Origin of the sequence: Marinomonas sp. CT5 (assembly GCF_018336975.1) — a bacterium.
GTDB lineage: Bacteria > Pseudomonadota > Gammaproteobacteria > Pseudomonadales > Marinomonadaceae > Marinomonas.
In genome coordinates this window covers 2620739-2678409 of record NZ_CP025572.1, presented here as the reverse complement: position 1 = coordinate 2678409, position 57671 = coordinate 2620739, and the positions used below count along the sequence as shown (strand labels likewise).

Genomic DNA, 57671 nt, shown 5'->3' with positions numbered 1-57671 from the left:
GTGATTCAAGCGGGTATTTAGTGTAGACATTGCTTGGGTTAGAAGGGAAAAGCCTGCTGGTTGCAGGCTTTTTTGTGGAACTGGGTTATGTGGCTATTTATTAATCTTGCCGAAGTGCATGCCCATTTTGGTTGGAGTGTCCGCTTGGATGGACTCTTCCCAGTTAATCGCATCTTTGCCAAATAAAACGATAGCTGTTGAGCCTAATTTGAAGCGGCCCATTTCCTCGCCTTTTTTGATCTTTATGTCGTTCAGTTCTTTGTAGTCCCAAGTAACAACATTTTTGTTGAATGGTGTTACTTGTCCTGCCCAAACGGTTTCGATGCTGGCTACGATCATGGCGCCAACCAAAATAACAGCCATTGGGCCTGCTTCTGTGTCAAATAAACAAACGGTACGTTCGTTGCGGGCGAAGACGTTAGGGATCTGCTCCGCTGTCACTTTGTTAACGGAAAAAAGCTTTCCAGGAATGTGGATCATCTTTGTGAGTTTGCCGGTTAATGGCATGTGTACTCGATGATAGTCTTTTGGTGATAAGTAAACTGTAGCGAATGAGCCACCAAGAAATTGGTTGGACAATGATGCGTCGCCGCCTAGTAGCGTTGTTAGGCTGTAGTGATGGCCTTTTGCTTGAAAAAGTGTGCCGTGTTCAATTTTACCTAACTGGCTTACTGCGCCGTCAGCAGGGCAGGCAATGCTATTCTCTTTATTGCAAATAGGGCGCAGTTCAGGGCGAATGGCGCGAGTAAAAAAATCATTGAAATTGCGGTAAGAAGTGGCATCGCTGTTGATGGCTTCCGACATATCAACTTGGTACTTTTTAACAAATTGACTGATAAAGGTGTTTTTTACCCATTTGTTTTCGCATTCTGCAACTCTTCCTATTAGTCGAGAAAGTGTTTTTTGTGGTGTTAAGTGTTGTGCAAATGCAAATAGTTGGTCTTTATTCACGTTGTGTATCCTGATAAAGCTGAATTTATATTGGTTTGTGGCTGATTAAAGACACAATGCGTTTGAGGTTTTTGTAATCTGATTCGCTAAATTCTTTCCTTGTTTCTAGCCAAAATATCATTACTTCCGCATCAGATGATGGTGTTGATGCAAGCATTAGATGGCTGTTTGGGTCGATGATTTTATCTGAGGTATCGGGAAAGTCTTTTAATAGTTTATCAAGCTTTGTTCCAAATAAATGTATAGCAGAGCGTGTGTTGGATAGTTTTTTAAAGACGTTTGATGGTGAGTTCCATTTAATGCTTTTGATGGTTTCAATTTTATAGCCTGACTGAAATATTGGGCCTGTTCTATTATTTGAGTGTTTGAAAATAATGTTGTGTTGCGCGTTTGGGATTGCTTGATTAATGGTTTTTAAAGCTAGGTTTGCTTTTTGTTTGGTGTCCATATCTGGTGTTTGATTGAGTGCGGCTTTTAGGGCATCAATTGGTGGTAATTTGGTTTTGATGGCTTGCTTCGTTTTTTTGGTAAATAAGTTAGGGTCAAGCAATTGTTGTGCTAGAGGAATTTTACCACCCGTATTGTAAAGCTTGGCGGCTTCTGTGCTGGCTAAGTGTGCAGTCTTAATTACTTCACCTACACGTCTATGCATTACCGTTGCTACTACGCGATAAAAGAAAGGTAGATTTTTAGAATCCCATCTCATGAGAGTGGCTTCATGGGCAACCTTGCTAGCACAGTATGAAAAAATTAACGGACTGTTAACCAAAATATTTAGTCTTTTGTCTTCCGTAAAGCCAGGTAGTTCATCTGGATGGTGTGCTAGGTGAGCGAGCGACTGCATCTCTTTTGTATTGGGTATGAATTTTGTTAAGAAGGAGTCTGTGACCTTGTCTGGAGCGTTCCAGAAAGTGCAAAGGTGAACGGTAAGCTCATCTATTCGACACCCTAAAACAGCAAGCTCAGCTTGGTTGGCTTTTTCTCCAAGTGAAATTCTTTTATTAAGCTCTGTCATGGTCGGATAGGCATAAAACCACAAAAGCCATCTAGCCGAGTCTCGAAAGAGTGTTATCCAAAAAATATCATCTTCGTGACTGGTCAGCTTTTCAATTGCCCAATGCCTGGCAATGGTTGCAGCTTCGTAGCTAGTTTGTAATTGGCTTAAAAATTCGGTGAGGTGAGGAGAATTTTTTTTGTTTTTGGTTTCGTAAGAAACGAAGTGAGGTAATAGTTTTTCTATGCCATTCATTCCCACCATTGAAGCTGCATGAAATGGTGTTTTTATTTCGCTGTTTTTATTTGGGACGGTACGATTAGCTTCGTTTAGAATAGCAAAGGCTAGCAGAGGATCTGAAGCGATATTGGCTTGCATATCATCAAGGGTGTCTTCTGCTCTTTTTATTTGGGTTTTTAGACGAGCCAAATTAACTGCTCTAACAGGAAATTTTTTATTTTTTAGAAAATGTAGCCATTCATTTAGGCCAGAAGGTGACTTGTCTTTCATAGCTGGTTACATTAGTGGCTCTGTTGAAGTTAGTGTTTAAATGACGTTCTTATATTTTGATCTCATTAATCATACTGTATATTGAGGTGAGAGCATACTTTGTCAGTATTAAGGAAGAAAATATGTTTGCATTAGCTGGTTTGCTAGTGGTTGTTGTTAGTGTTGTAACTGGCTATTTAGCATCTCACGGGAATTTGTTGGCGTTATGGCAGCCTTTTGAGGTGGTCATTATTTGTGGTGCGGCATTAGGGGCTTTTATGGTCGCTAATCCATTTGTTGTACAGAAAAAAGTATTCACCATGCTGCCTCAGGTTTTTGTAGGTAGTCGCCATAACAAAAAATTCTATTTACAGTTATTAGGGGTGATGTACTGCTTGTTTCAAAAAAGCCGTCAAGAAGGTTTTCTGTCTATTGAGGACGATATTGAAGAGCCTTTTACTAGTGAGTTATTTAACCGTTTCCCTGATGTCGTTCGTGATCATGAGGTGGTTAACTTTTTAACAGATAACTATCGTATTTTTACTTTAACTGGCCTGCCTGCATATGAAATCGAAGCTATTATGGATAATGAGATTGAGCAGATACAAGAGGAGCTGGTTGAGCCAAGTCATGCGTTGAACCGCGTCGCAGAAGCGTTGCCTGGTTTTGGTATCGTCGCGGCGGTACTGGGGATTGTGATTACCATGGGGTCAATTGGTGGGCCGTTAGAAGAAATCGGCACTCATGTTGCGGCAGCCTTGGTCGGTACTTTCTTGGGGATCTTTTTAGGCTATGGCTTCGTCGGTCCTGCGGCATCGCATTTAGAGACTTTGGCAAGTCATGAATTAAAGGCTTATCTATGCGTTAAAGCGTGCTTAAACTCAATTGTGTCTGGTTATGCTCCTCCTGTTGCGGTGGAAACGGGTCGTAAGCTGTTGCCACCTGATATGCGTCCAAGCTTTATTGAATTATCAAATGAACTTAAACAGTACCGTTAAATGAGTGTATTCGAGAATAGGGGGATAATAGGATGGCTCTAGGATCTAACGGGCTGGTAATTCGTCGCGTTAAAAAGGTTAAAAAGGGTGGTCATCACGGTGGGGCATGGAAAATCGCTTTGGCTGATTTTGCTCTGGCAATGATGGCCTTTTTCCTCGTCTTGTGGATCATTAGTGTTGCATCTCCAGCAGAGCTAAAAAGTATTGAAGGTTATTTTCAAGATCCAATGGGGCCTTCAGATGCAGGTTATAGTGCCAATCCTATTGATTTAGGAGGGAGTCCGGCTAAGAGTGATGAAAGAAAGCTGGATTTAAAGTTGCCAGACCCCGGTAGTGTTGTGACTGAGTCAAAAGATGAGTTGCGTGGTAAGGGACCGGGATCAAGTGAGTCGAAAGGGATTAATCAGGCCATACGTAAAGAAATGGAGAAGATGAATATTGTTGTTTCTAAGCAGAAGAATTTGCGTATTGAAATTACACCTCTCGGAGTGCGAATCACCTTACTAGATGACCCAGATAAGCCAATGTTTGAGCGTGGTAGTGCGCGTATGATGCCAGACATTGAAAATACGTTGCTAACAATGTCTCCCATTTTTAACAAGGTTACCAATCCGATCGTTATTACAGGGCATACTGATTCATCTAAATTTAGCGGTTCTGGTGGTATTGATAATTGGGATCTTTCAGCGTTAAGAGCCAATGCAGCTCGACGAATTCTAGAAGAGGGAGGTGTGAAAGATAAGCGTTTTGCTCAAGTGATAGGTTTGTCAGATACTATCCCTTATAACAGATTTGATTTGAATAGCCCTGAGAATAGACGTATCAGCATTACGTTATTGACCGATGATGCTTATAAAAAGCTGCTTGACCAGAATCGTCGCTATTTTGGTAATCCTGGCCTGCAATCAGATATAAAGCTTACTCCTGAAAAAGTTTTTTAGAAGGCTTGGTTTTCTCGTATTGATTGCTTGATTCTGAGGAAGCTTTGGAAGCGGTGTTCGGTTATTTCTCCTTTATCTAATGCTTCAAGAATGGCGCAGCCGGGTTCTTTTTCATGGGCACAGTCACGGAATCGGCAATAACCAATGTGTGGGCGAAATTCGATAAAGCCGTTTAGTAGCTCATCTTCAGAAATGTGCCATAGGCCAAATTCTCGAATTCCTGGAGAATCAATTAAATCGCCACCTTTCGGCATGTGGAATAGCCGTGCTGTCGTGGTTGTGTGCACGCCTTTTTTACGTTTCTGGGAAAGTTCACCCACGCTAATGTCTATGTTTGGGAGTAGGGTGCCAATCAGAGACGACTTGCCTACCCCAGATTGACCTACAAATACGCTTGTTTTGTCCTGCAAGAAATCATAGAGAGCTTCCATACCTGCTTGGTTTTTAATGGAGGTTCTGATGATTTTATAGTTTAGGTCTTCGTAAGTTTTAAGAAGCTTATCTAGATCTTCTTTGTTGCTATCGTCTATCAAGTCACACTTGTTAAGTAGTATGACGGGAGGAATCCCCACTGTTTCAGCGGCAACTAAATAGCGATCTATTAGGTTGGCATGAGCGACGGGTTCGGCTGCTATGACGACAATAATATGGTCTATGTTGGCAGCAACAGGTTTTATTCTGCCGTGCATGTCGGGGCGAGACAGGGAGGTGTGTCTCGGTGTGGTGGCAACAACAACGCCGCCCTCGTTTTGTTTGGGGCGCCAGGCTACTTTGTCACCGGTTACTAATTGACCGAGATTGGCGCGTAAGTTACAGCGTGTCGATATGCCAATAAAAGGTTCTTGGGTGCCTTCGACTTCCACTTGGGTTCCGAAGTGAGAAATAATGATACCTTCCGTCTCTGGTCCGAGGTCGGATGATTGGAGTAATTCTTCGGCAACTTCACCACGTTTTTGAGTGCGTTCAACGCGCTCTTTTTGAATTCTTTCGATTCGCCAAGTTTGTTGTTTAGTAAGTTTTCGCTTCGACATTAGTTTCGTCTGGTCATAAAGTAAGGCGCATAGAGTATAATGCTTGGCAATGATAATAAAGGACTTGGAAGGTTATGAGCTTAAATGAAGAGAATTTAGTGTGGATCGATCTTGAAATGACAGGATTGGACCCGGAAACAGATACTATTATTGAGATTGCGACTGTCGTAACAGATAAGCATTTAAATGTACTTGCGAAAGGCCCGAGTCTTGCTATTCATCAAGAAAAAGCAGTGATGGATGCGATGGATGAATGGTGTACTCAGCATCACGGTGATTCTGGATTAACGGCGAGAGTGCTGTCTTCCTCTATTAGTATGGAGCAAGCAGAGGAAGAAACTATTCAATTCTTGGCTCAGTATGTTCCTGCAGGAAAATCGCCAATATGCGGAAATAGTGTGGGGCAAGATCGTCGGTTTTTGTATCGTTACATGCCGAAGCTTGAGTCTTTCTTTCATTATCGTTATTTGGATGTGAGTACGGTAAAAGAATTGGCAAGACGCTGGAAACCAGAAGCGTTGGAGGGATTCTCTAAGTCTGGGTCACATTTGGCAATGGATGATATTTTGGAGTCTATTGGTGAATTGAAGCATTATCGTAAATCCATGTTCGGTATGGAAGAGTAGTTTTCGGTTGATCGTTATCTGGTGGCGGCGTTGTATGTTTTAAGCCTGTCACCAGATTTTATTGTCCGGTTGTTAATTTAGTCCGGATACACCGTCCCATATTAGTTTTAACCCAGTTAGGAAGAGAAAACTGTACATGGCTTTGAAAAACAAAGCGGTTGATAATCGGTAGTGTAGCCATGCTCCTAATTGCACGCCTAGGAAGGCGATTGGGGTAAAGTAAAGAGAAAGCTGTACGTTTGATGTGTTCAGTTGTCCAAGCATTCCGTAAGGGATGAGTTTGACATAGTTGATGGCGGTGAAGATGACCGCAGCGGTTGCAACATATTGGGTTTTTTCAAGGTTGGCTCTAAGTAGATAAACGCTCATCGGAGGTCCTCCAGCGTGAGCGATAAAACTGGTGAAACCTCCAATGGCGCACCAAACTTTTCCTATAAAAGGGCTAAGTGGCTTTTGTAATCTTGTTCGGCTTTTTCTGGGCCATGAATTCAAAGTGAAACCAACGGCAATAACTCCTACCATTATTTTTAACCATTCTGCAGAAAACCATGAAGCAGTAAGGCCGCCGATGGCGACACCAGCTATTGCGGCAGGAATGCATTTCAAAAGTTGCTCTGAATTCCATTTTTTCCAAAACTTTTGCACGGTGAATAAATCCATGATGCAAAGGATTGGCAGCATAATAGCTGCGGCTAATGTTGGAGAGGTCTGAAGGGTAATGAGGGGGACGGCGATGATCCCAAATGCTCCAGAAAAGCCACCTTTAGAAATGCCTGTTATGAAAACGGCAATGGCAATTGTTGATAGGAAAAGCCAGTCCATAGGAATCCTTTGCTGTGTGATTGCTTTTGAGAGTGTCAGTTTTTTATTATGAGGTATTGATGCTTGTTTCAAAAGGCTTCTGTATTAGAATTGTCAGAAATAAACAGCAGTAAGATTTGTGTGCTCTATTTGAAGAGGCAAAGAGGAAAAAATTAATGCGATTAGAGAAAGATGTATTTGGGGAAGGGGCTATGGAGGCTTTGGGGGTAGCTTTTTCATCTGCACTAAAGGCTGGCATGGTGGTGTATTTAGAGGGTGACCTCGGCATGGGGAAGACTACCATGGTGCGTGGAATACTGCGTGGATTGGGTTACCAAGGGCCTGTTAAGAGTCCAACTTATACCATTGTAGAGCCATATGAGTTATCTACTATGGAAGCTTACCACTTTGATTTGTATCGAGTGTCAGACCCTGAAGAATTAGAATTTATGGGTGTTAGAGATTATTTTTCTGAGGGTAGTGTTTGTCTAATTGAGTGGGCTGAAATGGGACGGGGGATTCTTCCTGAGGCGGATGTAATGATTTCATTAGGGCTTATTAAGCAAGGTCGTAATGTCTTATTGGAGTCTCAAACTGAAAAGGGAAATGAAGCATTAAATGTTTTGCGCGACATCATAACTTCTTGATGTATAGAAGACTTTACTATAAGTAAGATTGAGATCCATTTAATCAGCAGTTATAGTGTGTCAGATATACTAGCTAGCTGTCTGATATGCATACTAAATTTCGTACTTATCTTTTTATTTTAATTAATTTGTTTTTATCTTTAGCGGCATTGAATGTTTATGCTGCAGAGGTTCGCGATATTCGTGTTGCTCAGCAAGAAGGAGTGACACGTCTGGTTTTTGAGCTGTCTAAAGCATCGGAACATCGTATCTTTCCTCTTTCTAATCCTGATCGAATTGTTTTAGACATTAGCGGTGTGGATTTAAGTGCATCCGTTGTAAATGATATTTCTGCGCTATCTTCGGATGTTTTGCTGAGGGTGCGTTATGCAAAACGAGATGATGGGGTTCGTTTTGTATTAGACCTTGGTCAGTCTGCTAAAGCCAAAAGTACGGTGTTAGCGGCCAATGGAACTTATGGGCCGCGCATTTTAGTTGAGCTTGAATATGGTGTTAAAAAGCCTGCCACTATTGTCAAAAGTTTAGCAAATCTATCAAAAGAGAAACGTGACATTGTTATTGCAATTGATCCCGGCCATGGTGGTAAAGATCCTGGTGCATTAGGGCAATATAAAGTTAGAGAAAAAGATGTTGTGTTGTCCATAGGTAAAGAGTTGGCTAGACGTATCAATGCTGTGGATGGTTTTAAAGCTGTTATGACACGTTCAACAGATACTTTCTTGAAGTTGCGAGATCGTTCTCGGGTGGCGCGTGAGGCTAATGCGGACTTGATGATTTCTATTCATGCCGATGCATTTACTAAATCTAGCGCTCGAGGTGCTTCTGTTTGGGCGCTGTCATTAAGTGGTAAAAGTTCTGAAATGGGACGTTGGTTAGCTCAGCAAGAAAATTCAGCCGATTTGGTGGGTGGTATTTCATTGGATGATAAAGATCAATTGCTTGCTGAAGTCTTATTAGATATGTCGATGAATTCTACGATTCAAATGAGCTTAAATATAGGTAAGAGTGTTTTAGGGGAAATGAAGCGTGTTGCTGTGTTGCATAAAAACAGTGTTCAGCAGGCCGGTTTTGTTGTGTTGAAGTCTCCTGATATTCCATCGATTCTGATTGAAACGGGGTTTGTTTCCAATAAAACCGAAGCTAAAAATCTTTCTAGTCGTAATTATAGGGTGAAATTAGCCGCCTCTATTGCTAAAGGGGTGGTTGAATATTTTACGAAGAATGCTCCTGATGGCACTTTGGTGGCTTGGAAGCAGAAAAAGCATTCAGATTATGTTTATACCGTTAGTAAGGGGGATACCTTATCTGAAATAGCTCGCCGTAATCAGGTGTCATTGCCTTTGTTGAGAAAAGCGAACAACTTAAATAATGATGTTATCTGGATTGGTCAGAAACTTGTTATTCCTGCAGGATAAAGTCACATTGAAGCCTTTGTTGATTATAAAGGTTGTTTCACATTTAAAAGGTCGTTCATGAAAAGAATTAATCTTTTGTCTCCGCGTTTAGCCAACCAAATTGCAGCCGGAGAGGTGGTTGAGCGACCAGCTTCCGTTGTAAAAGAATTATTAGAAAATAGCCTTGATGCGGGCGCGTCTCAGCTTGATATTGATGTCGAGCAAGGAGGAGTGCGACGAATCAAAATTCGTGATAATGGCACGGGGATCATGAAAGATGATTTGCCTTTGGCATTAAGTCGTCATGCGACAAGTAAAATTATCACTTTAGATGATTTGGAGGCTGTTCGTACGCTAGGCTTTCGTGGAGAGGCTTTGGCTAGTATTAGCTCCGTTTCTCGAATGCACTTAACTTCTCAGGCTGAAAATGAAGAAGAAGCATGGCGTGTTGAGGCAGAAGGTAAGGATATGGCGACTGCAGTTCGTCCTGCTTCTCACCCGCAAGGAACGACTATTGATGTTCGGGATTTATTTTTTAATACGCCCGCTCGTCGTAAGTTTCTACGTACAGAAAAAACAGAATTTACCCACCTTGAAGAAGTGGTGAAGCGTTTGGCGCTCAGTCGTTATGAAACTGGCTTCCGATTAAGTCATAACGGTAAGCAGGTTTACGATTTGCGACCTGTCACAGACCAGCTTCACGCTGAGCACAGATTGGCGACTCTATTAGGTAAAAAATTTATTGAGAATTCTTTAACTCTGGATGTGGAAGCCGCTGGTCTGCGTTTGTGGGGGTGGATTGGTTTGCCAACATTCTCTCGTTCTCAGGCGGATTTGCAATACTTCTTTGTTAATGGTCGTGTGGTGAAAGATAAGTTGGTCGCTCACGCTGTGCGACAAGCTTATCGGGATGTTTTGTATAATGGTCGTCACCCCACTTTTGTTTTGTATCTAGAACTTGATCCATCGACAGTGGATGTCAATGTTCACCCCACTAAGCATGAAGTGCGTTTTCGCGATGGCCGTTTGGTTCATGACTTTTTGTTTAGCCGAATTCACAAGGCGATTGCCGATGTTCGACCTGAGTCGGACGCTGCGCCAACGGGTGTGAGTGACCCTAATAGTGGTGGTAGTGAGTCGGTTGAATATAGTTCGAATATTGCGGAACAATCTGCTTTGCCTTTGTCTAATAGATCAACATCGAATTCGATGGATTGGATGCGTGGCTCGCCAAGTTCATTGGGCGGTGCTGAGGTGCGTAGTCAGCTTGATGGTATGAATCGACTTTCTGGTTATGCGCAAGAGTATGTGTCTAAGGCGGAAGAAGTTGACCTTGAGACGGGTGAAATAAGAGAGATTGCTCCCCTTAGTAGTTTGGGGCAAGGCGCTGACCCTTTTGTAAGATTTGAAGGTGACTATCAAGCTGTACCTCCTCTTGGCTATGCTGTTGCACAGTTGCATGGTGTTTATATTCTTTCGGAGAGCGAGCAGGGCTTGATTCTAGTCGATATGCATGCGGCTCATGAGAGAATTGTATACGAGCGCATGAAAACGGCGTTTTACCAGAAAAATATTTCGACTCAACCTTTATTGGTGCCAATTAATATTTCTGTTTCACAAAGTGAGGCGGATTTGGTTGAGGAAAATGGTTCTGCCTTTGAGGCGTTCGGTTTTCGTGTTGATAGAACTGGATTGGAAAGTGTTATGGTTCGCGAAGTTCCCGTTATACTGATTCGTGGTGATGTAGAAAGTTTAGTGCGTGATGTGATTAGTGACTTGGCTGCAAATGGTGTTTCAGATCTTATTGAATCAAGGGCAAATGAGTTAATGGCTTCGATGGCCTGCCATGGCGCTGTTAGGGCGAATCGTAAGTTGACTATTGCAGAGATGAATAGTCTTCTTCGTGATATGGAAGTAACCGAGCGTAGTGGTCAATGTAATCATGGTCGACCGACTTGGGCGCATTTGAGTATGTCTGATTTGGATAAACTCTTTTTGAGAGGGCGTTGATATGACGAAACCACAAGTTGTTTGTTTGATGGGGCCGACTGCCTCGGGGAAAACGGGTCTGGCGGTTGAGTTAGCTGAAAATCATAATTTTGAAATTATCAGTGTTGATTCTGCCTTGGTCTATAAAGGTATGGATATTGGTACAGCGAAGCCAGATGCGGCATTGTTGGCCAGAGCGCCTCATCGCTTGATTGATATTATTGATCCATTGGAGTCTTATTCTGCGGCTGACTTTGTGATTGATGCGGTAGCCCATGCTCAAGAAATTATTGCCAAAGGCAAAACGCCACTCTTGGTAGGCGGTACCATGATGTATTTCAATGCGCTTCAGAAAGGGTTGGCTGAAATGCCGAATGCGGATGCGGCGTTAAGGGCGAAAATCGAAGATGAAGCGGCAGAAAAAGGTTGGCCAGCTTTACACGAAGAGTTGCAAACTTTTGATCCAGAGGCGGCATCTCGTATTCATCCGAATGACCCTCAGCGTTTACAGAGAGCAATTGAGGTGTATCGATTAACTGGAAAGACGATGACGCAGTGGTGGGCTGAGCAGGAAAGTGTCTCTTTGCCATTTGATATGATCAATATGGCTGTTATGCCTAAAGAGAGAAGTGTCTTGCATGAAAGAATAGAGCAGCGCTTCTATGAGATGATGGACCAAGGTTTTTTAGCGGAAGTGGAGGCTTTATACAATCGTGGTGATTTAACGATTGAAATGCCATCAATGCGTTGCGTGGGGTATCGTCAACTTTGGCAGTATTTAGATGGTGATGATTTGTTAGATGATGCTATCTTTAAAGGGGTGGTTGCTTCTCGTCAGTTGGCTAAAAGGCAGCTTACTTGGCTAAGGGGGTGGGAAGATTTGATGATTTTTGACAGTTTGTCTAAAGAACTTGTACCCCAGGCCTTGAATTACATAGAAAGCAGGATTATATAGGGGAAATAGTTAAAGATTTGGTGTAGTATCTACAGTATTGTTTTATCAATATTTAATTTAATATTTTTTGCTTGTTTAAGGAGATCACAATGTCAAAAGGGCAATCATTACAAGACCCTTATCTAAATATTCTACGTAAAGAAAGAGTGCCAGTATCTATCTTTCTTGTAAATGGAATTAAGCTTCAAGGTCAAATCGAATCATTCGATCAGTTTGTGATTCTTTTGAAAAATACCGTAAGTCAGATGGTTTATAAACATGCCATTTCTACGGTTGTTCCATCCCGCACAATTCGCATCCCGTCTCCTGATCAGCCGGAAGATGACGCTGAATAGTTTGTCTGATCTTAGGCAAGCAGAGGAATACTAGATTGTTTTTTGAACGTCCAGATAGTGGTGATATAGCTGTATTGGTTCATATAGATTTTCATGATCAAAATGAGTCTTATGGTCCAGAAGAGTTTGTTGAACTTGCTATTTCTGCCGGCGCCGATCCTGTGGCCGTTATCACAGGATCTCGTCAGCGCCCTGATGCTAGATACTTTATTGGTTCTGGTAAGCTAGCAGAAATTAAAGAAATTGTTGATCGCGAAGAAGCAGAGGTGGTTCTTTTCGATCATGCATTGTCTCCTTCCCAAGAGCGTAATTTAGAAGGTATTTTGAAGTGTCGAGTGCTTGATCGTACTGGGCTGATACTTGATATATTTGCTCAACGTGCACGTACCCATGAAGGTAAGTTGCAGGTTGAGTTGGCTCAACTCCAACATATGTCAACTCGTCTTATTCGTGGTTGGACGCACTTAGAGCGTCAGAAGGGCGGTATAGGTATGCGTGGGCCGGGTGAAACTCAGCTTGAAACAGACCGCCGGTTGCTTCGTGAGCGCATTAAATCCATTCAAAAAAGACTTGAAAAAGTTGGGTCTCAGCGTGATCAAAGTCGCCGTTCTCGTGGTCGTTCCTCTGTTCCGACAGTCTCCTTAGTTGGTTATACGAATGCGGGAAAATCGACATTATTTAATCGTGTCACTGGTTCTGAGGTTTATGCGGCAGATCAACTTTTTGCAACATTAGACCCGACATTAAGGCGATTGGATATTGAGCAGATAGGCTCTGTTGTTCTAGCTGATACAGTGGGCTTTATTCGCCAGTTGCCACACAGATTGATTAAAGCGTTTCAGGCGACACTTAAAGAGTCGTCTGAAGCGGATTTGTTGTTGCATGTGGTTGATGCAGCGGATATTTCTCGCGATGAGAATATGAAGCATGTTGATTCTGTATTGGAAGAAATAGGTGCTAATGAAGTGCCTACATTGACAGTGTTTAACAAAATAGATGCATTGCCAACGGCAGAACCTAGAATAGATAGGGATGCTGACGGGAACCCTTTGCGAGTTTGGTTGTCTGCTCGTGATGGTCAAGGTATTGATCTGTTAAAACAAGCTATTGCTGAGTTGCTTGCAGTAGATGTTTTGGATGAGACGCTTTATTTGTCAAGCAAGTATGGGCGTTTAAGGGCGATGTTGTTTGAGCATGGAGCGGTTAAATCGGAGCGCTTTGATGAAGCGGGTCGTTTTGTTTTGGATGTCAAACTGCCTAAAAAAGATTATTTACAGATTTTAGCTCGCGCTGGCATGTCTGAGGATCAGATAGAAGCCGCGTAAGTTACACAGGATTATCATTAAAATAAAGTGGAGATGTAGTATGGCCTGGAATGAACCGGGTAATAACGACAATGACCCATGGAATCCAGATAAAAACCGAAATAATGGTGCTGGACGCCCTGATGGAGATCGTGAGAAGGAGCCTGATAATGACCCTTGGGGTCGTAAGCCAGGCGGCAAGGATCAAGGTCCACCTGACTTGGATGAAGCTTTTCGTAAGTTGATGGATATGTTGGGAGTGAAAAAATCCCGCAAATCCGGCGGCTCTAATGGTGGTGGTTCTGGTATGTCAGGTAAATTCGGTGGTGGTCTGATTGCGATAATCTTGTTGGCTGTGCTTGCTTTGTGGGCAGCAACAGGTATTTATCAGGTAGACCAGCAGGAGAGAGGTGTTGTTCTACGTTTGGGCAAATATCATTCTACTGTAATGCCTGGTCTTCATTGGAATCCGCCGATGATTGACTCTGTGAGTAAAGTGAATGTGACGAAAGTACGTTCTCATGATCACAAGGCGTTAATGCTGACGGTTGATGATGCCATTGTTGAGGTTGGGGTTTCTGTCCAATATTCAGTTCAGAATCCGAAAGACTTTTTGCTTAATGTTCGTAATCCAGAAGAGTCTCTTGCTCAGGTGACGGAAAGTGCGCTTCGTCATGTGGTTGGTAGTTCTGAAATGGATCAGATTTTGACTGAGGGGCGTGAGTTATTGGCGACAGAGGTTAAATCACGTATCCAGGATTATAGTAACGCATATGGTACAGGGCTATTGATTTCAAAAGTTAACGTGGAAAATACTCAAGCACCAACACAAGTGCAGGAAGCGTTTGATGATGTTATCAAAGCGAAAGAGGATGAGTTGAGAGTGCGTAATGAGGCAGAGTCATATGCAAATGGCATCATCCCAGAAGCTCGTGGTCGTGCTCAGCGTATTAGAGAGGAAGCCGAAGCTTATCGATCTGAAATAGTGGCGCGGGCTAGTGGTCAAGCCGATCGTTTTGATCGTTTGTATCGTGAGTATACCAAGGCGCCAGATGTTACGCGTCGTCGTTTGTATATTGAAACGATGGAGTCGGTTTATAAAGATGCTAATAAAGTCGTTGTCGACACGAAAGGTGGAAACAACATGATGTATTTGCCTTTGGATCAAATGATGAAGCAGCGAGCTGAATCATCAAAAGGAACTGGTAGTGCAAGTTCTGCAAATATTGGAGCGTTGACTGATCAGGTTCTTGAAGAGCTTCGTAAGCGCCAAAGTACAACTATTCGTAGGGAGGGCAGAAACTAATGAAAGGTTTTTCTTTTGCGGTTTTATTTGTTGTTCTTCTTGGTATTTTAGTGGCTTCTCAAACGCTTTTTGTTGTTAAAGAAACTGAGCGTGCAGTTGTGCTTAAGTTTGGTGAAATTGTTCAGTCTGATGTTAAGCCTGGCATCCATTTTAAGCTGCCAATCATGAATGAGGTTAAGAAATTTGATGCTCGAATTTTAACCATGGATTCTCGTCCTCAGCGTTATTTGACGTTGGAAAAAAAGGCGGTTGTGGTTGATTCGTATGTTAAATGGAAAATTGATTCTGTTGCTAAATATTATCAAGCGACCTCTGGTGATGAGTTTGTTGCCAACCGCGTACTGTCTTCGCGTGTTGATACTGGGCTTCGAAATAAGTTTGGTGAGCGCACGATGCATGAAGTGGTTTCTGGAGAGCGTGACCAGTTAATGACGGAGTTACGTGATGACCTAAATAAGGTGGCTCAGAATGAGTTGGGTATTTCGATTGTGGATATCCGAGTTAAGCGAATTGACTTGCCGCCTGATGTTAGTGAGTCTGTTTATCAGCGTATGAGAACAGAGCGTGAGCGTGAAGCTCGTGAGCACAGATCGAAAGGTTTGGAGTTGGCGGAAGGTATTCGCGCGGATGCGGATCGTCAGCAAGTGGTTTTAGAGGCTGAAGCGCAACGTGATGCGGAAATGATTCGTGGTGACGGTGACGCAAAGGCGGCGGCTATTTACTCTAAAGTATACAAGCAAGATCCTGAGTTTTATGAGTTTTATCGTAGTCTTCAGGCGTATCGTGAAAGCTTTAAAGATAAGAATGACTTGTTTGTACTTGAGCCTGATGGCGAATTTTTCAAGTATCTGAATAGCTCTACTAGCACGGGTGCTAAATAGAGTGGATATTCGTCAATATTCATGCTTGAAGCCTATTTGTTAAAATAGGAAACATGTTACTATTACACAAACCGGGCTAGGCCCGGTTTTTTAATGGTCAAAATAAAGAGAATCTATGCAGGAATTGTTGCAGTCGCTGCTGGTTGGCGTCAGCCTTTTATTGATTGCCGAGGGTGTTTTACCGTTTCTCGCTCCAAATATCTGGCGAGAAATAATGGTAAAGGCTATCGCGAGTTCAGATTGGAATTTGCGGATTTTGGGTGCGGTTAGTATGTTTCTTGGATTAATGCTTCTTTTGCTGACCCGAAGCTAAGAGGATAATTTAATGACTTTAGCAGATCGCTGGTTGCTTCCAGAGGGCGTTGACGAGGCGTTGCCTGAACAGGCCGCTAAGATTGAGCATCTCCGGAGAACTCTGCTTAATCTCCATGAAAGTTGGGGATACCAATTAGTAATACCTCCTCTTTTAGAGTATTTGGATTCCCTTCTTACGGGTGCCGGTTCAGACTTAGAAATTGAAACTTTTAAAGTGATCGACCAATTATCAGGCCGACTTCTGGGTATTCGAGCTGATTTTACATCTCAAGTTGCTCGTATAGATGCTCATTGCCTTAAAGATGATGGTGTGCAACGTTTGAGTTATTGTGGCAGTGTGTTGAGAACCATGCCGGCTGGCTTAGATGGTACTCGCAGCCCTATTCAGTTGGGGGCAGAAATTTATGGTCATGGTGGCGTAGAAAGTGATGTTGAAGTGTTGTCTTTGATGTTAAAAACCTTATCTACTGCCGGTTTGCCTAATCTTGTTCTTGATCTCGGGCATGTTGACGTTGTAAGTGGTGTGCTTGCTGCTTGTGATTTGAGTGCGGATCAGCAAGGTAAATTAATTGAGCTTTACAAGGCAAAAGATTTGCCAGAGCTTGATCGCTATGTTGAGGGGCTCGACTGTCTACATGAGAAGCAAAAGCAATGGCTAGTTGGTTTGCCTCGCTTGTGTGGTGGTAAAGAGGTGTTAAAGCATGCGGCTGATTTACTAGGTACTGTAAGTAAGTCAATCCATGATGCGATTGTTTTATTACAGGAAGTGAGCGATTCAATTTGTCAGCGTTTTCCTAATGTTGGCCTGCATTTCGATCTCAGTGATTTGGTTTCTTACAGTTATCATACCGGTGTGGTTTTTGCTGCTTATGTTCCTGGTCATGGTAATGCGATTGCTCGAGGTGGGCGTTATAACAATATTGGGCAGGTATTCGGCCGGTCTCGCCCAGCTACAGGTTTTAGTACGGATGTGAAGGCTTTGGTTGCTTTGGCGGATATTGTGGTTTCAAAACCAAAGACTGTTCTGTCGCCAATTTGTGCTAGCGATGAGCTTTGGCAGAAAGTGAACGCCTTGCGTACTGAAGGATATCGTGTGGTAGAGGTCTTGGATGATGTTTGCCCTGAAAATGCAGATTTTAAGCTTGAATTTGTTGATGAAGCTTGGCAGTTGATGCCAGTTCAAAACTAGACTTTTCTTTAAGAACTATCTAAATGAGACCTGAAGTTATGGGTAAAAATGTTGTTATTCTAGGCACTCAATGGGGTGATGAGGGTAAAGGTAAGGTTGTAGACTTGCTTACTGAAGACGTTGCTGCTGTTGTGCGTTTTCAAGGTGGTCATAATGCAGGTCATACCTTGGTTATCGATGGCAAGAAAACAGTCTTGCACTTGATCCCTTCTGGCATTTTGCGCGAAGGCGTTCAATGTATTATTGGTAATGGTGTTGTGTTGTCTCCTGAGGCTTTGAAAAAAGAAGTGCAGGAGTTGTTGGAGCAAGGTGTTCCAGCGGTTGATCGTTTGAAAATTAGTGCCGCTTGTCCATTAATTCTTCCTTATCACATTGCCATTGATCAGGCTCGAGAGCTTGCTAAGGGTGAGAAAAAAATTGGTACTACAGGGCGCGGAATTGGCCCTGCATATGAAGACAAGGTTGCTCGCCGTGCTATTCGTGTAGGTGATTTGTTGGATTCGGAGCGCTTTGCCTCTAAGTTAAAAGAAGTGCTTGAGTACTATAACTTTGTTCTTACTCAATACCATAAAGTTGAGCCAATTTCTTTTGATGAAGTCTACGCTGCTGGTTTGGAAATGGCAGAGTTTCTTCGTCCAATGGTGGCTGACACTATCACTTTGTTGCATGACTTGCGCAAAGCGGGTGCGAACATCATGTTTGAAGGTGCTCAAGGGTCGTTGTTGGACGTTGATCACGGTACTTACCCCTATGTGACTTCATCAAACACAACGGCAGGTGGTGCGCCAGCTGGTACGGGTTTTGGTCCTTTGTATTTGGATTATGTGTTGGGTATTACAAAAGCCTACACGACGCGTGTCGGTTCAGGTCCTTTCCCTACAGAGTTGTTCGACGAAGATGGTGAGCGCTTGGGGCGTCGTGGTCATGAGTTTGGTGCGACTACGGGACGTTCTCGCCGCTGTGGTTGGTTTGACTCGGTTGCTTTACGTCATGCGGTTCAGATCAACTCTGTTTCAGGTATCTGTTTGACTAAGTTGGACGTTCTTGATGGCTCTTCTGTAATCAAAGTTTGTGTTTCTTATGCTGATGAGAATGGCAATCCTGTGGATGGTTCTTTGGTTGATAGTGAAGGTTATGAGCAAGCCAAGCCTGTTTATGTTGAATTGCCTGGCTGGTCTGAATCAACAGTAGGCGCTGAAAGTTTTGAGGCGCTTCCTAAAAATGCTCAAGATTATATTCGCTTTTTAGAAGAGCAGGTTGGAGTTCCCGTTGATATTATTTCAACAGGTCCAGATAGAAATGAAACTATTGTTATTCGTGACCCATTTAAAGGGTAAGTTTGTTCTATTTGCTAAATAATTTGTGATTTAGAAAAGGCCGCATTTTGCGGTCTTTTTTGTGTTTTATTGGTAGCTAAGTTCATCATATTAGTATTCTTTGTAAATAGATTGAAAAGAGGGGAAGGAGTTTGTAGGTCCCTAAGGTAATATTTACAATTGAATTTATGGCGATGTAACTGCCTGCTAAATAATGAAAAAATGAGAGGGAATATTTATGGTTAAGTTGTTGCTTGCTGATGATGATGCTCGTTTATCTGATCTAATTAAAGAATACTTTGACGGAGAGGGTTATCAGGTTGCTCATGCTTGGAATGGTCGTGAGGCACTTGACCTTATGTCTGAAGACATGCCAGATATTGTTATTCTTGATGTGATGATGCCCGAGCTAGATGGTTTTGAAACCTTGAAGCAGATTCGTAATAAAAGCGCTGTCCCCGTTATTATGCTTACAGCGAAAGGTGACGATATTGATCGAATTCTTGGCTTGGAGATGGGGGCTGATGATTATTTGTCGAAGCCGTTTAATCCTCGGGAGTTGCTTGCTCGTATTAAGGCTATTTTGCGTCGGGCGGGGCAAGAGCGTGAAGATGATCCAACGGCTGATATAGAACTTTCTGGTGTTTTATTGCGTCGTAAAGATCGCACTGTTTATTTGGAAGGTGAGTTGGTTGAGCTGACGACATCTGAATATACGTTGCTAGAGTGTATGTTGATGGCTCCAGGTCAAGTGCTTACTAAGCAAGAACTTTCTGAGAAAGCGTTAGGTCGTAAGTTAACCATGTATGACCGGAGTTTGGATATGCATATTAGTAATCTACGTAAGAAGATTGGTAATTTAGAGTGTGGCGATCCTAGGATTAAAACCGTACGCGGTGTTGGTTATATTTTTGTATCAAATGAGCAGGGTGCTTAGTCGTTTATGAAAAATACTTTTCTGCGTGTGTTTCTGGTGGTGTTACTGTCCAATATTGTTGTTGTGAGTATTGGTTTGGGGATGGTGCAATTTATACAGAAACGCAACCAGGTGTCGGCTGATTTATTGGGGGATGTTGGTGTTCAGTTGGTCGCTGGGTATGAAAAGTTTGGTATTACCTCTTTGCAAGAAGAAACAAAAAAAGCAGAAAAGCGTTTGTCAGGGACCATTTATCTTTACCAGGAAAATGGTCGTCCGCTTTTAAAGCCACTGCCTCGTAATTTTAGGGAGCAAAATGCACCGAGTGTTTCAACTAAGCCGGCGGCAGATTTTTTGCACAGTCAGTTTATTCAGGTAATTGGCGGGAATAATGTTCAATATCTGTTGATTTTTAAACCTAATCCAGAAATCGATTCTCTTGCCCCAGAGGTTGTGGTTGGTTTTTCATTGTTGGGTCTTTTGGTTTCTAGTGGTGTGTTGGCTTATTGGCTTTTAGGGCCTTTGCTAAAATTGCAGCGTGTCACTCGCTCTTTTGGGCGAGGTGATATGACAGCAAGGGTCGAGAATAAATTGACACGACGAAGTGATGCCGTCGGTAAATTGGCGCGTGAGTTCAATGAAATGGCGGTCAGGATAGATACCTTGCTTTCCTCTAAGGAGCGGTTAATGCGTGATGTGTCTCACGAGCTAAGAACGCCATTAGCAAGGATCGAGGTGGCTTTGACTATAGCGGAAGATAAGTATGCAATGGAGGTGCAAAAAGGCTATTTGTCGCGCATTCGTACGGAGCTTCATGAGCTTGATGAGTTGATAGGTCAGGTGCTTACTTTAAGTCGCTTAGAAGCTGCCTCGTTAATGAAACAAGAAATGGATCTTCAGGAGTGGTTGGGTGAGATTGTTGAGGATGTCAGTTTTGAAAGCCAATTGAAGGGGATTTCTGTAACTAAGACAGGTCGACTTCCCAAAACAATTCTAGGGGATCCTTTGCAGCTACGCCATGCTATTGAAAATGTGCTTCGTAATGCCTGTTTTTATGCAGGTGCTGGAGGTGTGATTGAGGTTGAGACGCAAGAAAAGGCCGGTACTGCTTTCATTTATGTTCGTGATAATGGCCCGGGTGTGTCAGATGATAAGTTAGAGAAAATTTTTCATGCTTTTTATCGTTCTTCAGAGGCGCGTGAGGCCAACAGTGGTGGCTTTGGGGTCGGGTTGACTATTTCTCAGCGTATTATTCGTGCCCATAAGGGGAAAATAACAGCGCGTAATCGTGAGTGTGGTGGCTTAGAAGTGTGCTTTGAGTTGCCTTTATCTTAAGTGTCTTTGTCTTTTTAGAAAATCACTTGTTATTGTTTCTATAGATAAGTACTATGCCCCTCGCAAGTTGGCCAGACAGTCGCCGCTCAATTTATTGAGGGGAGGAAAGTCCGGGCTTCGCAGGGTAAAGTGCCAGGTAACGCCTGGGGGGCGTGAGCCTACGGAAAGTGCAGCAGAAAATATACCGCCTAAGCAGTTTACTGCCGGTAAGGTTGAAATGGTGCGGTAAGAGCGCACCGCGCGACTGGCAACAGTTCGTGGCATGGTAAACCCCACTTGAAGCAAGACCAAATAGGAACTCTTTGGCGTGACCCGCGCTGAGTTCGGGTAGGTTGCTAAAGACGTGCAGTGATGTACGTATTAGATGAATGACTGTCCACGACAGAACCCGGCTTATCGGCCAGCTTGCACACTCTTTTCTTCATATAATCCCCGCTTGTTTATTTTCTAGTGCCAAAGGCATTTCTCTTGGTTTATTTTCTAGCGCCAAAGGCATTTCTCTTGGTGTGTTTTTGCTTTGTCAGCTTTCTCCTTTGTTTGTTCTTCTCACTTTTTGCAGGGCTCTCTGGATTTATTCACGGAAGTGGGATTGTTTTCAAGATTTTCTGTTTTAACTCGCCAATTCCACTCTTTTTTTACGTCTTTACAGAATCCTTGCATCTAATTGGGGCTATTTACTTCGTTTTTTTTTACTCTTTTTCATAAATAGTGTTAAATTGTGGGATAAAGTGTCGATAAGTGGGATATGGCAATGTTTCGTGGGATTCATCAGGTAAGCGTTGATGCTAAGGGGCGTATGTCTCTTCCGGCACGGTTACGCGATGATCTTTCGCAATATGATGACGATGGTGTGGTTGTCACTATTGATCCTGTATCTCGATGCTTGTTGCTCTATCCCTTGTCTGAGTGGGAATTGATTCAGCAGAAATTAGACAAGCTGCCAACCTTTCAGCCTCAAGCTAGGCGTTTGCAACGTCTTTTGGTGGGGCACGCGACTGATTTGGAGGTAGATAAAGCTGGGCGAATTTTATTGCCTGCGCCGCTGCGTGAATTTGCGCGCTTAGATAAAAAGTTAACGATTCTTGGCCAAGGTAAAAAACTAGAGATTTGGAGCCAAGAAGAGTGGGAAGCACAACGCGAAGATTATTTATCTCAAGATGCTCTTGAGGACTTACAAACTGAAACCATGATGGATATTTCTTTATGACAAAGACGATGGCAGAACACATAAGCGTCATGCTTAATGAGTCCGTCGATATGCTAGTAACTGATACCAATGGCCTGTATGTCGATGGGACCTTTGGCCGCGGTGGGCATACTCGTTTGGTTTTAGATCGATTAGATAAAGGTCGATTGCTTGGTTTTGATAAAGACCCTGTGGCAATTGGTCATGGCAAGGTGTTGGAGCAAGAGGATTCACGGTTCTCTATTGTTCAAGATAGTTTCGCCAACATGGCTGAGCATATTCATGATGTGTTTGGTGTTAATAAAGTGGATGGCGTGATGATGGATCTTGGGGTGTCATCTCCTCAGCTTGATGATGCTGAACGAGGTTTCAGCTTCATGAATGATGGTCCATTAGATATGCGCATGAACCCAGACAAAGGGCAAAGTGCAGCAGAATGGATTGCTACTGTCAGTGAAAAGGATATGGCGGATGTCATGTATCAGTATGGCGAAGAAAGATTCTCTCGCCGTATAGCAAAAGCCATTTGTGAATATCGCTCTCATACGCCGATTTTAACCACATTGCAGCTTTCTAAAATTGTTGCAGAAGCCAATCCAGCTTGGGAAAAAGGTAAGAACCCAGCAACTAGAGCGTTTCAGGGAATTCGAATTCATATCAATAATGAGCTTGGTGATTTGGAAGTTGGACTTGAAGCCGCTACAGAGGCCTTGAAGGTCGGTGGCCGATTGGCGGTTATTAGCTTCCATTCCTTAGAAGATCGAATCGTAAAACGTTTTATGAAGCTGAAAGCGAAAGGTCCTGAGTTACCAAGACATTTACCCATTCAGAATGCACACCTTGATATTAAGTTTAAAACAGTGGGGAAAGCAATTAAGCCTTCTCAATCTGAGGTGAGTGAAAACGTTCGTTCTCGCAGTGCGGTTTTGCGTGTTTTGGAGCGAGTCAGTGATTAGCGCTCGTTTTACGCCGCTTATTTTTGCAATAGGCGTTGTGTTGTTAGCAATAATTTCTATTGCTGTGGTTATTCAGGTTTACGATTTCAGGAAAGACTTCTCTTACCTTCAGGCTTTGAAACAAGACGAAGTGGATTATGAAGTGAAATGGGGGCAGTTGTTACTCGAGCAGAGTGCGCTGACTCAGCCTAGTCGCTTGGAACAAGCGGCTATTAAAGATTTAAACATGCATGCACCTTCCCAGGATGAATTGATAATAGTGAAACCATGAGTATTGATAATAGTGTTCACACCCCAGGAAAATGGCGCTTTAGGTTTGTCTACGGCGTTGCCTTACTGCTGTTCCTTGTGGCTGGCGGTCGTTTGTTTTATTTGACGGTCGTTGATAAGGATTTTCTACAAAACCAGGGTGAAATTCGTGCCGTGAGAACAGAAGCCATCCCAGCGACTCGAGGGATGATTTTGGATCGTCGTGGCGAGCCTTTGGCAGTAAGTACGCCAACTTGGACAATCATTGCCAATCCAAAAGCGTTGTGGAAAATGCCTAGAGATCCATCTTCTAATGTTGGTCCAGAGCAAGAAATTAAGCGATTGGCTGAAGCTATGGGGGTTGGTCGTGCTTGGTTGCAAGAGAAGTTTGAATCAAATAAAAATCGCTCTTTCATGTACTTGAGAAGACAAATTCCTCCTCATGAAGCTGATGCTATCATGGCGGCTCGCGTGGTTGGTGTTAGCAAGACAAGAGAGTACAAGCGTTTTTATCCTGCTGGAGAAGTGGCAGCTCATGTTGTTGGTTTTACCAATATTGATGATAAAGGTCAGGAAGGAATTGAGCTTGCCTATGATAAGGCGCTAGAAGGTCAGCCAGGGCGCCGTAGTTACGTGAAAGACCTTTCTGGCAATATTATTCGTGGTGTTGGCATAGAAAAAACAGAACACCCAGGTGAAAATATTGAGCTTAGTATTGATCTAAGATTGCAATACTTGGCTTACAGAGAATTAAAGGCGGCTGTAACAGAGCATCGGGCGACATCTGCGTCAGCGGTGATTTTAGATGTGAAAACAGGTGAAATTTTGGCAATGGTAAATCAGCCATCTTATAACCCGAATGATCGATCTAAATTAGAATACGAAGAGCTACGCAACCGTGCTGTTATTGATTTATTTGAACCTGGCTCAACAATGAAGCCATTTACTATTTCGGCGGCATTAATGTCGGGGCAATACTCAACCGAGAGTACAATCAATACGTCGCCAGGTTATTTAAGGTTTGGTCGTTTTACAATTCGAGATGCGGCTAATTATGGTGTAATTGATTTTGAAAAATTACTTATTAAATCAAGTAACGTGGGAGCATCCAAAATTGCTTTATCACTCCCTCAAGATGCTGTTTGGAATATAGACTATGAGTTGGGGATTGGTTCTCCTGTTGGGATTGGCTTTCCTGGAGAGGCTTCGGGTGTTCTTCCTTCCCATCCTAAGTGGCATCCGTCAGAAATTGCTACTTTATCCTATGGCTATGGTTTATCGGTGTCGACTTTGCAGCTGGCCCAAGCGTATATGACGTTAGCGAATGGTGGTTATCGGGTACCTGTTACTATTTTTAAGCAAGATGTACCGGCAGAGGGTAAGCAGGTTATTCCTCCTAAGATAGCGCATAGTGTTGTTAAAATGTTAGAAGCGGTTGTGCAGCGTGGTTCTGGTAAAGCCGCGAAAATTCCAGGTTATCGGGTTGCTGGTAAAACAGGGACAGTCCACAAGGTGGGGTCCAAAGGTTATGAATACGATCAATATATTGCAATGTTTGCAGGCGTGGCACCTGCATCTAACCCTCGACTAGCAATGGTTGTAATGGTTAACGACCCAAAAGGTCGAGAGTATTATGGTGGTGAGGTTGCTGCACCAGTGTTTTCTCGTGTGATGGAGGGGGCGCTTACGACTCTGAATATTTATCCAGATTTGCCTGAGGGGCTCAGGGAAGTTCGTTTGGAGCCTAAGAAAGTCCCTTATCAAGTTGTACAGGGTGGTTAGATGGGGCAATTAACACATGCTCAACTGCTTACTTTGGCGGATTGCTCTTTAGAGGGTAATCCGCATTCTGCTTTATATAGCCATGTAGAAACGGATAGCCGAAAAGTAGACCAAGATTCGGTATTTTTTGCTTTGCCAGGCGTTTCCTCAAATGGATGGGATTATTTAGATAAGGTGGTTGATTTAGGTTGCAAAGTAGCCGTTGTACCATCTCATCTAAATTTGCAGCGTGACGATATTGAGCTTATTGGTGTTGCTAACCCGGCTAAGTTGCTGGTTTCTTGCTTGCATAAGTTTTTTGGGCGTATGCCTAGGCAGATGGTGGCGGTAACAGGAACAAACGGGAAGTCTTCTATTTGTTTTTATGTGGCTCAACTGGCTAAATTTATTGGCTTTTCAAGTGGGTTGGTTGGCACATTTGGTATTGGCCCTTTGGACTCTTTGACTGAAGCTAAGCAGACAACACCGGACCTTTTGTCCTTACACCTAACTTTGATGGAAATGGCAAATCAAGGTGTGGATTTTGTGGCGTTCGAAGCCTCATCACATGCCCTTGATCAAGGTCGTATTGAAGGGGTGCCTTTTCAGACTGCGGTGTTTTCAAATCTTTCTCGCGATCATCTTGATTATCATGGTGATATGCAATCTTATGCCCAAGCAAAACGACGTTTGTTTGGTTTTGATACTTTGTCGCACTCCATATTTTGCTTGGATGACAGTTACGCTGCTTTTATGGCAGAAGGTGCTGGTCAATCAGAGTGTCTTTATTACAGTGAGCAAAATTCACAAGCTGATTTTTATGTGAAGCATCTATCGCTTGAACCAACTGGGAGTCAATTCGTTTTATGTCATCCCGAAGGTGAAACGCCTGTTTTTTTGCCGCTGTTAGGTCGTTTTAATATTCAAAACGCTTTGGCTGCGCTCGCTAGTTTATGGCACCAAGTGGAGGATAAGATCACGCTAATTAGTGGCTTGTCTACCTTGAGTGGGGCTCCTGGCCGTATGGATAAAGTTCAGTGGTCAAATGCGCCATTGGTTGTTGTTGATTTTGCACATACATCCGATGCGTTAGAAGTGGCCTTGCAAGCGGTGAAAGAGCATACAAGCGGTCGGTTGATTTGTGTTTTTGGCTGTGGTGGTGATAGAGATCGCGGTAAGCGCCCCCTCATGATGGCGGCGGCTATGAAGAATGCGGATTATGTTTGGGTGACGTCAGATAATCCTAGGACAGAGTCTGTTGAGCAAATTTTTTCGGATATTTTGGCTGAGACGGGTGATGAAGAACCATTTAGTTTTGAGCCTGATCGTCGAGTGGCTATACGAAAGGCTATTTTGTCGGCACAGGCTGGTGATGTGGTCGTAATTGCTGGAAAAGGACATGAGACTTATCAGGATGTTCAAGGTGTTAAGTCTCATTTTGATGATAAAGAAGAGGCCTTAAAGGCCTTGGAGGCTTATGTTAGTTAACCTCACTTTTGCAGATATTGCCAACGCTTGTGGTGGTGTGCTGGTTGGAGAAAACCGTCCGGTCGGTGCCATTGTAACAGACACGAGAAAGGTTGTGTCTGGCTGTGTGTTTGTCGCTTTAAAAGGTGAGCGTTTTGATGGTCATGATTACATTGGTCAGGCGATTCAAGAAGGTGCAGTCGGTGTGGTAGTCAATCGAGAGGTTAACGCTCCGAGTTATATCAAAGTGCCGGATACGACATTGGCTTATGGGGCTATCGCTCGCTTAATTCGAGATGCATTTAATGGTCCTGTTGTCTGTATTACAGGCAGTAATGGTAAAACAACTGTAAAAGATTGGTTGGCACAGTCTCTTGTAGAGAAAAATGTGTTAAAAACACGCGCCAATTTAAACAATCAGATTGGTGTCCCACAAACGCTTCTTGAGTTAGATGAATCTCATGATGTTGCGATAATAGAAGCGGGCACGAGTTTTACGGGTGAAATCCCCTTGCTTGTTCAGATTGCCTATCCCGATATAGTTATTCTAACGAATGCTAGTGGAAGTCATTTTGAAGGTTTGGGCGGGCTTGAAGGGATAGCAAAAGAAAAAGGCGCACTGGTTTCTGGTTCCTCTCCTGACGCTTCTATTATTCTTAATGCAGATGACACTTATTTTGATTATTGGTGCGGTCTAGCTGGAAATCGTCAAGTTTATTCTTTTGGTTTTACTGACTCGGCTGTTTTGTTTGCTTCAGACATCGAGCTAGGAGCAGAGTTGAGTAAAGCGGTATTTCATTATAATGGACAGGTTCAGTCGGTTGTCGTGGCGGGGGCAGGTAAGCATCAGATTGCGAATGGCATGGCGGTTGTTTTGGCTATGTTGATCTTGGGTGTCGATTTTAAACAGGCGACTGCCCGATTAGCTACTCCCGTGCATGTTTCGGGAAGATTAGAACGTCTTAAAACAAAAAATGGCGCGTTATTAATTAATGATTGTTACAATGCCAGCCCCAAATCCGTTGAGGCGGCAATTGATGTGTTGGCGATGCAATCTGTTGAGGATACTTGGCTGGTTTTAGGTGCTTTGGGGGAGTTGGGTGATCAGCAAGATCAGATTCATTACGAATTAGGTATATATGCTAAAAATAAAGGGATTTCGAGTTTGATTTGTGTTGGTCCCGTAGCGGGTATCGCAGGTGCTGCTTTTGAAGAGAAAGGCGGTAAGGCTATTTTTTGCAATACTCATAAAGAGGCGGCGGCGTTTGTTCGTTTGCTAGATAAAAAACACGCCATATTAGTGAAAGGCTCTCGCTCAGCTAAAATGGAAAATGTTATTGAAGCATTAATTAATTAGGATAATCCTTAGCAATGTTACTTCTGTTAACAACATATTTAAGTAAGTATCACACCTTTTTTTCGGTATTTAACTACCTTTCTCTGCGTGCAATTTTAGGCGTACTCACTGCATTATTTATTTCTCTATTAATAGGTAATAAGGTGATTGTTTTTTTGCAGCGTTTGCAGATAGGGCAGTCCGTCCGTGATGATGGGCCACAAACACATTTGGTGAAGGCTGGTACCCCAACAATGGGAGGGGCGCTGATTATTTTTTCGATTAGTGTTAGTACGCTTCTATGGGGAGATCTTAGTAACCAATATGTGTGGCTGGTTTTGTTGGTGATGCTCGCTTTTGGTTTGGTCGGTTGGGTTGATGATTATCGAAAAGTTGTTGAGAAAAACTCTCGTGGGCTACCAGGTCGTTGGAAATACTTTTGGCAGAGTGTGATTGGCTTAGCAGCGGCTTTTTACTTGTATTACACCGCGTCAACTCCTGTGGAAACGGCTTTAATAGTGCCTCTATTTAAAGATGTGGCTGTTCCGCTGGGGGCATTTTTTATTGTGCTGACCTATTTTGTCATTGTCGGAACAAGCAATGCGGTGAATTTGACTGATGGCCTAGATGGTTTGGCTATTTTGCCTACAGTATTAGTGGGCGGTGCGTTAGGTGTGTTTGCCTATCTAACGGGTAATGTTCGTTTTGCAGATTATTTATTAATTCCTTATGTCTATGGCTCTGGTGAGCTGTTGGTGTTCTGTGCTGCCCTTGCTGGTGCCGGTTTAGGTTTTCTATGGTTTAACACGTATCCTGCTCAAATTTTTATGGGCGATGTGGGCTCTTTGGCTTTGGGAGCGGCGCTAGGAACCATTGCCGTTATTGTTCGTCAAGAGTTGGTTTTGTTTATCATGGGCGGTGTTTTTGTAATGGAAACCGTGTCCGTCATATTGCAAGTGGCTTCTTATAAGTTAACTAAGCGAAGAATATTCAGAATGGCGCCGATCCACCATCACTTTGAGTTGAAGGGGTGGGCTGAACCGAAAGTGATTGTACGCTTTTGGATTATTACTGTTTGCCTTGTTTTGGTGGGTTTTGCCACGTTAAAAGTACGTTAGGAGTTCTGCATGTCGTTGATCGGGTCAGATCGGGTAAGAGCCGTTGTCGGCTTGGGTGCGACAGGCTTGTCTTGCGTACGTTTTTTAGCTAGCAAGGGAATTGAGTTTTATGTGGTGGACTCTCGTGAGAATCCACCAGGTCTAGAAGAAGCCAAGACGTTTTGTTCCGAAGACCGTATTTTTACCGGTGGTCTGGAGGCACTTGAAACGCTTGGCGTTACGGAGTTGTTCGTTAGTCCAGGAATTGCATTACGAACGCCCGTTTTAGCTCGGTTGGCTGAACGTGGTGTTGTTATGCGTGGCGATATTGACTTGTTCTGTGATTATGTCGATGCACCTTTCGTGGCAATAACGGGTTCTAATGCGAAAAGTACGGTTACGACCTTAGTGGCTATGCTACTGCAGGCTAGCGGTAAAAATGCTAAAGCCGGTGGAAACCTAGGTTTGCCTGCTTTGGATCTATTGGCGCCCAATACTGATTTTTATGTATTGGAATTATCAAGCTTTCAGCTTGAAACGACCCATGCACTTCAGGCCGATTTGGCCTGCCTTCTTAATGTCTCTGAAGATCATATGGATCGTTATAAAGATCTTTATGAATATCAACGTGCAAAACAGAAAGTCTATCGAGGTTGTAAAGCGGCAGTCTGCAATAAACAGGATATTTTAACTGCACCATTGCTGGCTGAAGGCGTTCCTGTTCGTGCCTTTACGACAAAAAGCCCTGATTTAAAAGAATATGGCATGCTCAAAGATGGTGATGGGGCTTGGTTATGTCGCGGTGTTGAACATTTATATCATACTTCTCAAATAGCCTTGAAGGGCTCACATAATTACGCCAATGTTCTGGCCGCTCTAGCTATGCTTGAGTTACTGGGCGTAGACGTTGTATCTGATGCTGTTGCACAGGTTTTGAAGGAGTTTGGCGGTTTGCCGCATCGCTGTGAAACGGTTCGAACTCGTAATGGTGTGACTTATATAAATGATTCAAAAGGGACTAATGTGGGGGCTACATTGGCTGCTCTTCAGGGATTAGGGTCTGTTGCCAAGAAAAATATTTTGCTGATTGCTGGCGGTGATGGGAAAGGTGCCGATTTTCAGGCACTCGCTAAGCCTGTTAAGGATTTTGTTCGCACCGTCTATTTGTTTGGTAAAGATGCTGAACGTATTGCTGAAGTATTGCCTGCTGATACAGAAATAAAACGTTTTGCAAGCTTGGATCAGATTGTAGCGAGCATTGGTCAAGATGGTTTGCAGGGTGATGTGGTGTTGTTTTCTCCTGCCTGCGCCAGCTTGGATATGTATAAAAACTACGAAATGCGTGGTACGCATTTTGCTAGCCTGGTAGCCGAATTATGACATGGTTGAAGATCTTTGATCGTGTGTCTATTCGTGAGTTTGCCCAAATTGATGCTATTTTCGTGGGTTCCGTTGTTGCCATTCTAGCGCTAGGCATGGTTATGGTGGCTAGTGCGTCTATTTCCATTTCCGAAAGTATTCATGGACACCCTTATTTCTTTATGGGGAGGCAGGGCTTATATCTAACCATTGGTTTGATATTTGGATGGGTGTTGTTGTCTCTGCCGACACATCAGTTGCAGAAGTGGGGAATATTGATGATGGGGCTGTCGTTGATTTTGCTTATTCTTGTGCTTATGCCGGGAATTGGTAAAAGCGTTAACGGAAGTCGTCGTTGGATTAATTTGGTGGTGTTTAACCTTCAGGCCTCCGAGGTCGCGAAGGTGTGTATGGTAGTTTATGTCTCTGGCTATCTGGTTCGACGTGCTGATCGAGTTCGCGAAGGCTGGGTTGGTTTCGTTCTTCCGCTTTGTCTTTGTAGTATTTTTCTTTTATTCCTTCTGTTTGAACCGGATTTCGGTGCATCCGTTGTGTTGCTTGGCACTGTCATGGTGTTGTTGTTTTTAGGCGGAGCTCCCTTGTATCAATTCCTGTTGTTGATGATTGGTGCGGTGTCCATGTTGGGGGTGGTGGCGATTTCTGAGAGTTATCGTCTTAAGCGCTTGATGAACTTTATTGACCCTTGGGCAGATCCTTTCAACGAAGGTTATCAGTTGAGTCAGGCATTGATTGCATATGGTCGCGGTGAGTGGTTTGGCTTGGGATTGGGCAATAGTGTGCAAAAGCTGTCTTATTTGCCGGAGGCTCATACTGATTTCGTGTTTTCAATATGGGTTGAAGAGACCGGAATGTTGGGTGGTTTGCTGCTGATTTTGTTGTTTGCTCTTATGGTTGCCCGGGCATTTAAAATTGGTCGACAGGCTATGACCTTGTCTCGACCGTTTTCGGCTTATATGTGTTTTGGTTTTTCTATCCTGATTTTGGCTCAAGTTATTATTAATATTGGTGTAAATACAGGCTTTCTACCAACGAAAGGTCTTACTTTGCCTTTGATCAGTTACGGTGGTAGTAGTTTGATCATAACATTGGGTAGTTTATTTGTTGTGGCGCGGGTTGATGTTGAGAATAAAAGGGTCGAGAAGGGTGATCACCCTGAGGCTACGAATGAAATGAAAGAGATTGTGAAATGAAAGAGATTGTGAAATGAAACGAGTCGTCATAATGGCTGGCGGTACGGGGGGGCATATCTATCCTGCATTGGCTTGCGCTCAGAATTTTAAGAATCAGGGTGTTGAGGTTCAGTGGCTAGGCTCTAAAGGCGGGATGGAAGAGTCTCTTGTGCCAAAGCATGACATTGTGTTGCATTCTCTGTCTATTAAAGGCGTAAGAGGTAAGGGGGCGCCAGGATTATTACTTGCTCCTTTTAGGATTCTGCATGCTATTGGTCAGGCGGTTGCTATTTTGCAAAAAGTTAAGCCTGATGTTGTTCTTGGTATGGGGGGGTTTGTTGCTGGACCGGGAGGTGTGGCGGCAAAGCTGTTAGGTATTCCATTGGTTGTGCATGAGCAGAATGCCGTTGCTGGCACGACTAATAAGTTGTTGTCTAAAGTGGCAAATTTAAGGCTTCAGGCCTTTGATGGTGCTCTTCCTAAGGCTGTCAGTGTGGGCAATCCCATTCGAAGTGATATTCTTGAACAACCCGCTCGCGTCTCTAGGAATGGCGTCGCGAGACCATTGAAATTGCTTGTAGTGGGTGGGAGTCTCGGTGCAAAAGCCATAAATGATGTTATGCCGCACGTTTTGGCTGCGTGGCCTTTTTCTCAGCGTTTGGATGTTTGGCATCAAACCGGCGTGCGAAATTATGATGAGGTTGCGACTTCCTATCATGAGGCAAAAGTGGAAGCTCGTGTCGAGCCCTACTTGGAGAACATGGATCAAGCCTACTATTGGGCTGACGTGGTGTTGTGTCGTGCTGGTGCTATGACGGTCAGTGAGTTGGCTATCGCTGGCTTGCCTTCTATTCTCGTTCCATACCCTCATGCAATCGATGATCATCAGACTGAAAATGCGCGCTACTTAGAAAAAGTGGGGGCCGCTTACTTATTGCCTCAGCCGCAATTAAGTTGTGAAAAAGTTATTTCTTTGCTGTCTGGTTTTATAGAAAGCGAAGAAACATTATTAGAAATGGGAGAGCAGGCAAAATTAGTCGCTCGTCCAAATGCGACACAAGATGTTGTTGCACATTGTTTAAGGTTAATTAAATCATGATTGATATTAAAGCTCAGTACGATATTCCTGCGATGCGTAGAATTCAAAATATCCACTTTATAGGTATTGGTGGTGTCGGGATGTGTGGCATTGCAGAGGTGTTGCATAATCAGGGGTATCAGGTGTCTGGTTCTGACCTTAAGTCATCATCGACTACTGAGCGTTTAGAAGAACTTGGTATCAAAATTTATATTGGCCATGTTGAAGAGAATGTTTATGAAGCCCATGTCATTGTGGTTTCTACGGCCGTAAACGAGCAAAATCCAGAGATTATTTGGGGTAAAGAGCATAGGGTTCCTATTGTTCGTCGAGCGGAAATGTTGGCCGAACTGATGCGCTACCGTCATGGTATTGCTGTGGCTGGAACGCATGGTAAAACGACCACAACCAGTTTGATGGCCTCTATATTGGCCGCTACGGGTGAGGCGCCAACCTTTGTTATTGGCGGCCGATTAACGAGTGCTGGGGCTAATGCACAATTAGGTAGTAGCTCTTATCTGGTTGCTGAAGCGGATGAGAGTGATGCGTCATTCCTGCATTTGCAGCCGCAAACAGTGATAATTACCAACATTGATGAAGACCATATGGATACTTATGGTGGTGATTTTGAGCGAGTGAAGCACACATTTGTTGAGTTTGTACACAACTTGCCTTTCTATGGTCTGGCTGTTCTGTGTGTCGACGATGAGAATGTGCGAGAGATTTTGCCTTCTTTAAGTCGCCCTGTTTTAACCTATGGTATTGATGAGCAAGCTGATTTTTACGCAACGGATATCGTGCAAACTGGCGGCTTCTGTGAGTTTTTGGCTCACCGACCAGAAGGTGAGCCTTTAAAGATTCGATTGCCAATGCCTGGCCGTCACAATGTACTTAATGCATTGGCGACTATTGCGGTTGCTACGGACTTAGGGGTTGCATCGACGGCTATTCAAGCTGGTTTGATGGGCTTCGAAGGTGTTGGGCGTCGTTTCCAAGAGCAGAAAGCTTTAGAGCTTGCTGATGGCTCAAGTGTGATGTTTGTAGATGATTACGGCCATCACCCAAGTGAGGTGTTGGCTACAATTAAGGCGATTCGTGCTGGTTGGCCAGAGAAGCGTTTGGTGATGGTGTATCAGCCGCATCGTTATACGCGTACTCGAGACTTATACGAAGATTTTGTGAGAGTGTTATCTCAGGTGGATGTTTTGCTTTTGTTGGATGTTTACTCAGCTGGCGAGTCTCCAATTAATGGTGCAGACAGTCGTTCCTTGTGTGGCAGTATTCGTCAGCGTGGTAATGTCGACCCAATACATGTTGGTGGCGAAGCGGATTTGCGTCCTATCCTAAGTAATGTTTTGCGTGAAGGTGATTTGTTGATTACGCAAGGGGCAGGCGATATCGGTATGGTTTCTAAAAATTTATCAGTGAGCGGAATTTAATATGTCAAAAGAACTCAAGGAATCTGTTATCGCTGTGATTTATGGTGGCCGCTCTGCTGAGCGTGAGGTTTCCATGCAAAGTGGGCCGTTAGTGGCTGAAGGTCTGCGTTCAAAAGGCTTCGAAGTAGTAGAGATTGATCTATATGGAGCGAATGCGGATTTAGACCCTATTGTGCAATTGCAATCAATTGAGTTTGATCTTGCCTTTATTGCTTTGCACGGTGGCGAAGGTGAAGATGGTCGAGTTCAGGCTTTACTGGAAATGCTTGGTAAACCTTACACCGGCAGCTCTCCTTTGGCTTGTGGCTTGGCGATGGACAAGGTTTTAACAAAGCGCTTTTGGAATGGTATTGGGATTCCTACGCCTGCTTATCTATCATTTGTTGGTGTGGCTGATGCGGAGGCAATTGAGCAGCAAATGTCTTATCCAGTGATAGTGAAGCCATCTCGTGAAGGTTCAACCATCGGCATTAATAAAGCGATGAACAGAGAGGAGTTGGATGCGGCTCTTTTAAAGGCGCTTGAGTATGACTCTGATATTTTGGTTGAAGAGTTTGTTGATGGTCCTGAATTTACGATTACTGTCATCGATGATGTGGCTTACCCGGTAATAGGTCTTAAGCCGGCTCCAGATCATAAGCTTTATGATTATGAGGCCAAATATATTGCGGATGATACTGAATATCTTTTGCCTTGTGGTTTGAGTGAGGATGATGAGAACGAGCTTCAGATGTTGGCCCTTGATGCCTACCGCTCCTTGGGATGTTCTGGTTGGGGGCGTGTCGACATAATGCGCGATCAGCATGGTGTGTTTTGGGTGTTAGAAGTAAACACGGCGCCTGGTATGACCTCCCATAGTTTAGTGCCGATGGCTGCTGAATATGTTGGAATTGATTATGCGTCACTGGTCGAAAGAATTGTGCAGAATGCTTGGAATAAAGTAGGGCGTAATTAATTTATGAGAATAGCGGCACTAGTCGGGGCAATTTTATTAATATTAGTTGCTACTTTTCAAGGAGAGCGGTCGCCTGAAACTTGGTTCACAATTAAAAAGATTGAGATTAAAGGGGATTTGAAGTACGTAACTCATGAGGAATTGCTGTCTGATTATTCCTCTTTGTTAGGTCAAAGTCTTTTTGGTATTTCTCTGTCAGAAGCTATGAAAGTGGTCTTGTCATCAGAATGGGTGGCAAGTGCAGAAATTCGTAAAGTATGGCCAAATACATTGCAGATTCTTGTTCATGAGTATACTCCTCTTGCATACTGGAGGGATGGGCAATTGATATCCACCTCTGCGGTTATTATTCGACCTAATAAAGTACCTGATTTGCCGCTTACTAAGTTATATGGTCCTGAAGATTCAAGTGATGTTGTCTTGGAGCAATTTGGTTTGGTCAGTCAGGTGTTAGCCCCTACTTCTCTGCGTGTTTCTGTTCTTACTCTTGAGCCAAGAGGGGCGTGGAGTATTCGATTTACCAATGGTATCAGTGTAAAGCTAGGTAGAGAGCAGATTTTAGAGCGTTTACAACGTTTTATAGCGGTGTATAAAAGTGATTTATCGGGTAGAATAGAGCAAATAGCATCGGTAGATGCTCGCTATCCTCATGGAGTAGCAGTTGGTTGGAAAAAAAATAAATGATTTTGGCCTGTTTGTTGCTTTTTTAAACAGCTATAGAGGGTCTGTTATAATGAAACGTAATGCCGGGATGGTGAAATGATAGTCGGTTTGGATGTAGGCACATCGAAAGTTATCTGTTTGGTTGGTGAAGTTCTGGCTGACGGTAGTTTGGAAATTGTCGGTATTGGCTCTCATACTTCAAAAGGCATGAAACGCGGCGTTGTAATAAATATTGAATCAACAGTGCAGTCGATTCAGCGTGCGGTTGAAGAAGCAGAATTGATGGCAGGATGTAATATACATTCTGTTTATGTGAGCGTCGCTGGTAGCCATATTCGCAGTTTGAATTCTCATGGCATCGTGGCTGTTAAAAATGGTGAAGTGCAAAAAGAAGATATTGATCGGGTCATTGATGCTGCGCAAGCCGTTCCTATATCTTCTGATCAAAGAGTTCTTCATATATTGCCACAGGAATACCACATCGATTCTCAAGAAGGAATTAAAGATCCTCTTGGTATGTCTGGGGTTCGACTTGAAGCAAATGTACACTTAATTTCTGGGGCTGTTAATGCCGTAATGAATGTTGAAAAGTGTATTAAGCGTTGTGGCCTAGGTGTTGATGGTGTCATTTTGTCGCAGCTTGCTTCCAGTGAGTCTTCTTTAAGTGAGGATGAAAAAGAGCTTGGTGTATGTTTGATTGATATCGGTGCTGGAACATCTGATATTGCTGTTTGGATTGATGGTGCTTTGCACCATACGGCGGTGGTTCCAGTGGCAGGAGATCAAGTTACGAATGATATTTCTATGGCTTTGCGTACACCGACTCAGCATGCTGAAGAAATTAAAGTGAAATATGCTTGTGCGATGTCTTCGATGGCTTCAGCAGAGCAGGTTTTACAGGTACCAAGTGTTGGTGATCGCCAACCTAGGTCAATTACTCGTCATGCGCTAACTGAGGTTGTAGAGGCGAGATACGAAGAAATATATAACTTAGTTTTAGATGAACTAAGGCGCAGTGGTTACGCTGAGCGTATCCCTGCAGGTATTGTAATTACTGGTGGTACGTCGCTTATGGAAGGTGCGTCGGAGCTGGCTGAGAAAGTTTTTCAGATGCCTGTTCGATTATCTTTGCCAGATTGTACTAAAGGAATGTCTGACATTGTCGATAACCCTATATATTCAACGAGTGTTGGTTTATTGGCTTATGGTAGTAAAGAGGCTGAAGTAACTGAGATCTCTAAACGGACAATGTCTAAGGCGCAAACTAAACGAGAATCATCAGTTCTGGCTCCTAAGAAAGAAATCGGGTCATCCTTCAGTGCAACGAAGGCGTGGCAGAAGTTAAAGCACTGGTTTCAGAGTTATATTTAGTCAGAATTGATTGTGAATTTATTGAGGAGCGATAAGCCCATGAATGTCTTTGATTTAGCCGAAGATAATTTATCAGATAATGCTGTGATTAAAGTTATTGGTGTCGGTGGCGGTGGCGGTAATGCTGTACGTCATATGCTTGAGAATCAATTGGAAGGTGTTGAGTTTATTTGTGCTAACACTGATTCTAAAGCGCTGATAGGTTTTGAAACAGGGATTTCTTTGCAGTTGGGCTCGACCATTACAAAAGGGTTGGGAGCTGGTGCAAATCCAGAAGTGGGAAGGGATTCGGCTTTAGAGGATCAGGAGAAAATTACTCAGTTATTGACTGGTGCCGATATGGTGTTTATCACGGCTGGTATGGGTGGTGGAACAGGTACTGGTGCCGCCCCAGTTATTGCTAAGGTGGCGCGAGAGCTGGGTATTTTGACAGTTGCTGTTGTGACTAAGCCTTTTCCTTTTGAGGGACGTCGTCGCGCAAAAGTTGCTGAAGAAGGTGTTAAAGAATTGCGAGAAAATGTCGATTCTTTGATTACAGTACCAAATGAACGTCTTTTACCAGTATTGGGTAAGAACATTTCTCTTCTAAAGGCATTTGGTGAAGCGAATAATGTTTTGTTTAATGCTGTACAAGGTATTACAGACTTAATCATGCGTCCGGGGTTAATTAACGTCGACTTTGCAGACGTTAGGACGGTTATGTCTGAAATGGGTATGGCTATGATGGGGACTGGGTCTGCATCAGGGGAGGATAGAGCAAGAGTGGCGGCAGAAGCGGCTATTCATAATCCTCTACTTGAAGATATTAACCTGCGAGGTGCGCGAGGCGTGCTTGTAAACATTACAGCAAACGAAGAAGTCGGTTTGTCAGAGTTTACCGAGGTTGGTGGAATCATAGAAGAATATGCATCGGAAGATGCTACTGTCGTGATTGGTTGTGCAATTGATCCTAGTGTAGGTGATGAAATGCGAGTCACGGTGGTTGCTACTGGTTTAGAAGGTCGATCTGCAGTTGAAGTCAAGTCTGCTGTTGGTGAGTCTGTTGTTTCTCAACCAGTTATGGCGAAGGTAGAGCAAGTTATTGAAAATGATGATTCAAAAGTAGCTGTTGCTCAATCTGAGTCGAAGTCTTCACATAATGTGAAGGCTGAAGTGGTGGAGAGAAACTTGGATGAAAAGAGTGAATCAACCGATTTACCTTCTATTTCGAGTGGCGATAAATTATCGTATTTGGACATTCCGGCATTTTTACGTCGACAAGCTGATTAGTTTGAGTAAAAACGACGTAATATCAAAATGTTAGATTGTATAAAAAATGTGTTATTGATACCATTTGTAAAGAATGGTATCCAGTCATAGAATTGTAGGAATATAATGGTACGCCAACACACATTAAAAAACATTATTCGAGCAACTGGGGTGGGTCTTCACTCTGGCGAGAAGGTGTATTTGACACTAAAGCCCGCACCTGTCAATACAGGTATTGTTTTCGTTCGTACAGACTTGGATCCAGTTGTTGAGATTCATGGTAATGCGAAATCGGTTGGGTCAACAAATTTTGCAACGGCTTTATGTCAGGGTGATGTGAAGGTAAGTACCGTAGAGCATTTGTTGTCTGCAATGGCTGGTTTAGGTGTAGATAATGCCTATGTGGAAGTAAGCGCTAGTGAAATCCCTCTTATGGATGGGAGTGCTAGTCCTTTTGTTTTTCTTCTTCAGTCGGCAGGCCTAGAAGCTCAAAATGCACCGAAGAAATTTATTCGAGTCAAAAAACCAATTCGTGTTGATGAAGGTGATAAGTTTGCTACTTTAGAGCCTCATTCAGGTTTCCGACTTTCTTTTACTATTGATTTTCAGCATCCAGCTATTGGTGAAGATGTTCAAAGTACTTCGTTTGATTTTTCAACAACGACGTTCGTTAAAGAGATTAGTCGCGCTAGAACCTTTGGTTTTATGAAAGATCTTGAGTACTTTAAAAACAATAACCTCGCACGTGGCGCAAACATGGAAAATGCAATCGTTTTAGATGATTACCGTGTTTTGAATGATGAGGGGTTACGGTACCGTGATGAGTTGGTTCGCCATAAAGTCTTGGATGCCATTGGAGATCTTTACCTTCTTGGTCATAGTTTGATTGGTGAGTATAAAGCTTATAAGTCGGGCCATGCATTGAATAATAAGCTTTTATTGGCATTACTTGAGCATCAAGATGCTTGGGAATATGTTGTTTTCGAAGATGAGGCGCAGGTGACACCTATATCTTTTACTGAGCCAGCTTTTGTCGGTGCTTAGTAAGTGACTGATTATTGATCGTGTTTTTATAAAACCAGACTTTGTGTCTGGTTTTTTTGTATATAGGTCCTTGATATATCATGTTTTGTCACACATTACCGTGGTAGACTGTCTTAATTACTAATTGGCTATGTAGAGTTCAAGATGTTAGGAACTGTAATTAAAAAAATTGTCGGCACAAAGAATGACCGAGAAGTTAAACGATATAAGAAGATTGTTGCACAGATAAACCAACTTGAAGAATCCTTCCATAAATTATCTGATGATGATTTATCTGGAAAAACTGGTGAGTTTCGCGACCGTCTAGCTAAGGGTGAGTCTTTACAGTCTATTCTACCAGAGGCTTTTGCTGTGGTCCGTGAGGGCAGTAGTCGAGTCATGGGGATGCGTCATTTTGATGTGCAGCTTATTGGTGGCATGGTCCTGAACGAAGGCCGAATTGCTGAGATGCGCACGGGTGAAGGTAAAACGCTTGTTGCCACATTAGCCGTTTATCTAAATGCCTTGTCTTCCAAAGGTGTTCACGTTGTTACTGTGAATGATTATTTGGCTAAGCGTGATGCTAATTGGATGCGTCCACTGTATGAATTTTTAGATATGAGTGTTGGCGTTGTTTTTTCTGGTCAAGAACGTGACGAGAAAAAAACCGCCTACTTGTGTGATATTACATACGGAACCAATAACGAATTTGGTTTTGACTACCTTCGCGACAATATGGTTTTTCGTTTGGAAGATCGAGTGCAACGTGATTTGCACTTCTCTGTTGTGGATGAGGTGGATTCTATATTAATAGATGAAGCGAGAACGCCTCTTATTATTTCGGGTGCTGTTGAAGACAGTTCTGAGCAATACCGTAAAATTAATAACCTTGCGCCTTTGTTGGTGAAACAGGAAGAGACTGAGGGTGAAGAGGCTTCTGGACATTACGTCTTTGATGAGTCTCAGCGTAGTATTGAGTTGACAGAGGATGGGCACTCATTTGTTGAAGGGTGGCTGGTAGAGCAAGGCTTATTAGGTGAAGGTGAAAGCCTTTATGCTGCGGCTAATCTTTCTTTATTGCATCATGTTCATGCCTGTCTTAAAGCACATGTTATCTTCAAAAAGAATATAGATTACGTTATCCAAGGTGATCAAATTGTCATTGTGGATGAGCATACGGGCCGAACTATGGCTGGCCGTCGTTGGTCCGAGGGGATTCATCAGGCTGTTGAGGCTAAAGAAGGGGTGACAATTCAGGCCGAAAGTCAGACTCTGGCTTCAACTACGTTCCAGAATTATTTCCGCTTATATGAAAAACTGTCTGGTATGACAGGTACAGCTGATACTGAAGCATTTGAGTTTCAGCAAATATATGGATTGTCTGTGGTGGTTATTCCGACCAACCGCCAAGTTCAGCGTAAAGACTTCAATGATTTGATCTATATGTCTACAGAGGACAAATTTGAAGCCATTGTGTTGGATATTGAGGATATTGTTAAGCAGGGGCGACCTGTGTTGGTTGGTACGGCTTCGATTGAATATTCTGAGCTGTTATCAAACTATCTGACCAAAAAAGGTATTAAGCATAATGTTCTAAATGCTAAACAGCATGAACGTGAGGCTCAAATTATTGCGGATGCTGGTCGTCCTGGTGCTGTCACTATTGCAACTAATATGGCGGGTCGTGGTACGGATATTGTTTTGGGTGGTAATTTGCAGGTCGAGCTTGATCAGCTTGGAGGCAATGCAACTCAAGAAAGTATAGATGCACTTAAAGCGGACTGGAAGTCTCGTAACGAGTCTGTATTGGCCGCAGGTGGTTTGCATATTATTGGTACCGAACGCCATGAATCTCGCCGAATAGATAATCAGCTTCGCGGTCGTGCTGGACGTCAAGGTGATGTAGGTTCTTCGCGCTTTTATCTTTCCTTAGAAGATAACTTAATGCGCATCTTCATGTCTGATCGCATCAAGAAAATGATGATGGCTCTTGGTATGGAGAAAGGGGAAGCTATTGAGCATAAAATGGTTTCCAATGCGATAGAAAAAGCTCAACGTAAGGTCGAAGGTCGTAACTTCGATATTCGTAAGCAGTTGCTTGAGTACGATGATGTTGCAAACGATCAGCGTCAGGTTATTTATCGTCAGCGCTTTGACATGATGGTGTCTGAAGATCTTTCTGAAGCCATTTCTGCAATGCGCGAAGAAGTGGTTTCTGGGCTGATTGATGAGTTTATTCCGCCCCAAAGTATCTTTGATATGTGGGACCTTGAAGGTTTGGAAGAAAAAATTCGTAACGAATTTGGTTTAGATCTTCCTGTTGCTAAATGGGTTGAGGAAGACAAAAAACTATACGAAGAGCCGTTACGTCAGAAAATCCTAGATGCCTTCGTTAGTGATTATAAAGCGAAAGAAGAGATTGCTGGCGAGCAGCCTTTTAGGTCTTTTGAGAAGCAGGTGTTGTTACAAGTCTTGGACACGCTTTGGAAAGAGCACTTGCAGACAATGGATATGCTTAGACAGGGTATTCATTTGCGTGGCTATGCTCAGAAAAACCCTAAACAGGAATACAAGCGCGAATCTTTCGAACTATTCCAAGGTCTACTAGAGCAAATTAAATACGAAGTGATTCAAATTATTACTCGTGTGAAAGTTCAGTCAGCAGAAGAAGCTGAAAAAATAGAAGAAGCTCGTAGACAGCAAGAAGAAAAAACTACCATGAATATGGTTCATGATTCTCTAGATTCGTTGGCTGATGAGTCGTCAGACTCTCCTTCAGATAGCCAAGAGTTTGCGAAAGTGGGTCGTAATGAGCCTTGCCCATGTGGCTCGGGTAAGAAATATAAGCAGTGTCACGGTCGTCTTATTTAACTGGAGAAAGCGTAAATGGCTGTAGGGTTGCATGATTTTCCTCTTATTCCCGAAATAAAAGGGGTAAGAATTGGTGTTGCAGAGGCTGGAATTAAAAAGCCCAACAAAAAAGATGTTGTTATTTTTGAGTTGTGTGCAGGAGCTTCCGTTGCAGGTGTTTTTACGCAGAATGCGTTTTGTGCGGCACCGGTGCGTATTTGTCAGAAGCACTTAGCTTTGACAGACAGTCGTTACTTGCTAATTAATACCGGAAATGCGAACGCAGGTACTGGTAAACCAGGATTCGAGTCCGCTTTGAAAACTTGTGAGGCATTAGCTCATGAGGTAGGTGAAAGTGTTGAGTCTATTTTGCCTTTCTCTACTGGTGTGATTGGCGAGCCTTTGCCCGTTGAAAAGATTGTGGCGGCGATTCCTCAAGCGCTGGCTAATTTGTCTGCGGACAATTGGCATTCTGCTGGTATTGGTATTATGACGACTGATACTTTGCCAAAAGGGTCGATACGTACTTTTGAGTTTGAAGGGCAAACTTTCTCTATTGCAGGTATTTCAAAAGGTGCAGGCATGATTCGCCCTAACATGGCGACCATGTTGGGTTATGTTTGCAGTGATATTGCGATGGATGTAGACGTACTTCAGTCAATTTTGAAGGAAGTGGTTAACAAAAGCTTTAATCGTATTACGGTTGATAGTGATACTTCTACTAATGATTCCTGTATCGCAGTGGCAACAGGTATGGCAGGGAATGTAAAAGTTACGTCTGTTGATGAGCCATTAGCTCAGGCATTTATAGCTGCATTTACGGAAGTCATGCAAGAGTTGGCCCATGCTATCGTTCGTGATGGTGAGGGTGCGACAAAGTTTGTGATTGTTGAGGTTGTTGGTGCGGCTATGGAGTCTGATGCAACTAAGACGGCTTTTGAAATCGCTCATTCTCCACTGGTGAAAACGGCGCTTTTTGCTTCCGATCCTAATTGGGGGCGTATTCTTGCTGTTGTTGGTCGTGCAGGCGTCGAAGGTTTGGATGTTGACCGTGTTCAGCTTCATATCAATGGCTTTGAAGTGGCTCGTGATGGTGGTCGTTCACCGGATTATCTTGAAGAGCATGGTGAACAAGCTATGGCACCTGAAGAGATTCATATCGTGGTGGATTTAGGGATGGGGTCGATGTCTGATACTGTCTGGACAACTGATTTTTCTCATGAATACGTCACCATTAATGCAGAGTATCGTACCTAATGCTAATTAGAGTTGCTGTAGGCATTATTCTTCGTGATGATGCTGTTTTTCTTGGTTTACGCAAGTCAAATCAGCATCAAGGTGGTTTGTGGGAGTTTCCTGGTGGTAAATGCGAGCCATTAGAGTCGGTTCAAGTTGCACTGGCAAGAGAACTGCTGGAAGAATGTGGTATTACTGTGGTTGAGAGTTCTTTTTTTAAAAAAATTGCTCATGATTATGGTGATAAACAAGTTGAACTTCATTTTTATAAGGTTACGGATTTTTCTGGTGAGCCGGAAGGGAGTGAAGGGCAGGAAGTTACTTGGGCCGCTATTTCATATTTGTCTTCCTATGATTTCCCCGAGGCGAATCGGCAAATTGTTTCAGATTTAATGGCTATTCGCTAGTTCCACTGATGTTCACTTAAATAAAAAAGAGCTTAATACAAGCTCTTTTTTATTTTTGGTTTTACCTGAAAATTAATTGAGTATCTGCGCCAATAGTTTTCTTACTACGCTTGGTTCAAAAGGTTTTCCGCATATAGCATCTACGCCTTCTTGAGCAATGTTTGATAATTGGCTGTCTTCAGAGTTAGAACTTACCATTAGGATAGGTATGTGGGCTATGGAAGGGTCTTTTCGTACTGCGTCGGTTAGTTCTTTTCCGTCCATTTCTGGCATATTGTAGTCGGTAACAATCAAGTCAAATTCTGCTTCATTAAGAAGAGCGATGGCTTCCTTGCCATTCACGGCGAATTGAATGTCTTCGATTCCCATCGTGTTGAGGGTCTTACTGACATGTTTTCTAGCCATTTTGCTGTCATCAGTTACTAGTACACGAAGTGTTCTAGGGTCAAATAATTCTAAGTCGATTTCTTCTTCAACAATTAGGTCTAGGGTGGCGTGAATGGCGCGGGTTAGATCTTTTTGATTGAATGGCTTTGGAAGTATGGCAAGAACGCCAGATTGTCTTAAGTGCTCCAGATGATCTCTATTCCTTTCGCTAGAGATGAGCATAAAGCACTGGTTTTCCGTATCTTTGTTTTTTCTTATTTTGTCTATTAAGTCATTTGCTGAACCGTCAGGTAAGTACATGGACGAAATAACAAGGTCTGGCGGAAAAGTGGAAAGTGACTGCAGGGTTTCTTCAATATTATTAGCATATTCTATTTGTTTTATGCCTGCATCTTCTAACGCTTTTGTGATGATTTTCTTTTGAGTGTCTGAGGGTTCAACTAAAAGAAAAGAAAGGTCGCTAATTGCTGCATATGTGCTCATATTTTGAAATTGCCTATATAAGGGGTTAAGACTGCTTTCGCGTATATATTATTTTAAAGTTAATGATGGCTTGTAGTTAATTTCTTCATACTAAATAGGTTAACATGTTTTATCTAGTAAATTTGATCGGTAGGTGGGTTAATGTCAACGGCGAGTGCATGTCATATCTTAGTAAAGACAAAAGCAGAAGCGGAGTCTTTAAAGCAGAAACTTGATAAGGGAGCTGACTTTCATAAATTGGCAAAACAGTTCTCTACTTGTCCCTCTGGTAAGAAAGGGGGAGATTTAGGAGAGTTTCGTAAAGGTGATATGGTGCCGGCTTTCGATAAAGCGGTATTTGGTGGCCCTTTATATAAGATCCAGGGGCCTGTTAAGACACAATTTGGTTTTCATCTTATAAAAGTCCTTTATCGTTCTTAATTTAATATAGGTAAAAGTTTATGAATAATGTTGTTCAGCTTAATGCATCTTATTTTGTTGCTCCACAATTGAGCGAGTCTGATCTTGCTTTACTAAAAGAGCAGGGTTTTGAGCGAATTATTAATAATCGTCCTGAAGGTGAGTCTGATGATCAACCTGCGGGTGATGTTATTCGTACTGCTGCTGAGTCTCTGGGTATGGAATATGTTGCCAATCCGATAGACCTTTCTAAGTTGTCGCAAGAGCAGGTTGAAGCTCAAGAACAGGCTATTTCGGAAGAAAAGAAAACCTTGGCATTTTGTCGTACGGGTACTCGTTCTTCTGTGTTGTGGGTGTTGATGGAAAATGGTAACGGTCAGGATGCCAGTGATCTAGTGTCTTATGTTTCAGGTAAAGGGTTTGACCTTTCTCGTTGTTCTGCGGCTATGGCGCCATTGTTAAAGCCATAGTGAGAATTGTTTTTTTATATAAAGTAGTATTGGTAAATTATGGTTAGTCGTCCATCACTAGAAACTGCAACAGCGTCAGATCCAGATCGGTTTGTTGAACCGCTAGAGCTTGGTAAGCGAGTAAAAGAAATCCGTTTAGCGAAAGGCTGGACGCTTGAGGAAGTGGGGAAAAGAACGGGAATAGCCCGATCCACTTTGTCAAAAATTGAAAATGACCAAGTGTCTCCTAGTTTCACTATCGTTCAGAAGCTCATTAATGGTCTTGAGATGGATTTGCCGCAGCTTTTTGTAGAGGCAAGTGAGCATTCTATTGCTGGGCGTCGAGATATTACTCGTAAAGGCAGAGGTGAGCCACACCCTACGGCGACCTATGAGCATGAGTTGTTAAATTACTCTATTAGTCGTAAGAAAATGGTGCCTTTTAAAACAACGGTTAGGGCTAGATCATTTGCTGAATTTAAAGAATGGGTTCGACATGATGGTGAAGAGTTCTTATTGGTTTTGAAAGGTAAAATTAATTTTTTCTCTGAGCTCTATGAACCGATTGAATTAAAAGAAGGCGATAGTGTGTATTATGATGCCACTATGGGGCATGCGGTTGTTTCTTTGTCTGCTAAAGACGCAGAAATACTTTGGGTTGTTGCTCGTTAATTTAGTAAAAAAATAAGTAAGAATAAGGTTGTAGAGAATTATGTCACAGTGGAACTTAACAAGTTGGAGAGAGAAAACAGCGTTACAGCAGCCTGTTTACCCGAATGCTGAGCATTTGGCTCAAGTGGAGAATACCTTAGGAAAAATGCCTCCTCTTGTTTTTGCTGGAGAGGCTCGTCAGCTTAAAGAAGCGCTGGCACAAGTGGCTAATAGGAAGGCCTTTTTGTTACAAGGTGGGGATTGCGCTGAAAGTTTTGCGGAGTTCCATGCGAATAATATACGTGATACGTTTAAAGTTATGCTGCAGATGGCTGTGGTGCTAACTTATGCCGGAAAATGTCCTGTTGTCAAAGTGGGGCGTATGGCGGGGCAGTTTGCTAAGCCGAGATCGGCTGGTACAGAAACGGTTGGTGGCATTGAGCTTCCTAGCTACCGCGGCGATATCATTAACGGTATTGATTTTAGTGAGTCTGCGAGGGTTCCTGATCCTGAGCGATTGGTGCAGGTTTATAATCAAAGTGCATCGACCATGAACTTGCTTCGCGCTTTTTCTCAAGGTGGTTTTGCGGATTTGCATCAAGTGCATCAGTGGAATTTGGACTTTTTGAATGCCAGTCCAGCCGGCGGTCGCTACCAAGGGGTAGCGGATAAAATTGATGATGCGCTTCAGTTTATGGAAGCTTGTGGCATCGGGCCTGGTTTAGGACAATTAAAAGAGACGGATTTTTATACATCACATGAAGCATTATTGTTGCCATATGAGCAGGCTTTGACGCGTCAAGATAGTTTGACTGGCGGTTGGTATGATTGCTCTGCACATATGTTGTGGATTGGGGATAGAACCCGTCAAATTGATGGCGCTCATGTTGAGTTCTTGCGTGGTGTTGAAAATCCAATCGGTGTAAAAGCTGGACCAACGATGGATCCGGAAGATCTAATTCGTTTGTGTGACGTTTTGAACCCAAATAATGAAGCGGGCCGTCTAAACATTATTGTGCGCATGGGGGCTGATAAAGTTGAAGAAGGTATGCCTAAATTGATTCGGGCAGTTCAGCGTGAAGGGAAGCAAGTGGTTTGGAGTAGTGATCCAATGCATGGTAATACTGTCAAAGCTTCTACGGGTTATAAAACACGCCGTGTTGAAGATGTATTGAAAGAGGTTCAGCAGTTCTTCCAAGTCCATAATGCAGAAGGTAGTTATGCTGGCGGTGTTCATTTTGAAATGACAGGTCAAAATGTGACTGAGTGTGTCGGTGGTGCTTTTGAGGTAACGGAGGCGGATTTGGCGGATCGTTATCATACTCACTGTGATCCTCGCTTAAATGCAGATCAGTCTTTAGAGTTGGCGTTTATGATTTCGGATACGCTTAAGAAAGCAAGATCGTAAGTTGTTTTAATTTGCATGATAAGAACAAAAAAGCTCAGTTAAATAACTGAGCTTTTTTGTATTAAGGGTTCTTAGCCTTTACGACGACGGAATGCCGAGGTGGCAGATTTGGATGTCACATCTATCTTGGCCATGATAAGCGCCATTTCTTCTGCTTCGGCTTGTTGTTGCTGCTTAAGCTTTTCTTCGCGTTCTTTTTTAGCGGCTTTTTCAGCTTCGCTTAGCATCTTCTGAATGCTTGCCTTGCTCTTTGTTCGAGCTGGGGCTTTTTTCTTTTCAGGAGTTGATGTAAGCGGTGCGTCTAATCTATCTTCACCAATGAGCTCGCCAAAGAAGGATTTGGCTGTTGGTGCTGGTTCAATGGTTTTTTTTGGGATGTCGACGGTTTTCTTTGCTGCAGTTTTTCTGGTTTTCTTAGGTTGCTCAGCAGTTGAAACACCGTTTGCATCAAACAAAGCTTTTTTGCCAAAGTTTAAACTTGTGGCTTTTTCGGCTGTTTGGGCAATTTTGTAGCCGCGCAGACTTTCTCCATTGTAGATAGAGATATAGTCTGTTTCTAGTTCGTAAAGTTCTTCTTTGTCGCTTGTTTCAAATAGTTCTTCCACTGTGAAAGCTTCAACGCCATTCTCCCTAATGTCGTTGTATAGAGGAAAGTCCAAACCTTCTTGAGTGGCTTCAACATATTGTTCGAAACGTTGAAAGCCACTATTGAAAGACGTTCCAATGTAGTGTTTGCCGGAGATGTTATTTGTGATTTTAAAAACGACCAAAATCGCTGCCTCTTACGTAATATCTTTTTAATAGCACATAAAGCCCAGTCACCTAGGGGGACCCAAAGGTGACTGGGCTTTATAAGAAATAGGGTTAGTGTTTTACGACGATATTAAGACCGTCACGAACGTTCAGATGAACGTTTTCAACTCGTTTGTCTTGCGCAATTAAGCGGTTGACTTCGTTGACAGCGATATCGCTGTTTTCTTTCGGGTCTAGGACTCTTCCTTGCCATAGGGAGTTATCTATGATGATAAGGCCACCTGATCTAACCAGCGGTAGTACTGCTTCGTAGTAATTTAGGTAATTGCGTTTATCAGCATCAATAAAGACAAAGTCGAATTTCCCTTCAAGGGAGTTGATGGTGTCGAGGGCAGGGCCAAAAATAGCAGTGATTTTTTTGCCATGCTCGCTGCGATCAAAAAAAGATTGAGCAAACTCAATTGCTCTTGGGTTGGTTTCACAACAAATAAGCTCACCATCTGCGGGCATGCCTTCAGCAATAGACAGGGCTGAGTAACCAGTAAACATACCGATCTCTAATGCTCGCTTTGGTTGTGATATTTTTGCCAGAAGCTTCAAGGTACGGCCAATGGTTTTTCCTGATAACTTATTTGGGTAGCCCATATCAGAGTAGGTTTTTTCAACCAACTCAATTAATAGGTCTGGTTCTGCTTGAGTAGTCTCGATGCAGTAGTCGTCAAGAGTATTGAGATCCATAGTGCCTTTGAGTAAATGAAGTCTGTGTGAAACGGACGCCAATTTTACCCTGCATGAAGAGAATGTCTATGGCTTATTAGTAGAAAAAGGGCTTGATTTTTGTCGATGGCGGCTACATGCAGAATAATTCCTTATTTAAAATTAGATTCGCATGAATAATCGAAAAATGATAATTTATGCCCTGAAATTTACATGTGCTCTTTGGTATGGAGCACCACTGACTCCGATAGGGGAATAAAATGCCTGTAATTACTTTGCCTGATGGCAGCCAACGTTCTTTTTCAAATCCAGTAACGGTTATGCAAGTCGCCGAGGACATAGGTCCTGGTTTGGCTAAGGCAACAGTTGCCGGTCGTATAAATGATCAACTTGTTGATGCGTGTGAACTTATTTCTGAAGACGCAAAATTAAGCATCATCACAGGGAAAGACCCTGAAGGTGTTGAGATTATTCGTCACTCGTTTGCTCACCTTGTTGGTCATGCCGTTAAACAACTTTATCCAACGGCGAAAATGGCCATTGGTCCTGTCATAGATGAAGGTTTTTACTACGACATCGCTTACGAGCGTCCTTTTACGCCTGATGACTTAGCCGCCATAGAAAAGCGCATCGCTGAGTTGGTTAAGACAGATTACGATGTTGTTAAGAAAATGACGCCAATAGCGGAAGCGCGTCAGCAGTTTGTTGATCGTGGTGAAAGCTACAAAGTCGCGTTGATCGATGACATGGATGACTCGACAAAAGAAGTTGGTCTGTATCATCACGAAGAATACATGGATATGTGTCGTGGTCCTCACGTACCAAATACTCGCGTTTTGCGTCACTTTAAATTGATGAAGCTTGCTGGTGCCTACTGGCGTGGTGATTCAAACAATGAAATGTTGCAGCGTATTTATGGTACGGCTTGGAACGACAAAAAAGAATTAAAAGCTTATCTGACACGTATTGAAGAAGCTGAAAAGCGAGATCATCGTAAGTTAGGTAAGAAGCTGGACCTTTTTCATGTGCAAGAAGAAGCGCCTGGTATGGTGTTTTGGCATCCTAAAGGATGGCGTTTGTATCAAGTTGTTGAGCAGTACATGCGTCAGAAACAGCTTGATAACAATTACCAAGAAGTGAAAACGCCTCAGATCGTTGATCGCGTGCTTTGGGAGAAATCTGGGCACTGGGGTAAGTATCATGAAAACATGTTTACGACGCACTCAGAAAATCGTGACTATGCGGTTAAGCCGATGAATTGTCCTTGTCATATACAAGTATACAATCAAGGTCTTAAAAGCTACCGTGATTTGCCATTCCGTATGGCGGAATTTGGCTCTTGTCACCGTAATGAGCCTTCTGGTGCATTGCATGGTATTATGCGAGTACGTAACTTTGTTCAGGATGATGGGCATATCTTTGTAACAGAAGAACAAATTCAGCAAGAAGTGTCTGAATTTATCGATTTGCTACACGAGGTTTATGCTGACTTTGGTTTTGACAGCATTGTTTATCGCTTGTCTACTCGTCCTGAGCAGCGCGTTGGTTCTGATGAAGTTTGGGATAAAGCAGAGAAAGCGCTGTCTGATGCGCTAGATTCTGCTGGACTGGATTGGGAAGAATTACCTGGTGAAGGTGCATTCTACGGCCCTAAAATTGAGTTTTCTCTGAAAGATGCCATTGGCCGAGTATGGCAATGTGGTACTATTCAGGTAGATTTCTCTATGCCAACTCGCTTAGGGGCGCAATATGTGTCGGAAGATGGTTCACGCCAAACACCGGTTATGTTGCACCGTGCTATTGTTGGATCGCTTGAGCGATTCATCGGTATTTTGATCGAAGAGACAGAAGGTGCCTTTCCGGTCTGGCTTGCGCCTGAACAAGTTGTTATCATGAACATTACTGATCGCCAAGCAGAATACTGTTCTGATTTGGAAAAAAGATTGAATTCAAATGGCTTTAGAGCAAAACTTGACTTGAGAAACGAGAAGATCGGGTTTAAAATCCGCGAGCATACTCTTCAACGAGTGCCGTACATGATCGTTGTCGGCGATAAAGAAGTAGAGCAGGAACAAGTTGCTGTTCGTACTCGTACCGGCGAAGATCTTGGAGTGATGAGTATTTCCGAATTTGAAGGTTTGCTTCAACAAGAAATTGCTCGCCGTAGCCGTAAACAAGAAGTGGAGATAGTACTATAAAAGGTAATATGAATCGTGGGCGTTCTGCTAGTAAGCAGCGTCCTCTAATCAACGAGAACATTCGAGCAACCGAAGTGCGTTTAATCGCTGCTGATGGTGAACAAGTTGGCGTTGTCTCTCTGGAAGAGGCACTAAAAGCGGCTCAAGAAGCCACGTTAGACTTAGTGCAAATTGCTGATTCAGATCCCATTGTTTGCAAAATAATGGACTACGGTAAGCATATTTTCGAAGCGAAGAAGGCGAAAGCCGCTCAAAAGAAAAATGCTAAGCAGATCCAAGTAAAAGAAATGAAATTCCGTCCAGGGACGGAGGAAGGAGATTATCAGGTAAAACTCCGCAACCTGATACGTTTCCTTGAAGGCGGGGATAAGGCCAAAGTATCGCTACGATACCGCGGTCGTGAAATGGCCCATCAAGAGCTTGGTATGCAGCTTATGAATCGAGTCGCAGCAGACTTAGAGGAATATGGTGCAGTTGAACAAGCCGCGAAAATGGAAGGTCGTCAATTGACGATGGTGCTAGGCCCCAAAAAGAAGAAGTAATTTTAAATAACTGTGTTTTAAGGGCTTAGGCTCTTAAAACATTAGATATTAAGAAATTACACTAACATTAACGAATGCGAGAGTGGTTTTATCATGTCCAAAATTAAGTCACACAGTGGCGCGTCTAAGCGCTTCAAACGTACCGCGAATGGTTTTAAACATAAGCAGTCTCATACTAGTCACATCTTGACTAAGAAATCGACTAAGCGTAAGCGTCATCTTCGTTCTATGAACCAGATTGCGCAAAGCGACAAAGCGTTAATTGTACGCATGTTGCCATACATCTAAGTTTAGATTTTTTTAGTTCATTAATTTATTAGTATAAGGTTTATATTATGCCTCGCGTAAAACGTGGTGTTCAGGCTCGTCGCCGTCACAAGAAGATTTTAAAGCAAGCTAAAGGTTACTACGGTGCACGTAGCCGTGTATTTCGTGTAGCAAAACAAGCTGTTATCAAAGCTGGTCAGTATCAATACCGTGACCGTCGTCAGCGTAAACGTCAATTCCGCGCATTGTGGATTGCTCGTATCAACGCTGCTGCACGTATCAATGGTCTATCTTACAGCCGTTTCATTGCTGGTCTGAAAAAAGCAGCTATTGAAATTGACCGTAAGGTTTTGGCTGACCTAGCTGTGTACGAGAAAGAAGTTTTTGCTGCTATCGTTGAAAAAGCGAAAGCAAGCTTGGCTTAATTTCTGACGTAGCCTTAGGGTGGTTCGATCTTGATAGATTCAGTCTTAAAAGAACGAACTACTCAATGCAGTCTTTGATAGGGGAAGAGCCAATGGTTCTTCCCCTATTTTATTTTTTGGAGTGTATAAATGGAGAACCTAAAGCAGATTCTTGCTGATGCGCTAAGCGCAGTAGCTGCGTCTGAGAGTGAGTCCGCACTGGATGATGTACGTGTACATTATTTGGGTAAAAAGGGCGCTTTGACTGCTTTGTTGAAACAGCTTGGTAATGTTTCTGCAGAGGAAAGACCAAAATTTGGTCAAATGGTCAATGAAGCAAAAGGGCAAGTTCAGGAAAAAATTACTGAGCGCAAAGCGGCACTTGCTAAAGCGGCGCTAGATGCAAAACTTGCGACTGAAACAATTGATATCTCTCTATCTGGTAAGGGTCAAGAAGTGGGTGGATTGCATCCCGTGACACGTACCATGGAGCGTATCGAAAACTTTTTTCGTGGAATTGGCTTCGATGTGGCCTCAGGCCCAGAAATTGAAGATGATTACCACAATTTTGAAGCTCTAAACATACCGGCTCACCATCCTGCACGTGCGATGCAAGACACTTTTTATTTTAATCCATCAACTGTATTGAGAACGCATACTTCTCCAGTACAGGTGCGTACGATGGAGTCTACTCAGCCGCCGATTCGAATTATTTGTCCTGGTCGAGTTTACCGTTGCGACTCGGATCAAACCCACACACCTATGTTTCATCAGGTTGAAGGTTTGTTAATAGACGAAAATATCTCGTTTGCAGATTTGAAAGGTATTTTGCAGCAGTTTTTGAATGTCTTCTTTGAGGATGATTTGAAGGTGCGTTTTCGTCCAAGTTATTTCCCGTTCACCGAGCCGTCTATTGAAGTGGATATCATGCGTACAAACAGCAAAGGCGAAGAGTCTTGGTTAGAAGTGCTGGGCTGTGGCATGGTTCATCCAAAGGTGCTTGAGATGTCCGGAATCGATTCAGAGAAATACACCGGCTTTGCTTTTGGTATGGGCGTAGAGCGCTTTGCTATGCTGCGTTATAAAGTAGATGACCTTCGTATGTTCTTCGAAAACGATTTGCGCTTCCTTAAACAGTTCAAGTAACCAGTCGACCTAGGATGTTTTTATGAAAATTAGTGAGAATTGGCTAAGAGAGTGGGTCAATCCAGACATCAGTAGCGATGATTTGGTTGCTCAGATAACGTTAGCTGGCCTTGAAGTGGATGAAGTCCTACCTGTCGCCTCTGAGTTTTCAGGCGTTGTTGTAGGTGAAATTGTCGGTGCTGAGCCTCATCCAAATGCTGACAAACTGCAAGTATGTCAGGTGTCTGATGGTGCAGAAACCTTTCAGGTTGTTTGTGGTGCACCAAATGCGCGTCCAGGTATCAAAATCCCGTTTGCTAAAATTGGCGCGGTTTTGGGTGCGGATTTTAAAATTAAAAAAGCCAAACTTCGTCAAGTCGAGTCTTTTGGTATGTTGTGCTCTGCTTCTGAACTGGGGTTGAACGATGATCATGATGGTATTATGGAGTTGCCGGCTATTGCCAAAGCGGGTGAAGACTTCCGTGCTTTTTTAGGGCTTGATGATCAGATTATTGATGTTGACTTAACACCTAACCGCAGTGACTGTTTGAGTGTTGCTGGTCTAGCTCGTGAAGTGGGTGTCTTGAATAAAGTTGATGTTACGCCTGTAGATGTAACGCCTTCTGCTATTGATATTGATGATACTTTCCCTGTACGTGTAGACGCAGCGGATGCATGTCCTCGTTATTTAGGTCGTGTTGTGCGTGGCATTGACGTTAAAGCACAAACGCCTTTATGGATGGTGGAAAAGCTTCGTCGTAGTGGAATTCGTTCTATTGACCCTGTTGTTGATATTACTAATTATGTGATGCTTGAGCTTGGTCAGCCTATGCATGCGTTCGATTTGGCTAATTTGACGGGTTCTATTGTCGTTCGAATGGCAAATCAAGATGAAAAAATTGTTTTGCTTGATGGTCAAGAAGTGACCTTGAGAGATGATACTTTGGTCATCGCTGATGAAAAGTCTTCGCTGGCTATTGCTGGTGTCATGGGTGGCGAAGGTTCTGGTGTTAACGCTGAAACAAAAGATATCTTTCTTGAAAGTGCTTTCTTTACGCCGCTATCATTGGCTGGTAAAGCGCGTTCTTACGGTTTGCATACAGACTCCTCTCATCGCTTTGAGCGAGGTGTTGATGCCACACTGCAAGAGCGAGCGATAGAAAGAGCGACAGCGTTAATTGTTGAAATAGCAGGTGGTCAAGTCGGGCCAATTACTTCAGCTGTAAAAGCGTCTTCCTTGCCTGAGGCGGCTTCTGTTACATTGCGCCGCAAAAAGCTGGATCAGTACTTGGCAATGTCTATCGACAAAGACTTGGTGACGGATATATTGACACGTCTTGGTTTAGAGATGGTTGAAGTTACTGATGACGTTTGGGTTACAAAAGCGCCATCACATCGCTTTGATATAGCAATTGAGGCGGATTTGATTGAAGAGGTTGCTCGTATTTACGGCTACGATAATCTTCCTTCTTCTATGCCTCAAGCTGCGGTGAATTTTACGCCTTTGTCTGAATCAAAAACACAGATTCAAGTATTGCGTTCTATTTTAGTATCTCAAGGCTATCAAGAGGCTGTGACCTACAGCTTCATTGATCCTGTGTTGAGTAAGCAGTTTTTACCTCACATTGAGCCTGTGCCACTGGCGAATCCTATTTCGGCAGACATGGGGGTGATGCGCCCAAGTTTAGTTCCTGGCTTAGTTAAAGCGTATCTTCATAATCAAAATCGCCAACAATCGCGCGTTCGTTTATTTGAAACGGGTCGTCGTTTTATTGGCTCTGTTGAAGCCTTGGCTGAATTGGACCAGCAAGAGCAGATAGCTGGCTTGATTGCGGGCTCACGTCATACTGAAGCTTGGTATCACGGTAGTGAAAAAGTAGATTTCTACGATCTAAAAGCTCATGTTGAGGCCTTGTTTGATGTGAATAATGGCGGTAAGCCGACTTATGAGCGCTCTAAGTGTGAGTTTTTGCATCCGGGTCGTTCTGCTGACATCTATTTAGATGGCCAATTTATTGGTTTGATGGGGGAGTTGCACCCTCAATTATCTAAAACGTTAGGTGCTAACCAGCCAATTTATGTGTTTGATATCGCGTTAAATGCTGTATTGAATGCGACCTTGCCTGAGTATGAAGCGGTTTCTCGTTTCCCTGAGGTTCGTCGTGATCTGGCTTTGTTGGTTGATCGCTCTGTTCCAGTTAGTGAGTTGGAACGAGTTATCGCTGAAACAGCTGGTGAAGCTCTGAAAAATGTGTTGGTTTTTGATGTTTATCAAGGGCAAGGCATTGATGAAACGAAAAAAAGTGTCGCTTTGGGCTTGACGTGGCAGCATCCTTCACACACTCTTAGTGACGAAGAAGTGAACAACTCAGTCGAACAAACTGTTGCAGCCTTGTCTGAGCAGTTGGGAGCCGTTGTAAGGGGGTAGATTTATGGGATCGTTGACAAAAGCGGACCTTGCTGAAAATTTAGTGGATTCAATTGGTCTTAGTAAAAAAGATGCGAAAGATCTTGTTGAAGGTTTTTTCGATGTGGTGCGAGGCTCACTAATAGAAAGACAGCAAGTTAAGTTGTCGGGCTTTGGTAATTTCGAAGTGCGTGAAAAGAGTCAGCGTCCTGGTCGAAACCCTAAGACGGGAGAAGAAATCCCAATTACTGCGCGTACAGTTGTTACTTTTCGACCTGGGCAGAAGCTTAAGTCTAAAGTAGAAGACTATATGCAAGAGTAATCATTGAAGTGTTTTAAAAAGCCACCCCTTAGGGTGGCTTTTTTGTATGAGATGGCTTTGCATGGCAGTTTATCCGCTATTAAATTGATTGGCATTGATTTTTACTGGATTGACAAAGGATAAAGAAAGTAGAATTTTATTTAGATCAATGTTTAAGCGATAAATGACGAAAACTCTAGCGGTATGATTAAATTGAAAAAAAGTTTATAAAAGTCTTCCCTTTTCAATTTGTTATAGTAATATACGCACCCGCTGACAGGGACAGAGTTTAACTTTTTAATTGTCAGTTTCGGGGCGTAGCGCAGCCTGGTAGCGCACTAGCATGGGGTGCTAGTGGTCGCAGGTTCAAATCCTGCCGTCCCGACCAAAATTTGAGAAATGCCGCTATAGCTCAGTTGGTAGAGCATCTGACTTGTAATCAGAGGGTCCCGAGTTCGACTCTTGGTGGCGGCACCATATTTTGGTCGAAGTTTCCTGCTTTGGTAAGGAAATAAAAAAAGATTTTGCTTTTATTGAAGCCGCTATAGCTCAGTTGGTAGAGCATCTGACTTGTAATCAGAGGGTCCCGAGTTCGACTCTTGGTGGCGGCACCACTTCTTAGGAAGTCTTTAAAAGTAAACTGCGTCATGTAATGCCGCTATAGCTCAGTTGGTAGAGCATCTGACTTGTAATCAGAGGGTCCCGAGTTCGACTCTTGGTGGCGGCACCATTTACTTACAATGTGTTCGTAAGTTTACAATTTGATTTAGCGTTAAGCCGCTATAGCTCAGTTGGTAGAGCATCTGACTTGTAATCAGAGGGTCCCGAGTTCGACTCTTGGTGGCGGCACCATTTAATAGCTAAATGGAATTGTCGAGTGGCTAAGTTAAGAGTCTATCTTAATAAAGCGCTTGCCAGAGGGAGTTAAGAGCTCCTCATCATGTAGATGTAAAATATGATTGGGTGTGTAGCTCAGTTGGGAGAGCGTCGCCCTTACAAGGCGAATGTCGGGAGTTCGAACCTCTCCACACCCACCACTTATAAGGCAGTGGCTAAACAGCTTATACAACGGAGTGGTAGTTCAGTTGGTTAGAATACCTGCCTGTCACGCAGGGGGTCGCGGGTTCGAGTCCCGTCCATTCCGCCACTTACTTTTAATGAGAAGTAAGTTGCAAGAAATGCCATCATTATGATGGGTGTGTAGCTCAGTTGGGAGAGCGTCGCCCTTACAAGGCGAATGTCGGGAGTTCGAACCTCTCCACACCCACCACTTATAAGACAGTGGCTAAACAGCTTATACAACGGAGTGGTAGTTCAGTTGGTTAGAATACCTGCCTGTCACGCAGGGGGTCGCGGGTTCGAGTCCCGTCCATTCCGCCATCTTTCGACAAGATGTAAAACTACGAGTCGGGTGTGTAGCTCAGTTGGGAGAGCGTCGCCCTTACAAGGCGAATGTCGGGAGTTCGAACCTCTCCACACCCACCACTTATAAGACAGTGGCTAAACAGCTTATACAACGGAGTGGTAGTTCAGTTGGTTAGAATACCTGCCTGTCACGCAGGGGGTCGCGGGTTCGAGTCCCGTCCATTCCGCCAC

General features: G+C 43.2%; 54 protein-coding genes, 11 tRNA genes and 1 other RNA gene (1 of these 66 cut by a window edge). 59 read left to right on the top strand and 7 right to left on the bottom strand.

All coding sequences use genetic code 11. The features are described 5' to 3' along the window. A protein-coding gene (locus C0J08_RS12660) for a serine hydrolase domain-containing protein (protein WP_212652312.1) crosses the window boundary here: on the top strand, positions 1-21 show its end. Its footprint begins 969 nt before the window's first position; the window shows 21 of its 990 coding nt (coding positions 970-990); its start codon lies off the left edge, out of view; its stop codon occupies positions 19-21. Between the two features lie 72 nt (positions 22-93). Here C0J08_RS12660 and asd read toward each other — a convergent pair whose 3' ends face one another. Both asd and C0J08_RS12650 read right to left on the bottom strand, forming a co-directional pair. Next, positions 94-951 carry an archaetidylserine decarboxylase gene (asd, locus tag C0J08_RS12655; protein ID WP_212652311.1) on the bottom strand — a complete coding sequence of 286 codons (858 nt, stop codon included), beginning with the start codon at positions 949-951 and terminating at the stop codon, positions 94-96. Between the two features lie 25 nt (positions 952-976). After that, positions 977-2455, bottom strand: coding sequence for an HDOD domain-containing protein (locus C0J08_RS12650; RefSeq protein ID WP_212652310.1), 1479 nt, complete (start codon positions 2453-2455; stop codon positions 977-979). 122 nt (positions 2456-2577) lie between these two features. On the opposite strand from C0J08_RS12650, the gene motA reads away from it, so the two are divergent. Beyond that, complete coding sequence (motA, locus tag C0J08_RS12645) at positions 2578-3432, top strand: flagellar motor stator protein MotA (RefSeq protein ID WP_212652309.1); 855 nt, start codon at positions 2578-2580, stop codon at positions 3430-3432. A gap of 32 nt (positions 3433-3464) precedes the next feature. Then, positions 3465-4373: a flagellar motor protein MotB gene (locus tag C0J08_RS12640; RefSeq protein ID WP_212652308.1), complete on the top strand. Its 909-nt coding sequence runs from the start codon at positions 3465-3467 to the stop codon at positions 4371-4373. Here C0J08_RS12640 and rsgA read toward each other — a convergent pair. Then, complete coding sequence (gene rsgA, locus C0J08_RS12635) at positions 4370-5404, bottom strand: small ribosomal subunit biogenesis GTPase RsgA (protein WP_212652307.1); 1035 nt, start codon at positions 5402-5404, stop codon at positions 4370-4372. The two genes, C0J08_RS12640 and rsgA, sit on opposite strands and share 4 nt — an antisense overlap. Before the next feature lie 74 nt (positions 5405-5478). Between rsgA and orn the strand changes: the two genes are divergently transcribed. Then, positions 5479-6030 (top strand): oligoribonuclease, encoded by a 552-nt coding sequence (gene orn / locus C0J08_RS12630; protein WP_212652306.1) that lies wholly within the window; start codon positions 5479-5481, stop codon positions 6028-6030. 72 nt (positions 6031-6102) lie between these two features. Here the strand turns inward: orn and C0J08_RS12625 are convergent, their stop codons facing one another. Further along, the gene (locus tag C0J08_RS12625; RefSeq protein ID WP_249344270.1) at positions 6103-6924 is read right to left on the bottom strand and encodes a sulfite exporter TauE/SafE family protein; all 822 of its coding nucleotides are present in this window, start codon (positions 6922-6924) and stop codon (positions 6103-6105) included. An 83-nt stretch (positions 6925-7007) separates the two neighbouring features. Between C0J08_RS12625 and tsaE the strand changes: the two genes are divergently transcribed. From tsaE to mutT, 33 genes are all read left to right on the top strand, one after another. Then, positions 7008-7478: a tRNA (adenosine(37)-N6)-threonylcarbamoyltransferase complex ATPase subunit type 1 TsaE gene (gene tsaE / locus C0J08_RS12620; RefSeq protein WP_212652305.1), complete on the top strand. Its 471-nt coding sequence runs from the start codon at positions 7008-7010 to the stop codon at positions 7476-7478. Between the two features lie 86 nt (positions 7479-7564). Further along, on the top strand, positions 7565-8893 hold the full coding sequence (locus tag C0J08_RS12615; protein WP_212652304.1) for an N-acetylmuramoyl-L-alanine amidase: 1329 nt from the start codon (positions 7565-7567) through the stop codon (positions 8891-8893). A 57-nt stretch (positions 8894-8950) separates the two neighbouring features. Then, positions 8951-10882, top strand: a complete 1932-nt coding sequence (gene mutL / locus C0J08_RS12610; protein ID WP_212652303.1) for a DNA mismatch repair endonuclease MutL — start codon at positions 8951-8953, stop codon at positions 10880-10882. A gap of 1 nt (position 10883) precedes the next feature. Next, positions 10884-11816 (top strand): tRNA (adenosine(37)-N6)-dimethylallyltransferase MiaA, encoded by a 933-nt coding sequence (miaA, locus tag C0J08_RS12605; RefSeq protein ID WP_212652302.1) that lies wholly within the window; start codon positions 10884-10886, stop codon positions 11814-11816. An 89-nt stretch (positions 11817-11905) separates the two neighbouring features. Beyond that, positions 11906-12151 carry an RNA chaperone Hfq gene (gene hfq, locus C0J08_RS12600; RefSeq protein ID WP_012070321.1) on the top strand — a complete coding sequence of 82 codons (246 nt, stop codon included), beginning with the start codon at positions 11906-11908 and terminating at the stop codon, positions 12149-12151. Between the two features lie 35 nt (positions 12152-12186). Continuing rightward, positions 12187-13476, top strand: a complete 1290-nt coding sequence (gene hflX, locus C0J08_RS12595; protein WP_212652301.1) for a ribosome rescue GTPase HflX — start codon at positions 12187-12189, stop codon at positions 13474-13476. 40 nt (positions 13477-13516) lie between these two features. Beyond that, positions 13517-14761, top strand: coding sequence for an FtsH protease activity modulator HflK (hflK, locus tag C0J08_RS12590; protein WP_212652300.1), 1245 nt, complete (start codon positions 13517-13519; stop codon positions 14759-14761). Further along, complete coding sequence (gene hflC / locus C0J08_RS12585; RefSeq protein ID WP_212652299.1) at positions 14761-15642, top strand: protease modulator HflC; 882 nt, start codon at positions 14761-14763, stop codon at positions 15640-15642. The genes hflK and hflC overlap by 1 nt, the downstream gene beginning before the upstream one ends. Positions 15643-15757: 115 nt before the next feature. Further along, complete coding sequence (locus C0J08_RS12580) at positions 15758-15955, top strand: DUF2065 family protein (RefSeq protein WP_012070317.1); 198 nt, start codon at positions 15758-15760, stop codon at positions 15953-15955. A 12-nt stretch (positions 15956-15967) separates the two neighbouring features. Next, on the top strand, positions 15968-17146 hold the full coding sequence (locus C0J08_RS12575; protein WP_212652298.1) for an ATP phosphoribosyltransferase regulatory subunit: 1179 nt from the start codon (positions 15968-15970) through the stop codon (positions 17144-17146). Between the two features lie 38 nt (positions 17147-17184). Continuing rightward, positions 17185-18483, top strand: coding sequence for an adenylosuccinate synthase (locus C0J08_RS12570; protein ID WP_212656304.1), 1299 nt, complete (start codon positions 17185-17187; stop codon positions 18481-18483). Positions 18484-18700: 217 nt separating this feature from the next. Continuing rightward, the gene (locus C0J08_RS12565) at positions 18701-19399 is read left to right on the top strand and encodes a response regulator transcription factor (RefSeq protein ID WP_212652297.1); all 699 of its coding nucleotides are present in this window, start codon (positions 18701-18703) and stop codon (positions 19397-19399) included. A 6-nt stretch (positions 19400-19405) separates the two neighbouring features. Continuing rightward, positions 19406-20713 carry a HAMP domain-containing sensor histidine kinase gene (locus C0J08_RS12560; RefSeq protein WP_212652296.1) on the top strand — a complete coding sequence of 436 codons (1308 nt, stop codon included), beginning with the start codon at positions 19406-19408 and terminating at the stop codon, positions 20711-20713. Positions 20714-20776: 63 nt separating this feature from the next. Beyond that, positions 20777-21125, top strand: an RNA gene (gene rnpB / locus C0J08_RS12555) — RNase P RNA component class A. A 339-nt stretch (positions 21126-21464) separates the two neighbouring features. Next, positions 21465-21920 carry a division/cell wall cluster transcriptional repressor MraZ gene (gene mraZ, locus C0J08_RS12550; protein ID WP_212656303.1) on the top strand — a complete coding sequence of 152 codons (456 nt, stop codon included), beginning with the start codon at positions 21465-21467 and terminating at the stop codon, positions 21918-21920. Continuing rightward, positions 21917-22855 carry a 16S rRNA (cytosine(1402)-N(4))-methyltransferase RsmH gene (gene rsmH, locus C0J08_RS12545; RefSeq protein ID WP_212652295.1) on the top strand — a complete coding sequence of 313 codons (939 nt, stop codon included), beginning with the start codon at positions 21917-21919 and terminating at the stop codon, positions 22853-22855. The genes mraZ and rsmH overlap by 4 nt, the downstream gene beginning before the upstream one ends. After that, positions 22848-23126, top strand: a complete 279-nt coding sequence (gene ftsL, locus C0J08_RS12540; protein ID WP_212652294.1) for a cell division protein FtsL — start codon at positions 22848-22850, stop codon at positions 23124-23126. Before rsmH ends, ftsL begins: the two co-directional genes overlap by 8 nt. Further along, on the top strand, positions 23123-24886 hold the full coding sequence (locus C0J08_RS12535; protein WP_212652293.1) for a peptidoglycan D,D-transpeptidase FtsI family protein: 1764 nt from the start codon (positions 23123-23125) through the stop codon (positions 24884-24886). Before ftsL ends, C0J08_RS12535 begins: the two co-directional genes overlap by 4 nt. Continuing rightward, a complete protein-coding gene (locus C0J08_RS12530; RefSeq protein ID WP_212652292.1) occupies positions 24887-26353 on the top strand; it encodes a UDP-N-acetylmuramoyl-L-alanyl-D-glutamate--2,6-diaminopimelate ligase in 1467 nt (488 codons plus the stop codon). It abuts the gene before it with no gap. Continuing rightward, positions 26343-27689, top strand: coding sequence for a UDP-N-acetylmuramoyl-tripeptide--D-alanyl-D-alanine ligase (locus C0J08_RS12525; protein WP_212652291.1), 1347 nt, complete (start codon positions 26343-26345; stop codon positions 27687-27689). Before C0J08_RS12530 ends, C0J08_RS12525 begins: the two co-directional genes overlap by 11 nt. Before the next feature lie 14 nt (positions 27690-27703). Next, on the top strand, positions 27704-28786 hold the full coding sequence (gene mraY, locus C0J08_RS12520) for a phospho-N-acetylmuramoyl-pentapeptide-transferase (protein WP_212652290.1): 1083 nt from the start codon (positions 27704-27706) through the stop codon (positions 28784-28786). Positions 28787-28795: 9 nt separating this feature from the next. After that, on the top strand, positions 28796-30145 hold the full coding sequence (gene murD / locus C0J08_RS12515; protein ID WP_212652289.1) for a UDP-N-acetylmuramoyl-L-alanine--D-glutamate ligase: 1350 nt from the start codon (positions 28796-28798) through the stop codon (positions 30143-30145). Then, on the top strand, positions 30142-31335 hold the full coding sequence (gene ftsW, locus C0J08_RS12510; RefSeq protein WP_212652288.1) for a putative lipid II flippase FtsW: 1194 nt from the start codon (positions 30142-30144) through the stop codon (positions 31333-31335). The genes murD and ftsW overlap by 4 nt, the downstream gene beginning before the upstream one ends. A 13-nt stretch (positions 31336-31348) precedes the next feature. Continuing rightward, complete coding sequence (gene murG / locus C0J08_RS12505) at positions 31349-32413, top strand: undecaprenyldiphospho-muramoylpentapeptide beta-N-acetylglucosaminyltransferase (RefSeq protein WP_212652287.1); 1065 nt, start codon at positions 31349-31351, stop codon at positions 32411-32413. After that, positions 32410-33831 (top strand): UDP-N-acetylmuramate--L-alanine ligase, encoded by a 1422-nt coding sequence (gene murC, locus C0J08_RS12500; RefSeq protein WP_212652286.1) that lies wholly within the window; start codon positions 32410-32412, stop codon positions 33829-33831. Before murG ends, murC begins: the two co-directional genes overlap by 4 nt. 1 nt (position 33832) lies before the next feature. After that, the gene (locus C0J08_RS12495; RefSeq protein ID WP_212652285.1) at positions 33833-34786 is read left to right on the top strand and encodes a D-alanine--D-alanine ligase; all 954 of its coding nucleotides are present in this window, start codon (positions 33833-33835) and stop codon (positions 34784-34786) included. Between the two features lie 3 nt (positions 34787-34789). Then, the gene (locus C0J08_RS12490; protein WP_212652284.1) at positions 34790-35470 is read left to right on the top strand and encodes a cell division protein FtsQ/DivIB; all 681 of its coding nucleotides are present in this window, start codon (positions 34790-34792) and stop codon (positions 35468-35470) included. Between the two features lie 75 nt (positions 35471-35545). Further along, the gene (ftsA, locus tag C0J08_RS12485; protein ID WP_212652283.1) at positions 35546-36820 is read left to right on the top strand and encodes a cell division protein FtsA; all 1275 of its coding nucleotides are present in this window, start codon (positions 35546-35548) and stop codon (positions 36818-36820) included. Between the two features lie 39 nt (positions 36821-36859). Continuing rightward, positions 36860-38089, top strand: a complete 1230-nt coding sequence (ftsZ, locus tag C0J08_RS12480) for a cell division protein FtsZ (RefSeq protein ID WP_212652282.1) — start codon at positions 36860-36862, stop codon at positions 38087-38089. Positions 38090-38194: 105 nt separating this feature from the next. Then, entirely contained in the window at positions 38195-39112 is a 918-nt protein-coding gene (lpxC, locus tag C0J08_RS12475) for a UDP-3-O-acyl-N-acetylglucosamine deacetylase (RefSeq protein WP_212652281.1), read from the top strand. 144 nt (positions 39113-39256) lie between these two features. After that, a complete protein-coding gene (secA, locus tag C0J08_RS12470) occupies positions 39257-41962 on the top strand; it encodes a preprotein translocase subunit SecA (protein WP_212652280.1) in 2706 nt (901 codons plus the stop codon). Positions 41963-41977: 15 nt separating this feature from the next. Further along, entirely contained in the window at positions 41978-43198 is a 1221-nt protein-coding gene (argJ, locus tag C0J08_RS12465) for a bifunctional glutamate N-acetyltransferase/amino-acid acetyltransferase ArgJ (RefSeq protein WP_212652279.1), read from the top strand. Further along, positions 43198-43584, top strand: coding sequence for an 8-oxo-dGTP diphosphatase MutT (gene mutT / locus C0J08_RS12460; RefSeq protein WP_212652278.1), 387 nt, complete (start codon positions 43198-43200; stop codon positions 43582-43584). Before argJ ends, mutT begins: the two co-directional genes overlap by 1 nt. Before the next feature lie 72 nt (positions 43585-43656). On the opposite strand, the gene C0J08_RS12455 is transcribed toward mutT, so the two are convergent. Further along, entirely contained in the window at positions 43657-44454 is a 798-nt protein-coding gene (locus tag C0J08_RS12455) for a response regulator (protein WP_212652277.1), read from the bottom strand. Between the two features lie 141 nt (positions 44455-44595). Here C0J08_RS12455 and ppiC point away from each other — a divergent pair, with 141 nt between their 5' ends. Genes ppiC through C0J08_RS12435 form a run of 4 tightly spaced genes read left to right on the top strand, consistent with a single transcriptional unit; the run spans position 44596 to position 47361 of the window. After that, on the top strand, positions 44596-44874 hold the full coding sequence (ppiC, locus tag C0J08_RS12450; protein WP_212652276.1) for a peptidylprolyl isomerase PpiC: 279 nt from the start codon (positions 44596-44598) through the stop codon (positions 44872-44874). 20 nt (positions 44875-44894) lie between these two features. Next, on the top strand, positions 44895-45323 hold the full coding sequence (locus C0J08_RS12445) for a protein tyrosine phosphatase family protein (protein ID WP_212652275.1): 429 nt from the start codon (positions 44895-44897) through the stop codon (positions 45321-45323). 39 nt (positions 45324-45362) lie between these two features. Then, complete coding sequence (locus C0J08_RS12440; RefSeq protein WP_212652274.1) at positions 45363-45974, top strand: helix-turn-helix domain-containing protein; 612 nt, start codon at positions 45363-45365, stop codon at positions 45972-45974. 40 nt (positions 45975-46014) lie between these two features. After that, positions 46015-47361 carry a class II 3-deoxy-7-phosphoheptulonate synthase gene (locus tag C0J08_RS12435; RefSeq protein ID WP_212652273.1) on the top strand — a complete coding sequence of 449 codons (1347 nt, stop codon included), beginning with the start codon at positions 46015-46017 and terminating at the stop codon, positions 47359-47361. Between the two features lie 71 nt (positions 47362-47432). On the opposite strand, the gene C0J08_RS12430 is transcribed toward C0J08_RS12435, so the two are convergent. Together C0J08_RS12430 and C0J08_RS12425 are read right to left on the bottom strand one after the other, a co-directional pair. Then, positions 47433-48131, bottom strand: coding sequence for a GIY-YIG nuclease family protein (locus C0J08_RS12430; protein WP_212652272.1), 699 nt, complete (start codon positions 48129-48131; stop codon positions 47433-47435). 94 nt (positions 48132-48225) lie between these two features. After that, a complete protein-coding gene (locus C0J08_RS12425; protein ID WP_212652271.1) occupies positions 48226-48852 on the bottom strand; it encodes an O-methyltransferase in 627 nt (208 codons plus the stop codon). A 239-nt stretch (positions 48853-49091) separates the two neighbouring features. Between C0J08_RS12425 and thrS the strand changes: the two genes are divergently transcribed. The 18 genes from thrS to C0J08_RS12335 all read left to right on the top strand — a co-directional run bounded on the left by thrS (position 49092) and on the right by C0J08_RS12335 (position 57670). Continuing rightward, entirely contained in the window at positions 49092-51029 is a 1938-nt protein-coding gene (gene thrS / locus C0J08_RS12420; RefSeq protein ID WP_212652270.1) for a threonine--tRNA ligase, read from the top strand. 8 nt (positions 51030-51037) lie between these two features. Then, complete coding sequence (infC, locus tag C0J08_RS12415; protein ID WP_212652269.1) at positions 51038-51571, top strand: translation initiation factor IF-3; 534 nt, start codon at positions 51038-51040, stop codon at positions 51569-51571. Positions 51572-51664: 93 nt separating this feature from the next. Then, entirely contained in the window at positions 51665-51859 is a 195-nt protein-coding gene (gene rpmI / locus C0J08_RS12410) for a 50S ribosomal protein L35 (RefSeq protein ID WP_067343164.1), read from the top strand. Positions 51860-51906: 47 nt separating this feature from the next. Next, positions 51907-52263, top strand: coding sequence for a 50S ribosomal protein L20 (gene rplT, locus C0J08_RS12405; RefSeq protein ID WP_024023333.1), 357 nt, complete (start codon positions 51907-51909; stop codon positions 52261-52263). Positions 52264-52392: 129 nt separating this feature from the next. Next, positions 52393-53388 (top strand): phenylalanine--tRNA ligase subunit alpha, encoded by a 996-nt coding sequence (gene pheS / locus C0J08_RS12400; protein WP_212652268.1) that lies wholly within the window; start codon positions 52393-52395, stop codon positions 53386-53388. Between the two features lie 22 nt (positions 53389-53410). Then, positions 53411-55795: a phenylalanine--tRNA ligase subunit beta gene (pheT, locus tag C0J08_RS12395; protein WP_212652267.1), complete on the top strand. Its 2385-nt coding sequence runs from the start codon at positions 53411-53413 to the stop codon at positions 55793-55795. 4 nt (positions 55796-55799) lie between these two features. Then, entirely contained in the window at positions 55800-56096 is a 297-nt protein-coding gene (locus tag C0J08_RS12390) for an integration host factor subunit alpha (protein WP_212652266.1), read from the top strand. 290 nt (positions 56097-56386) lie between these two features. Beyond that, positions 56387-56463 (top strand) — tRNA-Pro (locus tag C0J08_RS12385). 13 nt (positions 56464-56476) lie between these two features. After that, a tRNA-Thr gene (locus C0J08_RS12380) sits at positions 56477-56552 on the top strand. 61 nt (positions 56553-56613) lie between these two features. Continuing rightward, positions 56614-56689: transfer RNA gene (locus C0J08_RS12375), tRNA-Thr, on the top strand. Positions 56690-56729: 40 nt separating this feature from the next. Further along, positions 56730-56805 (top strand) — tRNA-Thr (locus tag C0J08_RS12370). A 46-nt stretch (positions 56806-56851) separates the two neighbouring features. After that, positions 56852-56927: transfer RNA gene (locus C0J08_RS12365), tRNA-Thr, on the top strand. Between the two features lie 109 nt (positions 56928-57036). Beyond that, positions 57037-57112 (top strand) — tRNA-Val (locus C0J08_RS12360). A gap of 33 nt (positions 57113-57145) precedes the next feature. Then, positions 57146-57222, top strand: a tRNA-Asp gene (locus C0J08_RS12355). 47 nt (positions 57223-57269) lie between these two features. Further along, positions 57270-57345: transfer RNA gene (locus C0J08_RS12350), tRNA-Val, on the top strand. Positions 57346-57378: 33 nt separating this feature from the next. Next, positions 57379-57455: transfer RNA gene (locus tag C0J08_RS12345), tRNA-Asp, on the top strand. 29 nt (positions 57456-57484) lie between these two features. Beyond that, positions 57485-57560 (top strand) — tRNA-Val (locus tag C0J08_RS12340). Positions 57561-57593: 33 nt separating this feature from the next. After that, a tRNA-Asp gene (locus C0J08_RS12335) sits at positions 57594-57670 on the top strand. The last annotated feature ends 1 nt before the right edge of the window (position 57671 follow it).

Bases quoted from the DNA above. Each gene is read 5' to 3' on its own strand.
- C0J08_RS12640 (WP_212652308.1), top strand. From the start codon at position 3,465: ATGGCTCTAGGATCTAACGGGCTGGTAATTCGTCGCGTTAAAAAGGTT.
- orn (WP_212652306.1), top strand. From the start codon at position 5,479: ATGAGCTTAAATGAAGAGAATTTAGTGTGGATCGATCTTGAAATGACA.
- rsmH (WP_212652295.1), top strand. From the start codon at position 21,917: ATGACAAAGACGATGGCAGAACACATAAGCGTCATGCTTAATGAGTCC.
- tsaE (WP_212652305.1), top strand. From the start codon at position 7,008: ATGCGATTAGAGAAAGATGTATTTGGGGAAGGGGCTATGGAGGCTTTG.
- thrS (WP_212652270.1), top strand. From the start codon at position 49,092: ATGCCTGTAATTACTTTGCCTGATGGCAGCCAACGTTCTTTTTCAAAT.
- C0J08_RS12570 (WP_212656304.1), top strand. From the start codon at position 17,185: ATGGGTAAAAATGTTGTTATTCTAGGCACTCAATGGGGTGATGAGGGT.
- murG (WP_212652287.1), top strand. From the start codon at position 31,349: ATGAAACGAGTCGTCATAATGGCTGGCGGTACGGGGGGGCATATCTAT.
- ftsZ (WP_212652282.1), top strand. From the start codon at position 36,860: ATGAATGTCTTTGATTTAGCCGAAGATAATTTATCAGATAATGCTGTG.
- infC (WP_212652269.1), top strand. From the start codon at position 51,038: ATGAATCGTGGGCGTTCTGCTAGTAAGCAGCGTCCTCTAATCAACGAG.
- rplT (WP_024023333.1), top strand. From the start codon at position 51,907: ATGCCTCGCGTAAAACGTGGTGTTCAGGCTCGTCGCCGTCACAAGAAG.
- mraY (WP_212652290.1), top strand. From the start codon at position 27,704: ATGTTACTTCTGTTAACAACATATTTAAGTAAGTATCACACCTTTTTT.
- ftsW (WP_212652288.1), top strand. From the start codon at position 30,142: ATGACATGGTTGAAGATCTTTGATCGTGTGTCTATTCGTGAGTTTGCC.
- murC (WP_212652286.1), top strand. From the start codon at position 32,410: ATGATTGATATTAAAGCTCAGTACGATATTCCTGCGATGCGTAGAATT.
- C0J08_RS12495 (WP_212652285.1), top strand. From the start codon at position 33,833: ATGTCAAAAGAACTCAAGGAATCTGTTATCGCTGTGATTTATGGTGGC.
- C0J08_RS12565 (WP_212652297.1), top strand. From the start codon at position 18,701: ATGGTTAAGTTGTTGCTTGCTGATGATGATGCTCGTTTATCTGATCTA.
- murD (WP_212652289.1), top strand. From the start codon at position 28,796: ATGTCGTTGATCGGGTCAGATCGGGTAAGAGCCGTTGTCGGCTTGGGT.
- hfq (WP_012070321.1), top strand. From the start codon at position 11,906: ATGTCAAAAGGGCAATCATTACAAGACCCTTATCTAAATATTCTACGT.
- C0J08_RS12575 (WP_212652298.1), top strand. From the start codon at position 15,968: ATGACTTTAGCAGATCGCTGGTTGCTTCCAGAGGGCGTTGACGAGGCG.
- C0J08_RS12650 (WP_212652310.1), bottom strand. From the start codon at position 2,455: ATGAAAGACAAGTCACCTTCTGGCCTAAATGAATGGCTACATTTTCTA.
- C0J08_RS12390 (WP_212652266.1), top strand. From the start codon at position 55,800: ATGGGATCGTTGACAAAAGCGGACCTTGCTGAAAATTTAGTGGATTCA.
- miaA (WP_212652302.1), top strand. From the start codon at position 10,884: ATGACGAAACCACAAGTTGTTTGTTTGATGGGGCCGACTGCCTCGGGG.
- motA (WP_212652309.1), top strand. From the start codon at position 2,578: ATGTTTGCATTAGCTGGTTTGCTAGTGGTTGTTGTTAGTGTTGTAACT.
- hflC (WP_212652299.1), top strand. From the start codon at position 14,761: ATGAAAGGTTTTTCTTTTGCGGTTTTATTTGTTGTTCTTCTTGGTATT.
- C0J08_RS12535 (WP_212652293.1), top strand. From the start codon at position 23,123: ATGAGTATTGATAATAGTGTTCACACCCCAGGAAAATGGCGCTTTAGG.
- C0J08_RS12615 (WP_212652304.1), top strand. From the start codon at position 7,565: ATGCATACTAAATTTCGTACTTATCTTTTTATTTTAATTAATTTGTTT.
- ppiC (WP_212652276.1), top strand. From the start codon at position 44,596: ATGTCAACGGCGAGTGCATGTCATATCTTAGTAAAGACAAAAGCAGAA.
- C0J08_RS12440 (WP_212652274.1), top strand. From the start codon at position 45,363: ATGGTTAGTCGTCCATCACTAGAAACTGCAACAGCGTCAGATCCAGAT.
- argJ (WP_212652279.1), top strand. From the start codon at position 41,978: ATGGCTGTAGGGTTGCATGATTTTCCTCTTATTCCCGAAATAAAAGGG.
- pheS (WP_212652268.1), top strand. From the start codon at position 52,393: ATGGAGAACCTAAAGCAGATTCTTGCTGATGCGCTAAGCGCAGTAGCT.
- ftsA (WP_212652283.1), top strand. From the start codon at position 35,546: ATGATAGTCGGTTTGGATGTAGGCACATCGAAAGTTATCTGTTTGGTT.
- mutL (WP_212652303.1), top strand. From the start codon at position 8,951: ATGAAAAGAATTAATCTTTTGTCTCCGCGTTTAGCCAACCAAATTGCA.
- C0J08_RS12525 (WP_212652291.1), top strand. From the start codon at position 26,343: ATGTTAGTTAACCTCACTTTTGCAGATATTGCCAACGCTTGTGGTGGT.
- mutT (WP_212652278.1), top strand. From the start codon at position 43,198: ATGCTAATTAGAGTTGCTGTAGGCATTATTCTTCGTGATGATGCTGTT.
- C0J08_RS12490 (WP_212652284.1), top strand. From the start codon at position 34,790: ATGAGAATAGCGGCACTAGTCGGGGCAATTTTATTAATATTAGTTGCT.
- C0J08_RS12425 (WP_212652271.1), bottom strand. From the start codon at position 48,852: ATGGATCTCAATACTCTTGACGACTACTGCATCGAGACTACTCAAGCA.
- mraZ (WP_212656303.1), top strand. From the start codon at position 21,465: ATGTTTCGTGGGATTCATCAGGTAAGCGTTGATGCTAAGGGGCGTATG.
- hflK (WP_212652300.1), top strand. From the start codon at position 13,517: ATGGCCTGGAATGAACCGGGTAATAACGACAATGACCCATGGAATCCA.
- C0J08_RS12530 (WP_212652292.1), top strand. From the start codon at position 24,887: ATGGGGCAATTAACACATGCTCAACTGCTTACTTTGGCGGATTGCTCT.
- C0J08_RS12455 (WP_212652277.1), bottom strand. From the start codon at position 44,454: ATGAGCACATATGCAGCAATTAGCGACCTTTCTTTTCTTTTAGTTGAA.
- secA (WP_212652280.1), top strand. From the start codon at position 39,257: ATGTTAGGAACTGTAATTAAAAAAATTGTCGGCACAAAGAATGACCGA.
- rpmI (WP_067343164.1), top strand. From the start codon at position 51,665: ATGTCCAAAATTAAGTCACACAGTGGCGCGTCTAAGCGCTTCAAACGT.
- C0J08_RS12560 (WP_212652296.1), top strand. From the start codon at position 19,406: ATGAAAAATACTTTTCTGCGTGTGTTTCTGGTGGTGTTACTGTCCAAT.
- pheT (WP_212652267.1), top strand. From the start codon at position 53,411: ATGAAAATTAGTGAGAATTGGCTAAGAGAGTGGGTCAATCCAGACATC.
- rsgA (WP_212652307.1), bottom strand. From the start codon at position 5,404: ATGTCGAAGCGAAAACTTACTAAACAACAAACTTGGCGAATCGAAAGA.
- C0J08_RS12435 (WP_212652273.1), top strand. From the start codon at position 46,015: ATGTCACAGTGGAACTTAACAAGTTGGAGAGAGAAAACAGCGTTACAG.
- lpxC (WP_212652281.1), top strand. From the start codon at position 38,195: ATGGTACGCCAACACACATTAAAAAACATTATTCGAGCAACTGGGGTG.
- C0J08_RS12580 (WP_012070317.1), top strand. From the start codon at position 15,758: ATGCAGGAATTGTTGCAGTCGCTGCTGGTTGGCGTCAGCCTTTTATTG.
- C0J08_RS12445 (WP_212652275.1), top strand. From the start codon at position 44,895: ATGAATAATGTTGTTCAGCTTAATGCATCTTATTTTGTTGCTCCACAA.